This window comes from Serratia sp. BW106 (assembly GCF_002607755.1).
GTDB lineage: Bacteria > Pseudomonadota > Gammaproteobacteria > Enterobacterales > Enterobacteriaceae > Serratia > Serratia proteamaculans.
On record NZ_MCGS01000035.1, the window covers coordinates 1 to 57,100 of the forward strand.

48 protein-coding genes and 3 tRNA genes are annotated in these 57,100 nt (G+C 55.8%); 37 read left to right on the top strand and 14 right to left on the bottom strand.

Annotated features, from left to right (window positions below):
* From BEI65_RS27245 to recD, 9 genes are all read left to right on the top strand, one after another.
* Positions 1-214 (top strand): hypothetical protein (locus BEI65_RS27245; RefSeq protein WP_232519136.1); only part of this gene is annotated, 214 nt, incomplete at its 5' end.
* The gene (locus BEI65_RS21130; RefSeq protein WP_099065013.1) at positions 186-692 is read left to right on the top strand and encodes a prepilin peptidase-dependent protein; all 507 of its coding nucleotides are present in this window, start codon (positions 186-188) and stop codon (positions 690-692) included. The genes BEI65_RS27245 and BEI65_RS21130, both read left to right, overlap by 29 nt.
* Complete coding sequence (locus tag BEI65_RS21135; RefSeq protein ID WP_099064986.1) at positions 680-1,258, top strand: prepilin peptidase-dependent protein; 579 nt, start codon at positions 680-682, stop codon at positions 1,256-1,258. The genes BEI65_RS21130 and BEI65_RS21135 overlap by 13 nt, the downstream gene beginning before the upstream one ends.
* Positions 1,255-1,701, top strand: a complete 447-nt coding sequence (locus tag BEI65_RS21140; protein WP_099064987.1) for a YgdB family protein — start codon at positions 1,255-1,257, stop codon at positions 1,699-1,701. Before BEI65_RS21135 ends, BEI65_RS21140 begins: the two co-directional genes overlap by 4 nt.
* A complete protein-coding gene (locus tag BEI65_RS21145) occupies positions 1,691-2,065 on the top strand; it encodes a prepilin-type N-terminal cleavage/methylation domain-containing protein (RefSeq protein ID WP_198404494.1) in 375 nt (124 codons plus the stop codon). Before BEI65_RS21140 ends, BEI65_RS21145 begins: the two co-directional genes overlap by 11 nt.
* Positions 2,066-2,098: 33 nt before the next feature.
* A complete protein-coding gene (recC, locus tag BEI65_RS21150; protein ID WP_099064988.1) occupies positions 2,099-5,476 on the top strand; it encodes an exodeoxyribonuclease V subunit gamma in 3,378 nt (1,125 codons plus the stop codon).
* Between the two features lie 179 nt (positions 5,477-5,655).
* Positions 5,656-8,544 carry a pitrilysin gene (gene ptrA / locus BEI65_RS21155; RefSeq protein WP_099064989.1) on the top strand — a complete coding sequence of 963 codons (2,889 nt, stop codon included), beginning with the start codon at positions 5,656-5,658 and terminating at the stop codon, positions 8,542-8,544.
* On the top strand, positions 8,541-12,092 hold the full coding sequence (recB, locus tag BEI65_RS21160; RefSeq protein ID WP_099064990.1) for an exodeoxyribonuclease V subunit beta: 3,552 nt from the start codon (positions 8,541-8,543) through the stop codon (positions 12,090-12,092). Before ptrA ends, recB begins: the two co-directional genes overlap by 4 nt.
* Positions 12,089-13,939: an exodeoxyribonuclease V subunit alpha gene (recD, locus tag BEI65_RS21165; protein WP_099064991.1), complete on the top strand. Its 1,851-nt coding sequence runs from the start codon at positions 12,089-12,091 to the stop codon at positions 13,937-13,939. The genes recB and recD overlap by 4 nt, the downstream gene beginning before the upstream one ends.
* Positions 13,940-13,981: 42 nt before the next feature.
* On the opposite strand, the gene argA is transcribed toward recD, so the two are convergent.
* Entirely contained in the window at positions 13,982-15,307 is a 1,326-nt protein-coding gene (gene argA / locus BEI65_RS21170; protein WP_099065014.1) for an amino-acid N-acetyltransferase, read from the bottom strand.
* A 240-nt stretch (positions 15,308-15,547) separates the two neighbouring features.
* Here argA and amiC point away from each other — a divergent pair, with 240 nt between their 5' ends.
* On the top strand, positions 15,548-16,801 hold the full coding sequence (gene amiC, locus BEI65_RS21175; RefSeq protein ID WP_099064992.1) for an N-acetylmuramoyl-L-alanine amidase AmiC: 1,254 nt from the start codon (positions 15,548-15,550) through the stop codon (positions 16,799-16,801).
* 100 nt (positions 16,802-16,901) lie between these two features.
* On the opposite strand, the gene BEI65_RS21180 is transcribed toward amiC, so the two are convergent.
* The 3 genes from BEI65_RS21180 to BEI65_RS21190 form a co-directional block, all read right to left on the bottom strand.
* Positions 16,902-16,978: transfer RNA gene (locus BEI65_RS21180), tRNA-Met, on the bottom strand.
* Between the two features lie 64 nt (positions 16,979-17,042).
* Positions 17,043-17,119, bottom strand: a tRNA-Met gene (locus tag BEI65_RS21185).
* A gap of 63 nt (positions 17,120-17,182) precedes the next feature.
* Positions 17,183-17,259 (bottom strand) — tRNA-Met (locus BEI65_RS21190).
* 213 nt (positions 17,260-17,472) lie between these two features.
* Here BEI65_RS21190 and mltA point away from each other — a divergent pair.
* Together mltA and tcdA are read left to right on the top strand one after the other, a co-directional pair.
* Positions 17,473-18,615 carry a murein transglycosylase A gene (gene mltA / locus BEI65_RS21195; RefSeq protein WP_099064993.1) on the top strand — a complete coding sequence of 381 codons (1,143 nt, stop codon included), beginning with the start codon at positions 17,473-17,475 and terminating at the stop codon, positions 18,613-18,615.
* Between the two features lie 87 nt (positions 18,616-18,702).
* Positions 18,703-19,509 (top strand): tRNA cyclic N6-threonylcarbamoyladenosine(37) synthase TcdA, encoded by an 807-nt coding sequence (tcdA, locus tag BEI65_RS21200; protein WP_099064994.1) that lies wholly within the window; start codon positions 18,703-18,705, stop codon positions 19,507-19,509.
* Here tcdA and csdE read toward each other — a convergent pair.
* On the bottom strand, positions 19,500-19,934 hold the full coding sequence (csdE, locus tag BEI65_RS21205; RefSeq protein WP_099064995.1) for a cysteine desulfurase sulfur acceptor subunit CsdE: 435 nt from the start codon (positions 19,932-19,934) through the stop codon (positions 19,500-19,502). The two genes, tcdA and csdE, sit on opposite strands and share 10 nt — an antisense overlap.
* Positions 19,935-19,952: 18 nt before the next feature.
* Positions 19,953-21,158, bottom strand: coding sequence for a cysteine desulfurase CsdA (gene csdA / locus BEI65_RS21210; RefSeq protein ID WP_099065015.1), 1,206 nt, complete (start codon positions 21,156-21,158; stop codon positions 19,953-19,955).
* Positions 21,159-21,352: 194 nt separating this feature from the next.
* Here csdA and BEI65_RS21215 point away from each other — a divergent pair, with 194 nt between their 5' ends.
* From BEI65_RS21215 to rlmM, 4 genes are all read left to right on the top strand, one after another.
* Positions 21,353-21,577, top strand: a complete 225-nt coding sequence (locus tag BEI65_RS21215; protein WP_085118562.1) for a YgdI/YgdR family lipoprotein — start codon at positions 21,353-21,355, stop codon at positions 21,575-21,577.
* A 391-nt stretch (positions 21,578-21,968) separates the two neighbouring features.
* Positions 21,969-22,886 (top strand): transcriptional regulator GcvA, encoded by a 918-nt coding sequence (locus tag BEI65_RS21220; RefSeq protein ID WP_085118561.1) that lies wholly within the window; start codon positions 21,969-21,971, stop codon positions 22,884-22,886.
* Positions 22,887-22,937: 51 nt separating this feature from the next.
* Positions 22,938-23,333, top strand: a complete 396-nt coding sequence (locus BEI65_RS21225; protein ID WP_099064996.1) for a DUF423 domain-containing protein — start codon at positions 22,938-22,940, stop codon at positions 23,331-23,333.
* Positions 23,326-24,429 (top strand): 23S rRNA (cytidine(2498)-2'-O)-methyltransferase RlmM, encoded by a 1,104-nt coding sequence (gene rlmM, locus BEI65_RS21230; RefSeq protein WP_099064997.1) that lies wholly within the window; start codon positions 23,326-23,328, stop codon positions 24,427-24,429. Before BEI65_RS21225 ends, rlmM begins: the two co-directional genes overlap by 8 nt.
* A 32-nt stretch (positions 24,430-24,461) precedes the next feature.
* Here rlmM and xni read toward each other — a convergent pair whose 3' ends face one another.
* The 3 genes from xni to queF form a co-directional block, all read right to left on the bottom strand.
* A complete protein-coding gene (gene xni, locus BEI65_RS21235; RefSeq protein WP_099064998.1) occupies positions 24,462-25,217 on the bottom strand; it encodes a flap endonuclease Xni in 756 nt (251 codons plus the stop codon).
* Positions 25,218-25,280: 63 nt separating this feature from the next.
* Complete coding sequence (gene ppnN, locus BEI65_RS21240; RefSeq protein ID WP_099064999.1) at positions 25,281-26,645, bottom strand: nucleotide 5'-monophosphate nucleosidase PpnN; 1,365 nt, start codon at positions 26,643-26,645, stop codon at positions 25,281-25,283.
* Between the two features lie 216 nt (positions 26,646-26,861).
* Entirely contained in the window at positions 26,862-27,707 is an 846-nt protein-coding gene (gene queF, locus BEI65_RS21245; RefSeq protein ID WP_099065000.1) for an NADPH-dependent 7-cyano-7-deazaguanine reductase QueF, read from the bottom strand.
* A 63-nt stretch (positions 27,708-27,770) separates the two neighbouring features.
* Here queF and syd point away from each other — a divergent pair, with 63 nt between their 5' ends.
* On the top strand, positions 27,771-28,322 hold the full coding sequence (gene syd / locus BEI65_RS21250; RefSeq protein ID WP_085118551.1) for a SecY-interacting protein: 552 nt from the start codon (positions 27,771-27,773) through the stop codon (positions 28,320-28,322).
* Between the two features lie 619 nt (positions 28,323-28,941).
* Here the strand turns inward: syd and BEI65_RS21255 are convergent.
* Entirely contained in the window at positions 28,942-30,180 is a 1,239-nt protein-coding gene (locus tag BEI65_RS21255; RefSeq protein ID WP_099065001.1) for an MFS transporter, read from the bottom strand.
* 183 nt (positions 30,181-30,363) lie between these two features.
* Here BEI65_RS21255 and BEI65_RS21260 point away from each other — a divergent pair, with 183 nt between their 5' ends.
* Genes BEI65_RS21260 through BEI65_RS21270 form a run of 3 tightly spaced genes read left to right on the top strand, consistent with a single transcriptional unit; the run spans position 30,364 to position 31,946 of the window.
* Positions 30,364-30,693, top strand: a complete 330-nt coding sequence (locus BEI65_RS21260; protein ID WP_165366331.1) for a YqcC family protein — start codon at positions 30,364-30,366, stop codon at positions 30,691-30,693.
* Positions 30,693-31,463, top strand: coding sequence for a tRNA pseudouridine(65) synthase TruC (truC, locus tag BEI65_RS21265; protein WP_099065003.1), 771 nt, complete (start codon positions 30,693-30,695; stop codon positions 31,461-31,463). The genes BEI65_RS21260 and truC overlap by 1 nt, the downstream gene beginning before the upstream one ends.
* A 33-nt stretch (positions 31,464-31,496) precedes the next feature.
* Positions 31,497-31,946 (top strand): flavodoxin, encoded by a 450-nt coding sequence (locus BEI65_RS21270; protein WP_099065004.1) that lies wholly within the window; start codon positions 31,497-31,499, stop codon positions 31,944-31,946.
* Positions 31,947-32,045: 99 nt separating this feature from the next.
* On the opposite strand, the gene BEI65_RS21275 is transcribed toward BEI65_RS21270, so the two are convergent.
* The 4 genes from BEI65_RS21275 to map all read right to left on the bottom strand — a co-directional run bounded on the left by BEI65_RS21275 (position 32,046) and on the right by map (position 36,980).
* Positions 32,046-32,435: a DUF3461 family protein gene (locus tag BEI65_RS21275; RefSeq protein ID WP_006318690.1), complete on the bottom strand. Its 390-nt coding sequence runs from the start codon at positions 32,433-32,435 to the stop codon at positions 32,046-32,048.
* Between the two features lie 129 nt (positions 32,436-32,564).
* Positions 32,565-33,389 (bottom strand): 2,3,4,5-tetrahydropyridine-2,6-dicarboxylate N-succinyltransferase, encoded by an 825-nt coding sequence (gene dapD / locus BEI65_RS21280; RefSeq protein ID WP_085118544.1) that lies wholly within the window; start codon positions 33,387-33,389, stop codon positions 32,565-32,567.
* 43 nt (positions 33,390-33,432) lie between these two features.
* A complete protein-coding gene (glnD, locus tag BEI65_RS21285; RefSeq protein ID WP_099065005.1) occupies positions 33,433-36,111 on the bottom strand; it encodes a bifunctional uridylyltransferase/uridylyl-removing protein GlnD in 2,679 nt (892 codons plus the stop codon).
* Between the two features lie 74 nt (positions 36,112-36,185).
* Positions 36,186-36,980, bottom strand: coding sequence for a type I methionyl aminopeptidase (map, locus tag BEI65_RS21290; RefSeq protein WP_012146495.1), 795 nt, complete (start codon positions 36,978-36,980; stop codon positions 36,186-36,188).
* Between the two features lie 356 nt (positions 36,981-37,336).
* On the opposite strand from map, the gene rpsB reads away from it, so the two are divergent.
* From rpsB to accA, 17 genes are all read left to right on the top strand, one after another.
* Positions 37,337-38,062: a 30S ribosomal protein S2 gene (rpsB, locus tag BEI65_RS21295; RefSeq protein ID WP_020828365.1), complete on the top strand. Its 726-nt coding sequence runs from the start codon at positions 37,337-37,339 to the stop codon at positions 38,060-38,062.
* 127 nt (positions 38,063-38,189) lie between these two features.
* Positions 38,190-39,041: a translation elongation factor Ts gene (gene tsf, locus BEI65_RS21300; RefSeq protein ID WP_085118538.1), complete on the top strand. Its 852-nt coding sequence runs from the start codon at positions 38,190-38,192 to the stop codon at positions 39,039-39,041.
* 148 nt (positions 39,042-39,189) lie between these two features.
* Positions 39,190-39,915 carry a UMP kinase gene (gene pyrH, locus BEI65_RS21305; RefSeq protein WP_085118537.1) on the top strand — a complete coding sequence of 242 codons (726 nt, stop codon included), beginning with the start codon at positions 39,190-39,192 and terminating at the stop codon, positions 39,913-39,915.
* 123 nt (positions 39,916-40,038) lie between these two features.
* Positions 40,039-40,596 carry a ribosome recycling factor gene (gene frr, locus BEI65_RS21310; protein WP_085118535.1) on the top strand — a complete coding sequence of 186 codons (558 nt, stop codon included), beginning with the start codon at positions 40,039-40,041 and terminating at the stop codon, positions 40,594-40,596.
* 157 nt (positions 40,597-40,753) lie between these two features.
* The gene (gene ispC, locus BEI65_RS21315) at positions 40,754-41,950 is read left to right on the top strand and encodes a 1-deoxy-D-xylulose-5-phosphate reductoisomerase (RefSeq protein ID WP_099065006.1); all 1,197 of its coding nucleotides are present in this window, start codon (positions 40,754-40,756) and stop codon (positions 41,948-41,950) included.
* Positions 41,951-42,228: 278 nt separating this feature from the next.
* On the top strand, positions 42,229-42,987 hold the full coding sequence (ispU, locus tag BEI65_RS21320; protein ID WP_099065007.1) for a (2E,6E)-farnesyl-diphosphate-specific ditrans,polycis-undecaprenyl-diphosphate synthase: 759 nt from the start codon (positions 42,229-42,231) through the stop codon (positions 42,985-42,987).
* 9 nt (positions 42,988-42,996) lie between these two features.
* The gene (cdsA, locus tag BEI65_RS21325) at positions 42,997-43,845 is read left to right on the top strand and encodes a phosphatidate cytidylyltransferase (protein ID WP_099065008.1); all 849 of its coding nucleotides are present in this window, start codon (positions 42,997-42,999) and stop codon (positions 43,843-43,845) included.
* A 28-nt stretch (positions 43,846-43,873) separates the two neighbouring features.
* Positions 43,874-45,229, top strand: a complete 1,356-nt coding sequence (gene rseP / locus BEI65_RS21330) for a sigma E protease regulator RseP (RefSeq protein ID WP_099065009.1) — start codon at positions 43,874-43,876, stop codon at positions 45,227-45,229.
* Between the two features lie 35 nt (positions 45,230-45,264).
* Positions 45,265-47,670 (top strand): outer membrane protein assembly factor BamA, encoded by a 2,406-nt coding sequence (gene bamA, locus BEI65_RS21335; RefSeq protein WP_099065010.1) that lies wholly within the window; start codon positions 45,265-45,267, stop codon positions 47,668-47,670.
* Positions 47,671-47,829: 159 nt separating this feature from the next.
* Positions 47,830-48,327 (top strand): molecular chaperone Skp, encoded by a 498-nt coding sequence (gene skp, locus BEI65_RS21340; protein ID WP_099065011.1) that lies wholly within the window; start codon positions 47,830-47,832, stop codon positions 48,325-48,327.
* Positions 48,328-48,330: 3 nt separating this feature from the next.
* The gene (gene lpxD / locus BEI65_RS21345) at positions 48,331-49,353 is read left to right on the top strand and encodes a UDP-3-O-(3-hydroxymyristoyl)glucosamine N-acyltransferase (RefSeq protein ID WP_085118523.1); all 1,023 of its coding nucleotides are present in this window, start codon (positions 48,331-48,333) and stop codon (positions 49,351-49,353) included.
* Between the two features lie 161 nt (positions 49,354-49,514).
* Positions 49,515-49,970: a 3-hydroxyacyl-ACP dehydratase FabZ gene (gene fabZ / locus BEI65_RS21350; RefSeq protein ID WP_017893789.1), complete on the top strand. Its 456-nt coding sequence runs from the start codon at positions 49,515-49,517 to the stop codon at positions 49,968-49,970.
* 3 nt (positions 49,971-49,973) lie between these two features.
* A complete protein-coding gene (lpxA, locus tag BEI65_RS21355) occupies positions 49,974-50,762 on the top strand; it encodes an acyl-ACP--UDP-N-acetylglucosamine O-acyltransferase (protein WP_012146483.1) in 789 nt (262 codons plus the stop codon).
* 3 nt (positions 50,763-50,765) lie between these two features.
* Positions 50,766-51,914: a lipid-A-disaccharide synthase gene (gene lpxB, locus BEI65_RS21360; RefSeq protein WP_099065012.1), complete on the top strand. Its 1,149-nt coding sequence runs from the start codon at positions 50,766-50,768 to the stop codon at positions 51,912-51,914.
* Entirely contained in the window at positions 51,911-52,504 is a 594-nt protein-coding gene (rnhB, locus tag BEI65_RS21365) for a ribonuclease HII (RefSeq protein WP_085118520.1), read from the top strand. Before lpxB ends, rnhB begins: the two co-directional genes overlap by 4 nt.
* Positions 52,505-52,587: 83 nt before the next feature.
* On the top strand, positions 52,588-56,076 hold the full coding sequence (gene dnaE, locus BEI65_RS21370) for a DNA polymerase III subunit alpha (RefSeq protein WP_085118519.1): 3,489 nt from the start codon (positions 52,588-52,590) through the stop codon (positions 56,074-56,076).
* Positions 56,077-56,088: 12 nt separating this feature from the next.
* On the top strand, positions 56,089-57,048 hold the full coding sequence (accA, locus tag BEI65_RS21375) for an acetyl-CoA carboxylase carboxyl transferase subunit alpha (RefSeq protein WP_085118517.1): 960 nt from the start codon (positions 56,089-56,091) through the stop codon (positions 57,046-57,048).
* Positions 57,049-57,100 lie beyond the last annotated feature (52 nt).

Sequence of the window (57,100 nt, forward strand, 5' to 3'; positions counted from 1 at the left end):
AACTTCTTGGGGTCAGTTCAAGGTTGCGCCCTTGGTTTTTTCTGCCGATCCACCTCCGCTGTTTCTGCGCTCTGCTTCGCATTTAATTGGGCTTCCCCGTCAGTTTCATAGAAAGGTTGCGCAGCGCGCTTCAGGCCAGGTAACGCCTTCTTTATCCTGCTGTGCCTCTGGTTACACTGGCCGGCATGAGCGACAAGATGATTTTCAACATTGAGGGCCAGCGCGGCATGACGCTGATTGAGCTGCTGGTGGTGATTACCCTGGCGGGCCTGCTGACCGGTTGGGGCGTTAGCCACTGGCGTCATTATCAACAGGCTTTGCGACTGGAGCATACCGCGCAGCAGCTGCTGGCCTTTCTCACCCGGTTACAGGCGGACGCCAACTGGCGTAATCGCACGGCGTTGCTGGGGTTTAAAACCGGCGATCCCTGGTGCATCGGCGGCGGTCAAGCGCCGGTGGATTGTGCAGCGCTCGGCGATGATGTGTTCCGTCCTGACTATCGGGACGTGCAACTGGCGGGGTTTACCCAAAAAGATATCGGGTTTTATGGCCTGCGTAACAATGCCCAGGCCGGGCATATTTTGCTCAGCAATGGTGCCGGCAGCCTGCGCCTGGTGCTGTCAGCCAAGGGACGGCTACGGTTATGCAGCCAAGAGGTGAGCCTGAGGGGGATTGCGGCATGTCAGCCCTAGAACGCGGTTTTACGTTGCCAGAGGTGATGCTGGCACTGACCTTTGGCAGCCTGATTGCGTTGGCTGCGGCAAAAACTTATCCGGTGTTGCGCCAGCACAGTGTCGATGTCGGTCGGCATTATCGGCTGGAATCGGTGCTGCGGCAGTTAGCCTTTGGCATTGAGAAGGATCTGCGCCGCGCCGGTTTCTGTGCAGGCCAGTGCCAGGGGCAGCCCTTGTTGATCGGTCGTGCGGCCGGGGAGGCGGCGGGCAGCTGCGTGATAGTTGCTTATGACATCACCCGCAGCGGACGCTGGGAAACTCTCGGTGCCGACGCCGGCTACTTCGGATACCGGTTACGGCAAGGCATGCTGGAGGGGCAGCGAGGCGTAAGTCACTGCCGTGGCACCGGCTGGGAGCGTCTGCTCGATAACGACGAAGTGCACATTGAAACCTTCAGCATCAAGGTGAATGCGGGCGACAGCGGTAAAAACTGGGTGACGCTGGCCCTGAGTGGTCATTCAAAAGCGGATAAAGGGATACGGCGCAGTCTGCAGTGGGCGGTTAACATGGCCTCGCTGCCATGAAGGCTGGCGGGCAGCGGGGAGGCAGCACTCTGGCGGCAGTGATGATGTTGCTGGTGATGGGGTTGATGCTGTTGAATGCCCAGCACCGCCAACTGGACAGTGCTCTGCTGCTGGCCGCCGACGAGAAGCGTTATCTACAGGCTTATAATCAGGCCGCTTCGGCGCTCAGTTGGGGCGTGGTGCAGTCCTGGCCGCGTGGGCGGTTAGCCACTAACGACTGGTGGTGTCAGCAAACCGGTGAGCTGCGCGCCTGTGCAAAATTATCCTCTCAGGCGGGCATTGTGCTGGTCCGTGGTGATGCGCAGGTCAGTCGTGGGGAACCGTTGCGGTTATACCAACGAACCCAACCTGAAGGCACCGGGGGTGACATCGGGCTGAGGGTGGAAACCGGCGGCTGGCTGGATTTTTGCCCTGAAAAAAAGCAGGTGGACTGTGCGGAGTAACCTGCGCAGTGCGTCCGGTGCAGCGTTATGGCGCCAACGGGGTTTCAGCCTGCCGGAGGTACTGATCGCCGCGTTGCTGTTCGCGGTGTCGCTGCTGGGATTGTTACAGTATCATCAGGTGCTGTTGCAGTCGTTCCAGCGTCAGTGGCAGTATCGACAGGCCTGGTCGTTGGCGCATCAGCAATTGGAAGTTTTCGCCGCTAGTGGGCGCGTGGACGTCGGGCTGCCGCTACCGGGCCCCGGTTGGCAACGTGAGACAGGGCTAAGTACCCCGCAAGCCGCCTGCCAACGGCTGACGGTAAGAATAAAAACGCCCCAGCGACAGTGGGCGGAACTCAGTCGTTGGTACTGCATACGCCAGTGATCCGGCAGATATTTTGTTTTAAGGGAGCTCCCAATGTTTAGGGTTTATCATTCCAATCAGTTGGATTTGCTGAAAACGTTAACCAGCACGTTGATAGCCAGAGAGCCATTGGCCGATCCTTTTCAACCGGAAGTGGTGCTGGTACAGAGCCCTGGCATGGCGCAGTGGTTACAGATGCAACTGGCAGAACAATTTGGCATTGCCGCCAACATTGCTTTCCCGCTGCCAGCTTCTTTTATCTGGGAGATGTTCACCCGGGTGCTACCTGAGGTCAAGGAAGAAAAAGAGAGCGCCTTCAATAAGGACGCCATGACCTGGAAGTTGATGTGGCTGTTGCCCGACCTGCTCACCCAACCTGAATTTGCCCCGCTGCAGCATTACCTCACCGACGACGGCGACAAGCGTAAAATCCACCAGCTTGCCGGTCGGGTGGCTGACCTGTTTGACCAATATCTGGTGTATCGCCCGCAATGGCTGGAAAGCTGGCAGCAGGGTGAGCCTGTTGATGGGCTGGCGGAGGCACAGCAATGGCAAGCGCCGTTATGGGCGCGGTTGGTCGAATACACTCAGGAATTGGGGCAGCCTGAATGGCACCGTGCCAACCTGTATCGCCGTTTTATCAGCGCGTTAGAGAAAGCTGAAACGCCGCCGGCGGGGCTGCCACCTCGGGTCTTTATCTGCGGTATCTCGGCGTTGCCCCCGGTGTATCTGGAAGCGTTGCAGGCGCTGGGCAAGCATATTGATATTCATCTGATGTTCACCAACCCGTGCCGCTACTATTGGGGGGACATTCAGAGCCAGTCATTCCTGGCGAAATTGCAGAGCCGTAAGCGGCAGCATTATCGCGACAAAACGGAATATTCGTTATTCCGGGATCCTGATAATGCCGCCGGGTTGTTTAACGACGCCGGCGAGCAAGACTTGCCAAACCCGCTGCTGGCTTCATGGGGCAAGCTGGGGCGCGACCACCACTTTTTACTCTCGCAGATCGAATCCTCAGAGGAAGTTTTTGCCTTTGTTGATATCCCTGCGGACAATCTGCTGCATGCTATTCAGCACGATATGCTGGAGCTGAAGAACAGTGCGGTTATCGGTACCACACCGGAAACGCTGGAGAGCAGCGTCACTAAACGTCGGCTTGATCCGGCCGATCGCTCCATTAGCCTGCACGCCTGCCACAGCCCGCAGCGTGAGGTGGAAGTACTGCACGATCAGCTGTTGAGCATGCTGGCGGACGATCCTGAGCTGACGCCACGCGATATCATCGTGATGGTGGCGGATATCGACAGCTATACGCCTTATATTCAGGCGGTATTCGGTAACGCTTCCCCCGAACGTTACCTGCCGTTTGCCATCTCTGACCGCAAGGCCAGCCAGGCTCACCCGGCGCTACAGGCGTTTATCTCATTACTGGATCTGCCGCAGAGCCGCTTTACCTCAGAGCAGGTGCTGGCCTTGCTGGAGGTTCCGGCGCTGGCAGCGCGGTTCTCCATTCGGGAGGAAGGGCTGCGCCTGTTGCGCCACTGGGTCGGCGAGTCCGGCGTGCGTTGGGGGCTGGATGACGACAACGTACGTGAACTGGATCTGCCCGCTACCGGCCAGCACACCTGGCAATTCGGTATTACACGCATGCTGCTGGGTTACGCCATGGACAGCAATGTCGGCGACTGGCAGGGCGTTTTACCCTATGACGAGTCGAGCGGGCTGGTAGCCGAACTGGCCGGGCAACTGGCGGAACTGCTGGCGGCGCTGAGCCGCTGGCGGCAACGGTTGGGGCAGGCGCGTTGTTTGCCGGAGTGGCAGCCACTGTGCCGCCAACTGCTGGAAACCTTTTTTGAACAGGACGGCGAAACGGAAGTGGTGTTGGCGCTGATAGAACAGCAGTGGAACAAGCTGTTCGAATTTGGGCTGGCGGCACGCTATCCCGACGAGGTGCCGCTGTCTATCCTGCGTGATGAACTGGCGGCACGTCTCGATCAGGAACGCATCAGCCAACGTTTCCTGGCCGGACAAATCAACTTCTGCACGCTGATGCCCATGCGTTCCATCCCGTTTAAAGTGGTCTGCCTGCTGGGCATGAACGACGGAGTTTATCCGCGCACCTTGCCACCGCTAGGCTTTGATTTGATGGCGCAACAGGTGAAACGTGGTGACCGCAGTCGCCGTGATGATGACCGCTACCTGTTCCTGGAGGCGATCCTGTCGGCGCAACAACGGTTGTATATCAGCTTTATTGGCCGCTCCATTCAGGATAACAGCGAGCGTTATGCTTCGGTGCTGGTGACCGAGCTGCTGGAGTACCTTGAGCAAAGTTATTGTCTGCCGGGCGATGAGTATCTGGACGCCGATGGCAGCGCACGGCAGGTGGGTAAACATTTGCTTAACTGGCATTCACGCATGCCGTTTGCCGCTGAGAATTTCCTGCCCGACACCGAAGATCAAAGCTATGCTGCCGAATGGTTACCTGCCGCCGATCGGCGCGGTGCGGCGCATCCCGCGTTTAATCAGCCCCTGTTGCCGGATGAAAAAACGCAGATCTCGCTGGACGATTTACTGCGGTTCTACCGCCACCCGATCCGCGCCTTCTTCCAACTGCGATTGGGGGTCAGTTTCATCCTGGAAGAAACCGAGCTGCCGGACGAAGAACCCTTCACCCTGGATAATCTCAGTCGCTATCAGTTCAATAGCCAACTGCTGAATACGCTGATTGACGGTGGGGACGCCGCCCGCCTGTTTCAGCGGGTGCGTGCCGCCGGCGGGTTGCCTTTTGGCCCCTTCGGCGAAATATACTGGCAGAAGCAGCAGGAAGAGATGACCGAACTGGCCGAACAGGTACGCGCCGAACGTAGCGAAGGGCACAGCCTGGAACTGGATATCGACATTGCCGGTGTGCGCATCAGCGGCTGGCTACATCAGGTCCAGGACGACGGGCTGCTGCGCTGGCGGCCGTCAACCTTATCGGCAGTCGACGGCATATTGCTGTGGCTGGAACATCTGGTGTACTGCTGCGTCGGTGGCAGCGGAGAAAGCCGCATCTACGGACGCAAAGGGGCTGCCTGGCGTTTTGCCGCGTTAAGTGCGCAAGAGGCTCACGAGCAATTGGCTGAACTGGTGGCTGGCTACCAGCGCGGTCTGTGTCAGCCGTTGCTGTTGCTGAACAAAAGTGGTTGGGCGTGGCTGAGCCAGTGCTATCAGGCGGAGACGCAGCAGATTGACTGGGATGAAGAGGTGCAAATCAAGGCCCGGGCCAAGCTGCTGCAAACCTGGCAGGGCGATCAGCGTATTCCAGGCGAAGGCGAGGATCCCTATGTGCAACGGGTATTCCGCCAATTGGACAATATTTATTTAGCGCAAATTCTGGCCGAAACAGAGCGTTATCTGTTGCCCGTGGCACGGCATAACCTTGGGTAACAATCCCCCGGTGGTACTGATTGCCCTGAGGTGGTAAAAATAATCAGGGTTATATTCAACTATCGGGGTTAGTCCCGGTCTTACATAACGTACAGGCATATAGCTTTTGTTGTTTTGATGTACGCCGTCAACGTCAGGGATGTGGCGCGACGGCGTCAGAATAGGGGTTCATTTTGGATATGCGCAGACAGTTGGCCCGTATCACCGGGTTAGTATTAGTGGTTATGTTTTGGGCACCGTTGAGCTGGGCCGCACAGGGATGGCAACCGCTGGCGGAGAAGATCAACAAAAGCGATCACGATCCGCGTCAGTATCAGGCGATCAAGTTGGCGAACGGCATGACCGTGCTGTTGGTTTCCGACGCTCAGGCACCGAAATCACTGGCGGCGCTGGCGCTGCCGGTCGGCTCGCTGGAAGATCCGAACAGTCAGCTAGGGTTGGCGCATTACCTGGAGCACATGGTGCTGATGGGCTCCAAACGCTACCCGCAGGCGGAGAATCTGGCGGAGTTCCTGAAGAAGCATGGGGGCAGCCATAACGCCAGCACCGCGTCTTATCGCACCGCGTTCTATCTGGAAGTGGAAAACGACGCGTTGGCCCCGGCGGTAGACCGCATGGCGGATGCTATCGCCGAACCGCTGCTGGAGCCGGGCAATGCCGATCGTGAACGTAACGCGGTTAATGCCGAGCTGACGATGGCGCGTTCACGCGACGGAATGCGCATGGCGCAGGTCGGGGCAGAAACGCTGAACCCGGCGCACCCAAGTGCGCGTTTCTCAGGCGGTAACCTCGATACCTTAAAAGACAAGCCGGGCAGCAAGCTGCACGATGAGCTGACGGCATTCTACCAACGCTATTATTCCGCCAATCTGATGATGGGGGTGCTGTACAGCAACCAGCCATTGCCGGAGCTGGCTGAACTGGCGGCCAAAACTTTTGGCCGCGTGCCGAACCGTGACGCCAGCGTGCCGCCGATCAACGTCCCGGCGGTCACTCCTGAACAGCAGGGCATCATTATTCACTATGTCCCGGCCCAGCCGCGCAAGCAGTTGAAAGTGGAATTCCGCATTGACAATAACAGCGCTGAATTCCGCAGCAAGACCGATACCTACATCAGTTACCTGATTGGCAACCGCAGCCAAAATACCCTGTCTGACTGGCTGCAAAAGCAGGGGTTGGCGGATGCCATCAATGCCGGGGCCGATCCTATGGTGGATCGCAACGGCGGCGTATTCTCAATCAGCGTTTCACTGACCGATAAAGGCCTGGCCAAGCGTGACGAAGTGGTCGCCGCCATCTTTAACTATCTGAAAATGTTGCGTAGCGAAGGCATCAAGCAAAGCTATTTTGATGAGATCTCCCACGTATTGAATCTGGATTTCCGCTATCCGTCGATCACCCGTGATATGGATTACATCGAATGGCTGGTGGATACCATGCTGCGCGTGCCGGTCGAACATACGCTGGACTCGCCTTATCTGGCCGACCGCTATGACGCCAAGGCGATCGCCGAACGTCTGGACGCCATGACGCCACAGAATGCGCGGATCTGGTTCGTCAGCCCGAATGAGCCGCATAACAAGATGGCCTACTTCGTCAATGCGCCTTATCAGGTCGATAAAATCACCCCGCAGCGCTTTGAACAGTGGCAGCAACTGGGTAAAGGGATCAGCCTGTCGTTACCCACGCTGAACCCGTATATTCCGGATGATTTCAGTCTGACCAAGCCTTCACACGAGTTTAAAAAACCGGAGATGGTGGTCGACCAACCGGGCCTGCGTGTGTTGTATATGCCGAGCCGTTACTTTGCCGATGAGCCTAAGGCTGACGTCACAGTGGCGTTCCGCAATGCAAAAACCATGGATTCTGCACGCAACCAGGTGTTGTTCTCTTTGACTGACTATCTGGCAGGGATTTCGCTGGATCAACTGAGCTACCAGGCTTCGGTTGGCGGGCTGAGTTTCTCAACCTCGCCGAACAACGGTCTGGAGTTCAACGCCAACGGCTTTACCCAGCGCTTGCCGCAACTGCTGACTTCCCTGATCGAGGGCTACTCGAGCTTTACGCCGACCGAAGATCAACTGGCGCAGGCCAAGTCCTGGTATCTGGAGCAGTTGGATTCTGCCGAGAAGGGCAAAGCGTTTGAGCTGGCGATCCAGCCGGTGCAGATGGTTTCTCGCGTGCCTTATTCCGAACGTAGTGAGCGCCGTGAGGTGCTGAAAACCCTGACGCTGAAAGACGTACTGGCCTACCGCGACAGCCTGTTGGCCGACGCGACGCCGGAGCTGTTGGTGGTGGGGAATATGAGCAAGCAGCAGGTGGATACCCTGGCCTCAACGCTGAAACATCGCCTGGGTTGTACCGGTATCGAATGGTGGCACGGCGAAGACGTTGAAGTGACTAAAAGTCAGTTGGCCAATTTGCAGCGGGCGGGCAGCAGCACCGACTCGGCGCTGGCGGCGGTGTATGTACCGACCGGCTACGACGAAGTGACCGGTATGGCTTACAGCTCACTGTTGGGCCAGATTATCCAGCCATGGTTCTACAGCCAACTGCGTACTCAGGAACAACTGGGCTACGCGGTGTTTGCTTTCCCAATGTCTGTGGGCCGTCAGTGGGGGATCGGTTTCCTGCTGCAAAGCAACAGCAAGCAGCCGGCCTATCTGTATCAGCGCTACCAGGATTTCTACCCGAAAACCGAGAAACGCCTGCGCGAGATGAAACCGGCGGACTTCGAGCAGTACCAGCAGGCGCTGATCAACGAACTGAAGCAGCGTCCGCAAACCCTGAGCGAAGAGGCCGGACGTTTCGCCAATGACTTCGATCGCGGTAACTTCTCATTTGATACTCGTCATAAGCTGATTGAGCAGGTCAAGCAGCTGACGCCGACCAAACTGGCGGATTATTTCCATCAGGCGGTGATTAAGCCACAGGGTCTGGCGGTGTTGTCGCAGGTGAGTGGCAGCGGGCAAGAGAAGGCGGATTACGCCGTGCAGCCGAACTGGGTGACTTATCCAAACGCCTCTGCGCTGCAGAAAACTCTGCCGCGTAAAGTGGCGACACCATGACAGAGACCGCCCCGCAGCGGCTTGACCCGCTAACATTGCCGCTGTTTGGCGAGCGGCTGATAGAAGCGTCGGCGGGGACCGGTAAAACTTTTACCATTGGCGCGCTGTATCTGCGCCTGCTGCTTGGCCTGGGTCAGGCAGCGGCCTTTCCCCGGCCGCTGACGGTAGAGGAGATCCTGGTGGTGACCTTTACCGAGGCCGCCACCGAGGAGCTGCGCGGGCGTATCCGTAGCAATATCCATGGATTACGCATTGCCTGCGTGCGCGGCACCAGTAAGAATCCGTTATTTAACGCGTTAATGGCGGAAATTGACGATCTGCCCGATGCCGCCGCGCAGCTGCTGGCTGCCGAACGGCAGATGGATGAAGCGGCAATCTACACCATTCACGGCTTTTGCCAGCGCATGTTGACCCACAACGCCTTCGAGTCCGGCATTCTGTTTGAACAAACGCTGGTGCAGGATGAACTGCCGCTACGCCGTCAGGCCTGTGCGGACTTTTGGCGCCGCCATTGTTATCCGTTACCGCTGGGTGTCGCCCGGGCGGTGAGTCAGGAGTGGAGTGGCCCGGAAGCGCTACTGGCCGATCTTTCCGGCTACCTGCACGGCGAAGCACCCATGCTGCGTCGGCCGCCGAAGGATGAAGAAACGGTGCTGATGCGCCATGAGCAGATTGTGGCGCGCATTGACGCCATTAAAGCGCAGTGGCTGGCAGCTGCGGGCGATCTGGAAGCGTTGATCAGCCAGTCCGGCGTTGATAAGCGCAGTTACAGCAGCAAGCACCTGCCCAACTGGCTGCATAAGGTGGGTGAATGGGGGGTGCTGGAAACTCAGGACTATCAACTGCCGAAAGAGCTGGATAAATTCCGCCAGTCGGTACTGCTGGATAAAACCAAAAAAGGCGAGCCACCACGGCATGCGCTGTTTGTGGCGATCGACGAACTGTTCGATGAACCGCTGACGTTACGTGACTTGATCATGGCGCGGGCGTTGAGCGAGATACGGCTGTCCATTCAGCAGGAGAAGCGTCAGCGCGCCGAACTGGGCTTTGACGATCTGTTAAGCCGACTGGATAGCGCATTGCAGAGTGACGGTGGCGAACGGTTGGCGCAGGCGATCCGCCAGCGTTACCCGGTAGCGATGATCGATGAGTTCCAGGATACCGATCCCCAGCAATACCGCATCTTCCAAAAACTTTATGTCGGCAGGCCGGAATGCGGCCTGCTGCTGATCGGCGACCCCAAGCAGGCGATTTACGCCTTCCGTGGTGCCGACATCTTTACCTATATGCGCGCCCGTTCAGAGGTAAGCGCCCACTATACGCTTGAAACCAACTGGCGCTCGTCCCCGTCGATGGTGGGCAGCGTTAACCATCTTTTTGCTCAGGTGGAAAAACCCTTCCTGTTCGGCCAAATTCCCTTTATTGAGGTAGCCGCCGCCGAGAAAAACCAGGGGTTGGCCTTTGAGCTGCAAAACCAGCCACAGCCGGCGATGCAGTTTTGGCTGCAGCAAGGGGAAGGTGTTGGCGTTAGTGAGTACCAACAATTGATGGCACGCCTGTGCGCCACGCAAATCCGCGACTGGCTCAGTGCCGGGCAAGACCAGCAGGCCTGGCTGGTGGACGGAGAAAAACGGCGGGCAGTAGAAGCGTCAGACATTACCGTACTGGTGCGTAGCCGCAATGAGGCGGCGTTAGTGCGTGATGCCCTGAGTGCGCTGGCCATACCTTCGGTTTATCTATCCAACCGCGACAGCGTATTCGATACGCCAGAGGCCAAAGATCTGCTGTGGCTGCTGCAGGCGGTACTGGCACCGGAGCAGGAACGTACGCTGCGCAGTGCCATGGCGACCGGGCTGATGGGGCTGGATGCACCAACGCTGGACGGATTGAATCAGGATGAGCGCGCCTGGGATGCGCTGGTCAATGAGTTCGACAGATACCGAACGCTCTGGCTGCGCCGCGGTGTGTTGCCGATGCTGCGTGAAGTGATGAATCAGCGCCATCTGGCGGAAAATCTGTTGGCCAGCCTCGGTGGTGAGCGTCGATTAACCGACGTGATGCATTTGGGGGAACTGTTGCAGGAGGCCTCCGCGCAGCTCGACAGCGAACATGCGCTGGTGCGTTGGCTGGCACAGCAGATTTCCCAGCCCAATCGACAGTCCGATAACCAGCAACTGCGGCTGGAAAGCGACCGACATCTGGTGCAGGTGATCACCATCCATAAATCTAAAGGCCTGGAGTTCGATCTGGTGTGGTTGCCGTTCGTCGGCAATTTCCGCCAGCAACAGCAGGTGCTGTACCACGATCGCCAGAGTTTCCAGGCCTTACTGGATCTCAACGCCGATGAACAAAGTCTCGAATGGGCGGAGGAGGAACGGCTGGCAGAAGATCTACGTCTGCTGTATGTCGCGCTGACCCGTTCGGTATACCACTGCAGCATTGGCATTGCGCCGTTGATTCAAGGCACCCGCAAGAAACAGGGGGATACCGATTTACACCGCAGCGCGCTGGGTTATCTGGTGCAGTCCGGTCAGGCGGGCGACGCAGCTTATCTGCAGCAATGCCTGCAACAGCTGGCCGCAGATGGCGTTGCGCTGTCGCTGGTAGAAACCCTGGACGAGCAGCCCTGGCTGCCGCAAACGCCGGCCTTGACCGAGCTGGCGGCGAAGCACTTCTCGCGTCAGGTACAGGATTTTTGGCGGGTGACCAGTTATACCGGGCTGCAACAACATGGCGCGGGCCTGATGCAGGATTTGTTGCCACGGCTGGATGTCGATGCCGCCGGCGAGAAAGCCCAGGACAGTGAGCCAGCGCTCACACCGCATACCTTCCCACGGGGGGCCGGTCCGGGGACCTTCCTGCACAGCCTGTTTGAAACACTCGATTTTACCCAACCGCTCGATGAGGCGTGGTTGCTGGAGCAGTTGCAACAGCAAGGGTTTGCCGATCACTGGCAACCGATACTGCTGGCGTGGATGCAGGTGCTGTTGAACACGCCGCTTAATGATACCGGTGTCGTGTTATCGGCGCTGGTACCGCAGCATAAACAGGCCGAGCTGCAGTTTTATCTGCCGATCGGGCAGCTGTTGCAGGCGCATGAGCTGGATAAGCTGGTGAAAAGCTACGATCCCCTTTCTGCTCGCTGCCCTGAATTGGATTTCCAACAGGTGCAGGGGATGCTGAAAGGGTTTATCGACCTGGTATTCTGCTGGCAGGGGAAATACTACCTGCTGGACTACAAATCCAACTGGCTGGGTGAAGACAGCAGTGCCTATACCCAACCGGCGATGGCACAGGCGATGGCAGAACACCGTTACGACCTGCAATATCAGCTATATACGTTGGCACTGCACCGCTATCTGCGTCATCGGTTGCCGGATTATGATTATCAGCGGCACTTCGGCGGGGTGATTTATCTGTTCCTGCGCGGCGTGGATGCACAGCATCCGGGTAATGGCATTTTCGCCTGCCGCCCGGAGGCGCAATTGGTGGAAGGCATGGACTTGTTATTCAGCGGTGAGGCTCTTGTGGCTGAGGATGAATCATGATCGCGCTACTGGAACAGGCGCAAGCACTCGGCGTGTTGCGCCCGCTGGACTTGCAGTTTGCCCGTGTGGTGGCCGGGAGCGACGAGCCGGAGATGCTGCTGGCTGCGGCCTGCCTCAGCGCAGAGGCCGGTGCGGGTCATGTCTGTCTGATGCTGGAACAGCTGCTGCCGGAAAATCTCTTTGACGGGCGTCAGCCGGAGCTGGCACAGGCCGCATGGTTGGCTGCAGGGCAGTTGGATGTGGCCGGTTGGCAGCAGCGTCTGTCGGCCAGTGCGGCGGTGGGTGATGGCAGTACCGCGATGCCGATGGTGTTGCAACAGCAGCGATTGTATCTGCAGCGCATGTGGCAGAACGAGGGTGAGGTTGCCGAGTTTATCAGTAGCGACAGCCTGCCTCAGGCGGTTGAAGAAGCCGAGCTGCGCGCCATTCTCGACCAATTATTTGGCGAAACGACCGATGAACCCGACTGGCAGAAAATTGCGGCGGCAGTGGCCGCGACGCGACGCATTGCGGTGATTTCTGGTGGGCCGGGCACCGGTAAGACCACCACGGTCGCCAAATTACTGGCGGCGCTGGTGCAGCTTGCCGAGGGTCGCCGTTTACGTATTCAGTTGGCGGCGCCTACCGGCAAAGCGGCGGCGCGTTTAACGGAATCGTTAGGCAGTGCAGGCAAACAACTGGCGTTAACCCCGGAGCAGCGTGCGCTGTTCCCCACCGAAGCCTCCACGCTCCATCGCCTGCTGGGCGCTCAGCCCAACAGTCAACGCATGCGTTATCACAGCGGCAACCGACTGCATCTGGATGTTCTGGTGGTCGATGAGGCCTCAATGGTCGACTTGCCAATGATGGCGCGTTTGATTGCCGCCTTGCCCGCTCAGGCGCGGGTGATCTTCCTGGGCGATCGCGATCAACTGGCTTCGGTAGAGGCTGGGGCGGTTCTGGGAGATATCTGCCGCTTTGCCGAGCAAGGCTACAGCGTGGCGCGCGCAGAGCAACTCTCTCGGCTAACCGGCTGTCTGTTGCAGGGCGAAAGTGCCCAGGCGGAGGCCGCAGTGCGCGACAGTCTGTGTCTGCTGCGCAAAAGCTATCGCTTTGATGCCAACTCGGGCATTGGCCAACTGGCCTCTGCGGTGAATACCGGTAATGGCAAGCTTGCACTGGCGGCACTCGACGGCCGTTTCAGTGACGTAAGCGGTTATCCGTTGGCGGAAACGCAAGACTATCAGGCGCTGCTGGATGCCTGCGTGACGGGCTATCGTGATTATCTGCAGCAGGTGGTCGCAGGTGCGGACGCGGTGGCGGTGCTGGCGGCGTTTGCTCGTTTCCAGGTGCTGTGTGCGCTGCGAGAGGGGCCCTTCGGTATTGCCGGGTTAAATGAACGCATTGAGACGGGGCTGCAACGCGCCGGTCTGATCCAACGCAAGCCGGGGGCCGCAGGGCGTTGGTATTCTGGCCGTCCGGTAATGATTGGTCGCAATGACAGCGCTCTGGGGCTGTTTAATGGCGATATCGGTATTGCCTTGCGGGATGAGACCGGCGAGCTACGTGTTCACTTCCAACTGCCGGACGGCAGCATTAAGTCGGTGCAGCCGAGCCGTTTACCGGCGCATGAAACCGCTTATGCAATGACGGTGCACAAGTCGCAGGGCTCGGAGTTTGATCACACGGTGCTGGTATTGCCCAATCATTTCCTGCCGGTGCTGACCCGTGAATTGGTGTACACCGCGATCACCCGTGCTCGCAGACAGCTTTCGTTGTATGCCATTGATACGGTTTTGATGCGAGCCATTCGTACCCCCACCCAGCGTCGCAGCGGGTTGGCGGAGCGGTTGCAGATCACCGCCTGAGTGAGAATGAGCAGGGGCGCAGCATGCTGCGCCCACAAAGGATTACAGGTCCGCCAGCAGAATTTTGGAGCGGCGTTGATAGTTGTACAGCGCCTGTTTCTCAACCGGCAGCACGTCGACTTCCGCCGGTGTGAAACCACGCTCCTGGAACCAGTGGATGCTGCGTGTGGTCAGCACGAACAGTTTACGCAGGCCCATCTGGCGCGCCTGGCTCTCCACCCGCTGTAACAGCATTTCCCCCCGTGACGAACTGCGGTAGTCGGGATGAACCGCAACGCAGGCCATCTCGCCGATTTTCTCTTCCGGGAACGGATACAATGCCGCACAGGCGATGGTCAGGTTATCGCGTTCAATAATGGTGAACTTGTCGATCTCCATCTCCAATTGTTCACGTGAGCGACGCACCAAAATACCCTGTTGCTCGAGCGGGCGGATCAGCTCGAGGATGCCACCGATGTCGTTAATCGTCGCCCGGCGCACCTGTTCAGCGCTCTCCATAACGATCTGGGTGCCGATACCATCGCGTGAGAACAGTTCCTGTACCAGCGCACCGTCTTCCTGATAGCTGATCAGGTGGCTGCGGCGTACACCGCTGCGGCAGGCCTTCACGGCGCCGCGCAGGAAGCGCACGGTGCCAGAGTGGTAGTCGCCGTTCTCTTCCAGTTCTTCAATGCGTTTTTGCGCGTCGTTGGGGAACAGTTCGGAAATGATGGTGCCTTCCTGATTGGTCACCCCCTGGGATGAACAGAAGCCGATCATTTTCTCGGCCTTCAGCTTGACTGCCAACTGAGTCGCCACTTCTTCAGAGGTCAGGTTGAAGCTTTCACCGGTGACGGAAACGGCAACCGGGCCAATCAGTACGATAGCGTTACTGTCGAGCTGACGGTGGATGGCTTCTTCATCAATACGGCGAATGCGGCCGCTGTGGCAGTAGTCCACACCGTCATCAATACCCAGCGGCTGAGCGATGATAAAGTTACCGCTGACCACGTTGATATGCGCGCCCTGCAGTGGCGTGTTGTTGAGGCTCATTGACAGCCGGGCGGTGATATCCAGTTGCAGCAGACCCGCCGCCTGTTTAACCAATTCCAGCGTATGGGCGTCGGTGACGCGGGTATGCTTGTGATAAATCGGTTCGAGATTATGCTGCGCCAGATTGACGTCGATCTGTGGCCGCGCGCCATAAACCACCACCAAACGGATCCCCAGGCTATGCAGTAGCCCAACATCGTTAACGATGTTGGCAAAGTTCTCATGTTCTATGGCTTCCCCACCCAGCATAACGACAAACGTCTTGCCACGGTGGGCATTGATATAGGGAACTGAGTGACGGAATCCTTGGACCAGCTCTGTACTACGTTCCTTCACGGCCAAACCTCATTTGCATATTTATACGATATTTTTGTATTTTTATTCTTTTATGGCCCTAATGGCAAGTGAGAAATTGTCTCTATTTCTTTGCCAGGGGCGTTGAGTCGTTAATAAATTGAAAAACCATAAAAAGATTTTCTGATGACAGCGCCGGAATGATTGGTTAAAGTTTTCGGCATTCCTATTTGACCGGTGTTTTTTTCATCTGTTTTAATCTGTTACCACTGCCGGAGTCGCATGCCAAACTCAAATCACAATCTGGGCCGCCGTCGTTTATTGCAGGGGGTTGCCGCAAGCTGGTTGCTGAGTGTGAGTCGCGTAGGCGTCGCCGCCTCATCGCATGTCATCGCCGTACGCGTCTGGCCTTCCTCCACCTATACCCGGGTGACGCTCGAATCTAACGTTGAACTGAAATATAAGCAGTTTGCGCTGACCAATCCCGACCGTGTGGTGGTGGATATCGAGGGCGTGCAGCTTAATAGCGTGCTGAAGGGCATTGTGGGTCAGGTACGTGCCGACGATCCCTACCTGAAACAGGCGCGTGTCGGTCAGTTTGATCAAAACACCGTCCGGCTGGTGCTGGAGCTTAAACGCAGCGTCAGCCCACACATGTTTACCCTGGCGCCGGTGCCGGAATACCGCAATCGTCTGGTGATGGACTTGTATCCTAGCAAGGGCGGCAGTGGCGAAGATTATGATCCGCTGTTGGCGTTACTGGAAGATTACAACAAGGGCGATCTTGAGCGTACCTTGCCGGCGGAAGCACCACAGGCCGGTAAGGCAGGGCGCGATCGACCTATTGTCATCATGCTGGATCCCGGCCACGGCGGCGAAGATCCAGGCGCGATTGGTAAATTCAAAACGCGTGAAAAAGACATCGTATTGCAGATTGCCCGCCGGCTAAGCACGCTAATCAAGCGTGAGCCGAACATGAAAGTGTTTATGACGCGCAATGAAGACGTGTTCATTCCACTGAAGGTGAGGGTGGCGAAGGCGCGTAAGCAACGTGCTGACCTGTTTGTGTCGATCCACGCCGATGCCTTTACCAGCCGGGCCGCGCGTGGATCATCGGTCTTTGCGTTGTCGACCAAAGGCGCCACCAGTTCGGCGGCGAAGTTCCTGGCGCAGACCCAGAACGAATCGGATCAAATTGGCGGCGTCAGCAAAAGTGGTGACCGCTATCTGGATCACACCATGTTTGATCTGATACAAACCGCGACCATCAATGACAGCCTGAAATTCGGTAAGGAAGTGCTGAACCGGATGAGCAAAATTAACCGTTTGCATAAGAATCGGGTCGATCAGGCCGGTTTTGCGGTATTAAAAGCGCCGGACATCCCTTCGATTCTGGTTGAGACGGCGTTTATCAGCAACATAGAAGAAGAGCGCAAGCTGCGCACTACGCATTTCCAGCAGCAGGTGGCGGAATCTATTCTGGCGGGTATCAAGGCGTACTTTGCCAACGGCGGGGCGGCCGCGCGCAGAGGATAAAGCTAAAGTGGGAACGGCTGGGCGGGTGCCCGGTCGGCTTTTGGCGGATTTCAGATACAAAAAAACACCCGTTAAGGTGCTTATCTGTAGTCATTAAGATTGGTTGCGGGGGCCGGATTTGAACCGACGACCTTCGGGTTATGAGCCCGACGAGCTACCGGGCTGCTCCACCCCGCGTCCGTCTTAATGCTTGTATTATCGAAACCAACATTTCATGTGATACCGCTGGTACAGTATCGGTTGGTTGCGGGGGCCGGATTTGAACCGACGACCTTCGGGTTATGAGCCCGACGAGCTACCAGGCTGCTCCACCCCGCGTCCGTATAATACTTTTTCATCGAATCCAACACTTTACTTGATACTGCCTCTGGCAATATCGGTTGGTTGCGGAGGCCGGATTTGAACCGACGACCTTCGGGTTATGAGCCCGACGAGCTACCAGGCTGCTCCACCCCGCGTCCGATGGAAGCGCACTATACTCTCCGTGCATTTTGTTGCAACCCTTTTTGCATTTAATTGAACTAAAACAGTCTTTCTGCTGGATTAGTCCGCAATGTGCGTTCTTTTTCATCGTTATTGGCCGTATGGCTTTTTTTATTGGCGGCGATTCCTTTATCTATGGGCGTTTGTTATCGTTCGCCGGTAGATCATATATGTAGAGAGTGTGCGCGATGAAAGGACGTTGGGGCAAATACCTGCTGGGCGGGTTAATGGTAGCGGTACTGGCAGGCTGTTCTTCCAAGCCGACCGACCGGGGACAACAATATAAGGACGGTCACCTGGATCAGTCGCTGGAGTTGGTGAATCAACCCAATGCCAAGGGCGTGCCGGTGAATGCCAAGGATTACTCGGATCAACTGATGGAGATTAAATACGCCTCTCCTTCACTCTTTAATCGCAACAACACCACCTTTCAGGCAGTACAAAGCTGGATGGCGTCCGGTGCCGACACTCGTACTCTGAACCAATACGGCCTCAGTGCTTATCAAATGGAAGGCGTGGACAGCTACGGCAACGTACAATTTACCGGTTACTACACGCCGGTGCTGCAGGCGCGCTACACCCAACAGGGTGAGTTCCGTTATCCGCTGTACCGCATGCCGCCAAAAGGTAAAGGCCGCCTGCCCGATCGCGCGGGTATTTACTCGGGCGCATTGGATGACCGCTATATCGTGGCGTACACCAACTCGCTGATGGACAACTTTATGATGGAAGTCCAGGGCAGCGGTTATGTCGATTACGGCAACGGTCAGCCGCTGGTGTTCTTCGGCTACGGCGGCAAGAACGGCCACGCCTATCGCAGTATCGGTAAAGTGCTGATCGATCGTGGCGAAGTGGCTAAAGCAGATATGTCGATGCAGGCGATTCGTCAATGGGCGGATACTCACAGCGCCGCCGAAGTGCGTGAACTGCTGGAGCAAAACCCTTCCTTTGTCTTCTTCCGTCCTGAGTCCTTTGCGCCGGTACGGGGAGCCAGTGCCGTTCCGCTGGTCGCCAAGGCTTCGGTGGCTTCCGACCGTTCACTGATCCCGGCGGGCACCACGCTGCTGGCAGAAGTGCCGTTGCTGGACAACAAGGGTAAATTCACGGGAAAATATGAGATGCGCCTGATGGTGGCTCTGGACGTGGGTGGGGCGATCAAAGGCCAGCACTTCGATATGTACCAGGGCATCGGGCCGGATGCCGGTCATTCGGCAGGTTTCTACAACCACTACGGCCGCGTTTGGGTGCTGAAAGGCGCTAACGTTAACGCACCGTTGTTCACCGGCCAGAACAATACCGCTTCCGGCGGTTCGCTGTTAGTCACCCGCTAACGGCCAAAGTAATACAGCGATAGATTGACCCGCAAGGGCCGGACACTCCGGCCCTTATCATTTGCAATGTTAAGGTACTAAAGCGTTATGAGCACAGCCTATTCTGAAGCCTACCTGCAGCGTTTTGGCGGCACGGCACGTTTGTACGGTCAGCAGGCCCTGGCGCTGTTTGCCCAGGCGCACATTTGCGTGATTGGTATCGGCGGCGTGGGCTCCTGGGCGGCCGAGGCGCTGGCGCGCACCGGCATCGGTGCCATTACGCTGATTGATATGGATGATGTCTGTGTCACCAACACCAACCGCCAGATCCATGCGCTGCGTCAGCACGTGGGCCAGTCAAAGACTGAAGTGATGGCGGAACGCATTCTGGCCATCAACCCTGAGTGCCGGGTGACCTGCATTGATGATTTTATTACTGCGGATAACGTCGCCGAGCTACTGAATAACAATTTCAGTTATGTCATCGATGCGATCGATAGCGTACGGCCCAAGGCCGCTCTGTTGGCCTATTGTCGTCGTTACAAGATCCCGGTGGTCACTACCGGCGGTGCCGGTGGTCAGATAGATCCGACCCAGATAGCGGTGGTCGATCTGGCGAAAACCATTCAGGATCCGCTGGCGGCCAAGCTGCGTGAGCGGTTGAAAAATGATTTTAACGTGGTGAAGAACAGCAAGGGCAAGCTGGGCATTGACTGCGTATTTTCCAGCGAGCCGTTGGTTTACCCGCAGCCGGATGGCAGCGTTTGCGCGTCACGCAGTACCGCGGAAGGGCCAAAACGCATGGATTGCAGTGCGGGATTTGGTGCGGCAACCATGGTGACCGCGACCTTTGGTTTTATCGCGGTTTCCCATGCGCTGAAGAAGATGGTGGCGAAAGCCGCGCGTCAGGCGTAGCGAGCCGCCATTTCCTTCACGGCAGCGGCCAGCGCTGCCAGTCCGCTGGCACGGGTGGCACTGAGCTGAGCACGTAATGCCAGTTGCTCGAACAGTGCCAGGGGATCTATCGTCGCGATCTGCTGTGGCGTTTTTCCTTCTACCGCCGTTAGCAGTACCGCCAACAGGCCGCGTACGATACGACCTTCGCTGTCACCGTAAAAGTGCAACGTGCCGTCCGCCAGTAACTGATGCCCCAGCCAGACCCGATTTTCACAGCCACTCAATTCCATTTCCGCTGCGCGTAATGCCTCTGGCAGCGGCGGCAATTGTTTCGCCAGCATGATCAGTTGGCGATAACGATCTTCCCACTGCTTCAGCGCGGTAAATTTATCTATCAACGCTTCGCCGGTTATTTCGCGGCCAAAGGGGTGGGGGGCAAGCATAGCTTCTCCAGGATTCATTTAGTCAGCCAGCAGGTCGATGGCGTTGTGCAGTGCGGCCACCAGGGCATCGACATCTTCCATGGTGTTGTAGGGGGCAAAGGAGGCGCGCAGCGTCCCATTGACGCCGAGCGCTGCCATCAGCGGCTGGGCGCAGTGCTGACCGGCACGCAGCGCGATACCTTGTTCTGCCAGCAGGGTGACGATATCGCTGTGATGGATCCCGGCAATATCAAACGCCAGCAAGCTGGAGCCAGAACAACGGAAGCTGCGGAACCCCGGCAGTTGCGTCAATCGTTGCTCGGCAAGGTTGGCCAGTTCGCGGCTGTATTGCTCGGCTGCCGCCAGATCTTGCTCACCAAGCCACTCCAATGCGGCGGCCAGCCCCAGCACACCGGCGATATTTGGCGTGCCGGCTTCAAAACAGTGCGGCGGTTTTTGCGGCGTGAAGCCTTCAAAGGACGCCTGAGTCAACATCTTGCCGCCGCCTTGCCAGGGGGCCATCTGCGTCAGCAATTCGCTTTTACCGTATAGCGCACCGATGCCGGTCGGGCCATACAGCTTGTGGCCGGAGAAGGCATAGAAATCAATGTTCAGTCGCTGAACGTCAGCCGGGCAGTGGACTATGCCTTGCGCGCCGTCGATCATCACCCGGGCACCGGCACTGTGGGCTAGCCGAATGGCCAACGCCAGATCCGGACAACCGCCGGTGACGTTGGACATTTGCCCCAGCGCCAGCAGGCGGGTTTTATCGCTCAGCAGGCTTGGCAACTGCGCCAGGTCTGGCAGGCGGTCAGCGCCGAGCGGCAATTTCACCACCCGTGCACCGGTTTGTTCCGCCACCATCAACCAGGGGATCAAATTGGCGTGGTGTTCGGCTTCGCTCACCAGAATTTCGTCACCCGGTTGCAGGCGGGGGCGGGCATAGCTTTGAGCCACCAAATTGATCGCTTCGGTGGTACCACGGGTCCAGATAATGTCATCGGCCGAAGGGGCATTGATCAGCGTCGCGACCTGTTGGCGCGCCTGCTCGAAACGCGCGGTCAGATCCTGCGCGGCCCGGTGCTGGCTGCGGTGTACGGTGGCGGCGTCGTCACGGTAAAACTGCTGCGTAGCGGCGATGACCGCCAGCGGTTTCAACGCGGTGGCGGCGCTGTCGAGATAAATGCCCGCTTGTTGCAAGGCAGGAAACTGATTACGAAAGGCGATGGGATTAAAAGGTGTCATACCCTGATTGTCACTGGCTTGAGTCAATGGCTGATCCTGTCCTATTTTATCGTCAGAGACAAGCTATCCCGCATATTAGGATTCATCGTCTGGAAATTATAGGCAAGTTTGTTATGCTGTTAGGTGCGCACTAAGTCATGGCGTTAAATAACATAAAAGGTTTTTACAGCATTTAAAACTACAAGGAGTCCACAATGAAGAAAACAGCCGCAGTTATCTCTGCCCTGATGCTAACGTTTACCCTGGCCGCCTGTTCCAGCAACTACGTGATGCAGACCAATGATGGACGCACCATTGTCGCTAAAGGAAAGCCCGCGTTGGATAACGACACCGGCATGATCAGCTATAAAGATGCCAACGGCGTTGAGCAGCAGATCAACCGCTCGGACGTGAAGGAAATGGTTGAAAGCGACCAGTAATCCTGGCCAAAAATGGGCAAAAAAAAGCACCGCAAAGCTTGCGGTGCTGCATAAAATCACTATGGACAGACAGGGTAAATGTACAGGAAGTGAAAAACAGTAGCTTAGCTACCACGTCTGGATTGCCAGACAATTTGCAAACACAACATCACAACCACAAGCCAAAAGTTCATCGGCGTCCTCGACACCCACTCCCTTTTCGTTCCGGCCCGGGAAGTGCCGCCACTATAGGTATTTACTGGCGCATGCTCAACGGACAATTTATAATGGCTCGGATTAAAAAAACTAATGGTAGCGCTTGGCTGTCTGGTGCCTATCGCACGGCAGATAACGCCGCCTGATTTTTTATGCCGAATCACTCGGATTATTGTTACACAAAAGTAGCTAATAAATGTCTAAACGCTTACCACCTCTTAATGCACTGCGGGTCTTTGACGCGGCTGCCCGTCACCTGAGTTTTACCAAAGCGGCAGAAGAACTGTTTGTCACCCAGGCCGCGGTGAGTCACCAGATCAAGTCGCTGGAGGACTTCCTCGGCCTGAAGCTGTTTCGACGCCGTAACCGCTCGCTGTTGCTGACGGAAGAAGGGCAAAGTTATTACCTGGATATCAAGGAAATCTTCACCTCTATCAATGAGGCGACACGCAAGCTGCAGGCACGCAGTGCCAAGGGGGCATTAACCGTCAGTTTGCCCCCAAGTTTTGCTATTCAGTGGTTGGTGCCACGGCTGTCAGGCTTTAACTCAGCTTATCCGGGAATCGATGTCCGTATCCAGGCGGTAGACCGTGAAGAAGACAAGCTGGCGGATGATGTCGACGTGGCTATTTTCTACGGTCGCGGCAACTGGACCGGGTTGCGAGCCGAACGTTTATACGCGGAATATCTGTTGCCGGTGTGCTCGCCCAGCCTGCTGACTGGAGAACATGCGTTAAAAGTGACGAGCGATCTGGCTTATCACACGCTACTGCATGATACTTCACGCCGCGACTGGTTGGCCTATACCCGTCAGTTGGGGTTACAGCACATCAACGTGCAACAGGGGCCGATTTTCAGTCACAGCGCCATGGTGGTTCAGGCGGCGGTGCATGGTCAGGGGATCGCGCTGGTCAATAATGTGATGGCGCAGACCGAGATCGAAGCCGGGCGGCTGGTCTGTCCCTTTAACGAAGTATTGGTCAGTAAAAATGCTTTTTATCTGGTATGTCATGACAGTCAGGCAGAACTGGGTAAAATAGCCGCCTTTCGTCAATGGATCCTGGCACGGGCAGCCAGCGAACAAGAAAAGTTTCGCTTTCGCTACGAACAATAAGGCCGGTCGCCGTGTTGTCGCAGCCGGCTTTTTCAATAAAGGTAAATAACGATGAGCAGTCGTTCAATGCTGATTTTTGCCGCTATCAGCGGCTTTGTATTTGTTGCTCTGGGCGCGTTTGGCGCACATGTATTAAGTGGCACCTTGGGTGCCAACGAGATGGTCTGGATCCGTACCGGGCTGGACTATCAGGGGTTCCATACTTTGGCGATCCTGGCACTGGCGGTGGCAATGCAACGCCGCGTCAGCCTGTGGTTTTATTGGAGCGGGGCGCTGTTGGCGCTCGGCACCGTACTGTTTAGCGGCAGTCTGTACTGTCTGGCGCTGTCACACCTGAAGTTCTGGGTTTACATCACGCCGATTGGCGGCGTGTGTTTCCTGATCGGTTGGGCATTGATGTTGATTGGCGCTTTGCGTCTGAGGAAAAAGGCCGAGCGCCATGAATAGACTTGCGTTGTATTGCCGTCAAGGCTTTGAAAAAGAGTGCGCGGCAGAAATTACCGCCAAGGCAGCCGAGCTGGAAATATTCGGTTTTGCCAGAGTGAAAGATAACAGCGGTTATGTGCTGTTCGAATGCTATCAGCCTGATGATGCCGATCGCCTGGCGCGGGAAATTCCGTTCCGTGAACTGATTTTTGCCCGTCAGATGCTGGTGGTTGGCGAGTTGCTGCGTGATTTGCCGCCGGAAGACCGCGTGTCACCGATTGTCGGCATGTTGATGGGCGTGGTCGATCGTGGCGGTGAGCTGCGAGTGGAAGTGCCGGACACCAACGAAAGCAAAGAGCTGCTGAAGTTCTGCCGCAAGCTGACGGTGCCATTGCGCGCGGCGATGCGTGAGCAGAAGGTGTTGATGGCGCGAGAAAACAAGACCCGTCCAGTGGTTCACGTATTCTTTATCGCGCCGGGTTGCTGCTATGTGGGTTACTCCTTCAGCAACAACAACTCCCCGTTCTATATGGGCATTCCGCGCCTGAAGTTCCCGTCCGATGCGCCGAGCCGTTCTACTCTGAAGCTGGAAGAAGCGTTTCATGTGTTCATTCCTGCCGATGAGTGGGAAGAACGTTTGGGCAGCGGCATGCATGCGGTCGATCTGGGCGCCTGCCCGGGTGGCTGGACCTATCAACTGGTGCAACGCAGCATGATGGTGCACGCGGTGGATAATGGCACCATGGCGCAGAGCCTGATGGATACCGGCCAGGTGACGCATCACCGCGCCGACGGTTTCAAATATGAACCCTCCAGCAGCAAGATTTACTGGCTGGTGTGTGACATGGTGGAGAAACCGGCGAAGGTGACCAGCTTGATGATCCAGTGGCTGGTGAAAGGCTGGTGCCGTGAGGCGATCTTCAACCTGAAACTGCCGATGAAAAAACGTTATGAAGAGGTTTCGCAGAACCTGCTGTCGATCAAGGAAGCGTTGGATGCGGCGGGGATCAGCTCAGAAATTCATGCCAAACAGTTGTATCACGATCGTGAAGAAGTCACCATCCACGTCCGCCGTATGTGGTCGGCCGTGGCGGGGCGTCGCGACGAACGTGAATAATCGATAGGGCGTTGCTTGTGCAGCGCCCGGATTTAAACCGGTAACCGCAGTTGCTGCAGGTTGCCGGTTAACGTCAGATCGGTTCGCAAGGTCGCGACCCTTTTACTGACATAGGCTATCTCGCGGTGCTGTTGCAGTTTACCGCGCCATTTCTCCGGCACCTGTTCCAAATCTTGATACACCCCATCCAGCGAACCTGCCTGCTGTAACAGCAATACTGCCGTCTTCGGTCCAATACCGGCCACGCCAGGGATTTTGCTGCTGCTTATTCCCGCCAGCCCCCAGTAATCCGTCAATTGTTGTGGCGATACGCCAAACTCTTGCTGCACAAAGGGCATGTCCAGCCAGCGTTTTTGAAAGTAATCGCGGATCTGCACGCTGGGCGCCAGCAGTTGGCAATAGCCTTTGTCGGTGGACACAATCGTCACCTGATGGCCACCGCCTGCTATCTTGGCGGTCAGCGTTGCCGCCAGGTCGTCCGCTTCATTGCCCGGAGAATGCCAACAGGCAACGCCGAGCGCTTCAAACGCCTGCCGCAGCTGCGGCATTTCCTGCTGCAAATTGTCCGGCATCGGCGAACGCCCCGCCTTGTAGTCGGGCAGAATTTGGTGACGCCAGCTTTCACTGCGGTCATCTTCGTCAAACACCGCCACGGCGTGCGTTGGTCGACTGTGCTGGATCAACTGCTGCAGTGCGTGCTGGCAAGCATTCACACAGGGGGAACCCTGCACGGCGTGTATGCGGCGGATAAGGTTGAGGGCGTCGACAATCAGTAGGTGTATAGGCATGGGCAACAACGTCAGGCATCAGAAAAAAAGAAGGGCGGTTATTAGGCCGCCCGGGATGGCTTATTAAGCGACGATTTCGTAGCAGGGCACATAAGCTGTGCCTGGTAGTTTCATCCGGTGCTGGGCGACAAAGCCCTGCAGCAGACTGTCCATTTGCTTCATCATCTGCGGTTCGCCGTGCAGCTTGTACGGACCAAACTGTTCGATGGCCTGAATGCCATTTTCTTTCACGTTACCGGCGACGATGCCGGAGAACGCACGGCGCAGCGCGGCAGCCAGCTGTTCGGCAGGCTGGTCCGGATACAGGTTGAGATTCGCCATATTTTCATGGCTTGGCTCAAACGGCAGCTGCAAGTCTGGCGCGATACGGATAGACCAGTTAAAGCTGTAGGCATCACCGGTATTACGGCGGTTTTCTTTCACCAGCGGCATGGCTTTTTTCATCTGACGCGCCACTTCGGCAGGATCGTCGATGATAATGCGGTAGTGACGGCGCGCTTCGTCTCCCAGCGTGTTCATGATGAACTCATCCAGCACCTGGAAGTAGTTGGCGCTCTCTTTCGGCCCGGTGAGGATCAGCGGCAATACCTGCTCGCTGTTCTCCGGGTTCATCAGGATCCCCAGCAGATACAGCAGTTCTTCCGCCGTGCCGACACCGCCTGGGAAGATAATGATACCGTGGGCGATACGGACGAAGGCCTCCAGGCGTTTTTCAATGTCCGGCATGATCACCAGCTCATTGACCAACGGGTTTGGCGGCTCGGCGGCGATGATCGACGGCTCGGTCATGCCGATAAAGCGGCTGTTGTGGTAGCGCTGTTGCGCATGGCCTACGGCAGCACCTTTCATCGGCGCTTCCATGGCGCCAGGCCCACAGCCGGTGCAGATATTCAGTTCGCGCAGGCCCAGTTGGCTACCGACCTTGCGTGCGTACAGATATTCGTTTTCGTTGATCGAGTGCCCCCCCCAGCAGACCACCAGATTAGGATCTTCATCGAGGTGCAGTGCACGGGCGTTACGCAGGATAGAGAACACCAGATTGGTAATGTGGGCCGAATTTTCCAGATTCAGATGCTGGAAACGACCGGCGCTGTCGATCTGTCCGTGGACGAACAGGATATCGCGCAGCACGGCAAACAGGTTGGCCTGTAGCGAACGGATGATTCGACCATCGACAAAGGCGTCTTCCGGTGGATTCACCAGTTCAAGTTTGACCCCGCGCTCACGGCGCAGGACGTTAATATCAAAGGTTTCATAGCGCGACAGCAGCTGTTTGCTGTTGTCGGTCTGGCTGCCGGAGTTCAGGACGGCCAGCGAACAGTTGCGGAACAAACGGTATAGATCGCTGCTGGCGGTACGCTTCAGCATGTCTACTTCCAGCTGCGACAGCAAATCCATAGAGCCAAGCGGGCTGATGTGTGTAATCAAGGTAACTCCTTTGCACCCGGAATGGGGCAGTAGTAATCCATACGCAGCAGAACAGCATCTCGTTATAGTGAGCGCACGGCGGCAACATCATTATGGGATTGGCCTGCCGGAATGCCCGGCATAGCGCCGAGCGCTGTTGATTTAACCTTACCGCCGTCCCCTGGTTTTTACCAATACAAACCGCTCGTTAGCTCAGTTGTTGAGCAATGCTTCGCACTATTGGCGCGCCAGACGGCCATGCGACGGAACAAAGTCAGTGTTGCTGCGCCATGGATTGATATCCAACCCACCGCGGCGGGTGTAGCGTGCATACACCGTCAGGCTCTGCGGCTGACAGTAGCGCAGCAAATCGTTAAAGATGCGTTCGACACATTGTTCGTGGAATTCATTGTGATGACGGAAGGACACCAGATAACGCAGCAGCGCCTCGCGATCGATCTGCGCGCCGCGATAATGAATTTGCACCGAACCCCAATCAGGCTGGTTGGTGATCAGGCAATTGGACTTTAACAGATGGCTGACCAACCGTTCTTCCACCTGCAGGGAGCCGGTGGCATTTTGCAGGTAATCGGCATTGAATTCGTAGTTATCGATGCGGATGTCCTGATGATCGATACATTCACCCTCTAACCGGGCGATTGGACTGCCTTCCAGTTGATCGACGCGGAACAATGAGACGCTGACCTCGCCCTGTGCGCAGGCGGACAGATCGCGTTGCAGGGTGTTGCGTACCGCCTCCCAATCGCTGAACGGGGTTTGGTTAAAGCTGTTGAGGTAAAGTTTGAAGCTTTTGGATTCGATCAGGTTGATGCTGTCGGCATTAAGGCTGATCTCGCCGACGGCGACCTGCGGCAGACCGTTATCGTTCAGCCAGGAGAGTTCATACAGCGTCCAGATATCGGCACCGTGGAATGGCAGGCTGTCCGGATATAATCCCAGCGGCTCGCGGTTCATACTGCGCGGCACCGCCTGCAGCAGCGTGGCGTCGTAATGGTCGCGGTACGCGGTAGCTTTACCCAGCGTTAGCGCCGACAGGGCATGGTGGTCTTGATATGAGGACATCTGCTGTCACCTTGGTGAGAGATAGGTACAATGGTCGCCAGTTTACCGTATGCGAGAAAAAATATGGACCATGATGTACCGCACGCCCTGCGTGAATTCACCCAGCGTTATGTTGATCTTTGGCAACAAGAGCGTGGTCATGCCCCAGCCAGCCAGGATCTGTACGGCGTACCGTCGCCTTGTCTGGTAGAAAATCGCGATGATGAAGTGCTGTGGTTGCCGCAGCCGTTTACCCCGGCGGCGACGCTGGAAAAGGTAGAGACTGCGCTCGAGCTGCGTTTACAGCCGGACATCAACCTGTTTTATACCCAGCAGTATGCAGGCGACATGAGCGCGCAGTTCGGTGAGCACTATGTGACCCTGTTGCAGGTGTGGAGCGAGGACGATTTTATTCGCCTGCAGGAAAACCTGATCGGCCATCTGGTGACGCAAAAACGCCTGAAGCTGTCGCCGACGCTGTTCCTGGCAACCACCGAATCAGAAATGACCATGGTCTCGCTGTGTAACGTCAGTGGCAATGTGGTGCTGGAGCAGTTTGGCAGTGATAAACGCACTTTGCTGGCGGCTTCGTTGGGCAATTTCCTCGATGCATTGCGCCCGACATTGGGTGTTTGAGGCCAATTACAGCGAGATCCGTGTGCGAGATCTCTCACACGGACTGTGAGAGATCGCTTTTAATTTTCCCCTCTCATTGGCTTGCATGGGGTTTATTGTTATCCAGATCAATTGGTTAGATTTTCTTTAGGATAACTCTTAGCGTTAATTTCCTGTCAGCCAGCCAGTAAGCCCTTGTGAACCCGGGATAATTAAGCGATCTTATGTTCACCGGAAGGGATACGGTGGAGCTGGAAAGCATCAGGATGATGCAGCTTCAGGATGAAGAAGTGGATGCGCTCAGTGAAGAGCGGAGGACGGCGTCAGGAGATGCCAGGATGTTTCAGGATTGAAACCAGGGACACCTCCAGGATGGAGATTGAGAGCCGGCACAGGATGGTTGGCGGGTCATGAAGACTGAGGAACCGCGTCAGGATGATGCTACAGGATAGAGCTAGGATGGTTTTGGTCAGGATGGCCGCAGGAAAAGTTTTCAAGGATTGAGCAGGGAGCACACTGTGTAGCGGGACTGCTATAAAACGAACCGAGGGCACTGTTAGCGCAGTGCCCTCAACTTTTTATACGAGGTCAAGTTTTAAGCATCCAGGATGCTTACCCCTGCTCAAATTCATCTCAGTTGTTAACCAATCGCCCCCAGCGTATCGCCATTGCCCTGCTTTTTTGGCAGCAGGAACAGTGTGGCGTAGATATCCAGCAGATAAATAGCCGCCAGCAGGCTGATAGCCGCAGTGAAGGAAACCTGCGTCACCAGGGCGCCGATCACCAATGGCCCCAGCCCGCCGACGCCACGCCCCAGATTAAACAGGATGTTTTGCGCAGTGGCGCGTGCCTGAACCGGATAGGTATCGGAAATCAACGCGCCGTAGCCACCAATCATGCCGTTCACGAACAACCCCATCAGCGCGCCGGCAAACAGCATCAGCGTGGGGTCGCTGAGTTGTGCATAGACAACCACCATCACCACCGCACCGATCTGATAGCAGATAAAAATCTTCCAGCGGGTGAAGCGATCGGCCAACACGCCAAACAGCCAGATACCGAACGTCATGCCGATCACCGTGACCGCAGTCCACAGACCTGACTTGGTCAGGGAGAAACCGAAGTTTTTTGCCAGGTAAGTCGGCATCCAAATCATCAGCCCGTAATAACCGAAGTTCTGCACCGAGCACAAAATAAAAATGCCGATGCTGGCCTTGCTGGTGGCCCGGTCTTTGAACAGTAGCCTTACACGTTGGGTGAACGACAGTTGCTGGCCGCTGTTTTGCTGGCGGACAAACTCTTCTGGCTCACCCAGGGTGCGGCGGATCAGGAATGACACCAGCGCCGGCAGCAGCCCGACCAGGAACATGCCACGCCAGCCGATATGCGTCAGCAGCAGTGGGGTGAGGAAGGCGGCCGCCAGCACGCCAAGTTGCCAGCCCATGCCCACATAGGCCGAGGCGCGATTGCGTTTCTCCGCCGGCCAGGCCTCGGCGATCAGTGCCATGCCGATACCAAATTCACCACCGAGCCCGATGCCCGCCAGTGTGCGGTAGGCGAGCAAATCCCAGTAGCCCTGTGCCAACGCGCACAGACCGGTAAACAATGAGAACATCAGGATAGTGATGGTCAGCACCCGGATACGACCAAAGCGATCGCTGAGGTGGCCGAAAATCACGCCGCCCAGTACGGCACCGATCAACGTCCAGGTGACCAGTGAACCGGCGGCGGAGGAGCTTAGCCCCATTTCAATACTGATGGCTGGCAGCATAAAGCCGAGGATCAGCAGGTCAAAGCCGTCCATGGCGTAGCCGGTGACCGAAGCCAGCATGGCTTTGCCAGGCGTGGCGTGATTTTTTGTCGGTGTGATTGCGGGCATCTGTCTAATCTGTGTGGTTTATTCGGTGAACTTATTGTGCCGTGTGGCCGTGCCGGCCACCAGTTCAAATGTATCCATGCCATCAATTCAGCTGGATTTGGGCTATAAAAAGTAAAATGCTATGCTTTGCCGCCTTTCAGCCGTGCCGCTGAATATCATGGTTTAAACAGATCGGGAATGCAGATGAGTATACAAAATCAGGTTCGCCATAGTTTGCAGGCGATTGAACAGTCAATGCGAGAGTTGGCGCTGTGGCAAGCTATGCCGCCCGAGCCTGAAGCCTTCGCCAGCCCCGAGCCGTTTTGCATAGACAGCATGTCGGCCGAAGCCTGGCTACAGTGGGTCTTTCTGCCTCGCATGTACGCGTTGCTGGATGCGGGAGCGCCGCTGCCGACGCGTTTTGCTATCACGCCTTACTTTGAAGAGGCGTTGAAAGATAATGATCCCAACTGCATGCCGCTGTTGGTGCTGTTGCAGCGCCTGGATCAAATGCTGAATAAAGAGCCGCAATAATGCTTGAGATTCTTTATCAGGATGAGCATTTGGTGGCGGTGAACAAGCCTTCTGGGTGGTTGGTACACCGCAGTTGGCTGGATCGCCATGAAACCCAGTTTGTGATGCAGACCGTGCGCGATCAGATTGGCCAGCACGTATATACCGTGCACCGCCTCGATAGACCGACCTCCGGGGTGCTGTTGATGGCGCTGTCCAGCGAGGTGGCACGGCTGCTGTCGCAGCAGTTTGAACAGCATCAGATGCAGAAAACCTACCATGCAGTGGTGCGTGGTTACGTGCTGGAAGGCGCTACCATCGACTATCCGTTGACGGAAGAGCTGGACAAGATCGCCGACAAGTTTGCTTCGAAGGACAAAGGTCCACAGCCGGCAGTCACTCATTATCGACCGTTGGCACAGGTTGAGATGCCGGTGACGATTGGCCGTTACGACAGTGCGCGCTACAGCCTGGTTGAACTGAAGCCGGAAAATGGCCGCAAGCACCAGTTACGCCGCCATATGGTACATATCCGCCATCCGATCATTGGCGACAGTAAACACGGCGATCTGAACCAGAACCGGGGTATGGCCCAGCATTTTGGCTGCCCGCGCCTGATGCTTCACGCCAGTCACCTGCAACTGAATCATCCGGTAACCGGTGAGCCGCTGCATCTTTCCGCGCGCTGGGATGAACGCTGGCAGGGCGTCATGTCACAGTTTGGCTGGACAGAGAGTATCCCTGAGCTTGCCAGGGTTGAGTTTCCACCGGCTTGCGGTCAGGATAACTGATCATTTTCAAAGGTATTGAAGGGAGTAGGGGCAATGGCTCAGGTTGGAATCTTCGTGGGAACGGTCTACGGCAACGCATTATTGGTGGCGGAAGAAGCTGAAACTATCCTCAGCGAGCAGGGCCATGAGGTCAAACTGTTTGAAGAGGGTACGCTTGAGGCCTGGCAGTTTTACCGCCAGCACCATGCGCTGGTGATCACCTCAACTACGGGCCAGGGCGATTTGCCGGACAGCATTGCGCCGCTGTTCCACGCCATCCGTGACCAGATCGGCTACCAACCTGAGCTGCGCTATGGGTTGATCGCGCTGGGTGACAGCAGCTATGACAATTTCTGCGGTGCCGGGCGTGCGTTTGATGCACTGTTGCAGGAGCAGGGTGCCACCCGCGTGGGTGAGGTGCTGGAAATCGATGCGATGGAACAGCCGGAGCCGGAAGTGGTTTCTTGCCCATGGGTCGAGAAATGGGGCACGTTGCTGAAATAGATTTACCCGTCGCCTGTAGGGGGCGAATATATTCGCCCCGATGAATACGGGCGCAGTATGCTGCGCCCGTACAATCTGTAGTATCAGTTCGCTGAACCCTTATTTACCGCGGGTCAGTTTTTCCAGATCGGATTCGATCTCGGCAATCTTGTGGGAGACCACGCCTTCCAGATGACGCAGGTCATCAAGAATTTTGCGCTTCAGATCCACTTCCACCTGATCGCGCTGGCATAGCTGATCCAGCTCATCAATGACGTAACGCAGATTCGGGTTAATTTCATGGATTTCTTTGTAACCCTGGCCGGCGTTGTCCGCCACTACCGTTTTGCGTTGGCGCGGATATTTGAATTTCACGCTCTTGGCAAAGAACTCGCCTTTATCCTTGCGGAAATAAATCTTAAGAATGTCGTTATTGGCCTCCTGACGCAGGCTATAGCGATCGACATCTTCCGGTTGATTGATTCCTAAGCTTTTCAGGTTGTCATACATAATAGCGCCACCTTATAAATAGACTATATTCCACGGTCTGGGATTATGGCGAATAACCGCGCCAGAGACTGTGACTGCTCACGTAATGAAGATAAAAAAATGGCGGGTGATTAACCCGCCATGTCTATTTTAGTCGATGGTGCGTAATAACTCATTAATGCCGACTTTACCGCGCGTCTTGGCATCGACTTTCTTGACGATGACTGCGCAATACAGGCTGTAAGAGCCATCTTTGGACGGCAGGTTACCGGAAACCACCACCGAACCGGCCGGCACGCGGCCGTAGTGCACTTCGCCGGTTTCACGGTCGTAAATGCGGGTGCTCTGGCCCAGGTATACACCCATGGAGATCACTGAACCTTCTTCCACGATCACGCCTTCAACCACTTCTGAACGTGCGCCGATAAAGCAGTTGTCTTCAATGATGGTCGGGTTGGCCTGCAGTGGCTCCAGTACGCCACCGATGCCGACGCCGCCGGACAGGTGAACGTTTTTACCGATTTGCGCACAAGAGCCGACGGTGGCCCAGGTATCCACCATGCTGCCTTCGTCAACGTAGGCACCGATGTTCACATAGGATGGCATCAGCACGGTATTGCGGGCGATGAACGCACCCTGGCGTACGGTGGCTGGTGGCACTACGCGGAAGCCTTCCTTCTGGAAGCGCGCTTCGTCGTAATCAGCGAACTTCATCGGCACCTTGTCGTAATAACGGGTTTCGGCACCGTCCATCACTTTGTTGTCATTGATGCGGAAAGAAAGCAGCACGGCCTTTTTCAGCCACTGATGCGTTACCCACTGACCGTCAATTTTCTCGGCAACGCGCAGGGCGCCGCTGTCCAGCAGGCCGATCACCTGGTTTACCGCTTCGCGCGTTACGGTGTCTGCGTTCGCCGGGGTGATTTCCGCACGGCGTTCGAAGGCGTTTTCAATAACGTTTTGTAATTGCTGCATGCTGTTCTCTGTCCTGATGTTGTCTACGAAAAGGTTACTTGTATCACATTTTATCGTTTGGATTGAGGGCCTCTGTCAACCGTTGTTCCAACTTTCTGCGCGTTTCCGGGTTAAGGGCGCGTCGATCGCTGTCGGCCAGAATAAATAAATCCTCAACCCGCTCGCCGATAGTGGAGATGCGTGCGCCATGCAGCGACAGGTCCAGATCGGCGAACACTTCACCCACCCGGGCCAGCAGGCCAGGTTGGTCAAGTGCGGTCAGTTCCAGATAGCTGCGGCGGTCGGTATGGGTCGGCAGGAAGCTGACTTCGGTCGGCACGCTGAAATGGCGCAGCTTGGAAGACGGCCTGCGCACGCGCGGCGGCTGATACTCCCGTTGGGTAATGGCCTGCACCAGCGCGTGGCGGATCGCCGTGTGACGATCCTGAGCCAGCGGGCTGCCGTCCGGTTCCAGCACGATAAAGGTATCCATCGCCATGCCGTCGCGGTTAGTGAAGATCTGCGCGTCATGTACGCTCAGGTTGCGGCGATCCATCTCGCCGGCCACGGCGGCAAACAGGTACGGGCGGTCCGGGCTCCAGATGAAAATTTCGGTGCCACCGCGCGTTGCCTGTCGGCTGACCAGCACCAGCGGTTTGGTGGAGTCATGGGCCAGCAAATGACGGGCGTGCCAGGCCAGCTGATTGGGCGAGTGGCGCAGGAAGTAATCGGCGCGGCAGCGGCTCCAGATGCGGTGCAACGCTTCTTCGTCGATATTGTCCATGCGCAGTAGTGCCAACGCCTGCAGGCGATGATGACGCACGCGTTCGCGCAGGTCCGGGCTATTTTGCATGCCGCGGCGCAGCTGTTTTTCGGTGGCGAAGTACAGTTCACGCAACAGGCTCTGCTTCCAACTGTTCCACAAGGTTTCGTTGGTGGCGCAGATATCTGCCACCGTCAGGCAGACCAGATAACGCAGGCGAGTCTCGCTCTGCACTTCGGCACTGAATTGCTGAATAACGGTCGGATCCTGGATATCGCGGCGTTGGGCGGTCACCGACATCAGCAGATGACAGCGCACCAGCCAGGCGACCAGTTGGGCTTCGCGGGAGTTCAAACCATGCAGTGCTGCGAACTCCAGTGCATCTTCCGCGCCGAGGATCGAGTGGTCGCCACCGCGCCCTTTGGCGATATCGTGGAACAGGGCGGCCAGCAGCAGCAGTTCCGGATTCGGCAGGCGGGGATACAGCTCGACACACAGTGGATGACGCGGTCGCGTTTCGGCATCGGCAAAGCTTTCCAGCTTCTGCAGGACGCGAACGGTGTGTTCGTCGACGGTGTAGGCATGGAACAGGTCGAACTGCATTTGCCCGACGATCTTGCCCCACTGTGGCATATAGGCCCACAGTACGCTGTGGCGATGCATCGGCACCAATGCCCGAGAGACCGCGCCTGGGTGGCGCAGAATGGCCATAAACAGCTCGCGCGCTTCCGGAATAGTGCACAGCGGCTGCTTCAGATGGCGACGGGCGTGGCGCAGTTGGCGCACGGTGGTGGAATAAATACCTTTGATTTCACGGTTGCGCACCATCAGGTAGAACATCCGCATGATGGCTTCTGGCTGACGGATGAACAGCGTCTCGTCACGCAGATCGATCAAATCACCGCGCAGTTGGAAATCATCGTTCAACGGCCGCGGTTTTTCCGTGGCATCCAGCGCCAGAATGGCCTCGTCGAACAACTGCAGCAGCATGTGATTCAATTCACCGACGCGGCGCGTCATGCGATAAAAATCCTTCATCATGCGTTCAACCGGTTCGTTGCCTTCCCCCTCATAACGCAGCAACTGTGCCACGTTGAGCTGGCGATCGAACAGCAGGCGGTTGTCGTAGCGTGGTAACACCAGGTGCAGTGCGAAACGGATACGCCACAGGAAGCTCTGGCATTCGTTCAGTTCGTTGCGTTCAGCCTGGGTGAGAAAGCCGAAACCGACCATTTCGTCCAGCGAGGTAGCGCCAAAATGACGACGCGCCACCCACAGCAGCGTGTGAATATCGCGCAGGCCGCCGGGGCTGCTCTTGATATCCGGCTCCAGGTTGTAGCTGGTGCCGTGGTATCGCTGATGGCGTTCCTGTTGCTCAACCACCTTGGCGTGGAAAAATTGCGGCGAGGGCCAGAAACCATCGCTGAAAATATGTTTTTGCATTTGCAGGAACAGCGCGACATCGCCGCAGATCATCCGCGACTCAATCAGGTTGGTGGCGACGGTCAGGTCCGCCAGGCCTTCCAGCAGGCATTCTTCCAGCGTTCGCACGCTGTGGCCCACTTCCAGCTTCAGATCCCACAGCAGGGTGATAAATTCCCCCACGCGTTGGGATTGTTGTTCATTCAGGCGGCGCTGGCTGAGCACCAGCACGTCAATGTCCGAGAGCGGGTGTAGCTCGCCACGGCCATAGCCACCGACGGCAACCAGCGCGGTTTCCGGGATATCCTCAAAGCCATGGTAGATCCACAGACGGCGCAGCAGGCGGTCGATAAAGTCGCTGCGGGCGGCTACCAGGCTTTCGGCGCTGGAGCCGGCGTTGAATGCCGCCGCCAGCCACAGTTGGAACTGTTCAAGGCGCTGTTTTAGCGCGATGCAGTTGATCTCCTCATCGCCATAGGCGTTGGGATATTCAGGCTGCTCCGGCACGGCCTGTTGCACAATGACCGAGGTGTCTTGTTGGCGAAAGTTTTCAGACATAATACGCAGCCCATAAAAAAGGCCGGCAAAAGCCGGCCTGTGACATCATGCATCGCGGCAAAACGCCGCGGCGCTTACATCTCGTGCGTAATGATGTTGGGGATGGTGTCATCCTTGCGCAACGTCATTATCTCGCAGCCGTTATCTGTGACCACAATAGTATGCTCATACTGCGCCGACAAGCTGCGATCCTTAGTTTTTACCGTCCAGCCATCTTTCATGGTGCGGATGCGGTAATCACCGGCGTTGACCATCGGCTCGATAGTGAAGGCCATACCGGCTTGCAACACCACGCCACCGTCGTCAGCGTCATAGTGCAGTACCTGTGGTTCCTCGTGGAACACTTCGCCAATGCCGTGGCCGCAGTACTCGCGCACCACCGAAAAATTCTCGGCTTCGACGAATTTCTGGATCTCTTTACCTAGGGTCCGCAAACGGATGCCCGGCTTCACCATTTTCAGTGACAGATACAGGCTTTCCTGAGTGATGCGGCACAGGCGCTCGCCCAGAATAGTCGGTTTGCCGGCGATGAACATTTTAGAGGTATCGCCGTGGAAACCGTCTTTGATCACGGTGACGTCGATATTAACGATGTCGCCGTCTTTCAGGACTTTGTCATCGCTTGGGATGCCGTGGCATACCACTTCGTTCACCGAGATACACACGGATTTCGGGAAGCCGTGGTAGCCCAGACAGGCAGAAATGGCCTGCTGCTGGTTAGTAATGTGATCGTGACAGATACGATCCAGTTCGCCGGTCGTTACGCCAGGTTTGACGTGCGGCTCAATGATTTCCAGCACTTCGGCAGCCAATCGGCCGGCCACGCGCATTTTTTGGATGTCATCAGGTGTTTTAATTGAAATTGCCATGAAATTCGTCCGCAGGTGTCGTGCTCGCCGACAACAGAAAGAAATAAGAAGCAGTCTCTTATGGTATCAGCCCGGCCTGAGGCTGCCAAATTTGATTTCTCGCCGGACTTTGGTTGGTAACAAAAGTTGGTGTCGGGGGCGGGTTTATGGTATAAAGCGCGCCGGCAGATCCGCTCTTCGTCCTTGTGATAATGACGGAAAAAGCCGAAAATACTTTAACTGCACTCACTTTGTGTAAATAACACACACGTATCGGCACATCCGCCGGGGTGCCCTGAGGTGATTTATCACCGCCAGGGTCGGCGTTATGGGATACGTGGAGGCATAACCCCAACTAACTCTATAGAGGTTTAATCATGGCAACTGTTTCCATGCGCGACATGCTCCAGGCCGGTGTACACTTTGGTCACCAAACCCGTTACTGGAACCCGAAAATGAAGCCTTTCATCTTCGGCGCACGTAACAAGGTTCACATCATCAACCTGGAAAAAACTGTACCAATGGCCAACGCAGCACTGGCTGAACTGACCAAGATCTCTTCCCGTAAAGGTAAGATCCTGTTCGTTGGTACTAAGCGCGCAGCAAGCGAAGCGGTAAAAGAATATGCTAACACCTGCGACCAGTTCTTCGTGAACCATCGCTGGTTGGGCGGCATGCTGACTAACTGGAAAACCGTTCGTCAGTCAATCAAGCGTTTGAAAGATCTGGAAATCCAGTCTCAAGATGGCACCTTTGACAAGCTGACCAAGAAAGAGGCGCTGATGCGTACTCGCGAACTGGCCAAGCTGGAAAACTCCCTGGGTGGTATCAAGGACATGGGTGGTCTGCCTGACGCACTGTTCGTCATCGATGCTGATCACGAACACATCGCGATCAAAGAAGCCAACAACCTGGGTATCCCGGTATTCTCTATCGTTGATACCAACTCCGATCCAGACGGCGTTGACTTCATCATCCCTGGTAACGACGATGCAATCCGTGCAATCAAATTGTACCTGACTGCCGTTGCTGCCGCCGTCCGTGAAGGTCGTTCTCAAGATCTGGCCGTTCAAGCGGAAGAAAGCTTCGTAGAAGCTGAATAATAAGGCAAGCTCGTCACTGAGCCCTTATTAACCAGGTATTGAATATGTTGGTTAGGGGGGCCTTTATAGGCCCCCTTTGCTTATCTGAATGAGACTGTCTCCACGCGAGATAACCGAGGAAAAAGAAATGGCTGATATTACCGCTGCTCTGGTAAAAGAACTGCGTGAGCGTACTGGCGCTGGCATGATGGATTGTAAAAAAGCTCTGGTTGAGTCTAACGGCGACATCGAGCTGGCAATCGAAAACATGCGTAAATCTGGTGCGATCAAAGCGGCGAAAAAAGCAGGCAACGTAGCTGCTGACGGCGTGATCAAAACCAAGATTGAAGGCAACTACGGTCTGATTCTGGAAGTTAACTGCCAGACTGACTTCGTAGCTAAAGATGCTGGTTTCCAGGCATTCGCTGACAAAGTGCTGGATGCTGCTTTTGCCGGCAAAATCACTGATGTTGAAGTGTTGAAAGCACAGTTCGAAGAAGAACGTGTAGCGCTGGTTGCGAAAATCGGTGAGAACATCAACATCCGTCGCGTTGCTTCCCTGGAAGGCGAAGTGTTGGGTAGCTACTTGCACGGTGCGCGTATCGGCGTTCTGATCGCCGCTACAGGCGCTAGCGAAGAGCTGGTTAAGCAAATTGCCATGCACGTTGCGGCAAGCAAGCCTGAATTCGTTAAGCCTGAAGATGTGTCTGCTGAAGTGGTAGAAAAAGAGTACCAGGTTCAGTTGGACATCGCCATGCAGTCTGGCAAGCCGAAAGAAATCGCAGAGAAAATGGTTGAAGGCCGCATGAAGAAATTCACCGGCGAAGTTTCTCTGACCGGTCAGCCTTTCGTTATCGAACCAAGCAAAACCGTTGGCCAAGTGCTGAAAGAGCATAACGCTGACGTGGTTAACTTCATCCGCTTCGAAGTGGGCGAAGGCATCGCTAAAGTTGAGAACGACTTTGCTGCTGAAGTTGCAGCAATGAGCAAGCAGTCTTAATGACTGTTAATGGAGCCGCCGTCTGGTGGTTCCATTTTATCCAGCCAGAATTACACCGGTGGCAAGCCCTGTGGCATGATACACAGCACAGGCGCGTTTCATCGGCTGAAATCCCCAATACTAATACTGCTTCTTAGGACAGATCACCATGGCAACCAATGCAAAACCCGTATATCAGCGTATTCTGCTTAAACTGAGTGGCGAAGCCCTGCAAGGCGCAGAAGGTTTTGGTATCGACGCTAGCGTTTTGGATCGCATGGCTCAGGAAGTGAAAGAGCTGGTCGAACTGGGAATTCAGGTCGGTGTAGTTATTGGCGGCGGTAACCTGTTCCGCGGCGCGGGCCTGGCACAAGCCGGCATGAACCGCGTAGTGGGCGACCACATGGGAATGCTGGCTACCGTGATGAACGGACTGGCTATGCGTGATGCACTGCACCGTGCCTATGTGAACGCCCGCCTGATGTCGGCAATTCCGTTGAACGGCGTGTGCGACAACTACAGCTGGGCCGAGGCGATCAGCCTGCTGCGCAATAACCGCGTAGTGATCTTTGCCGCCGGTACCGGCAATCCGTTCTTCACCACCGATTCTGCTGCGTGCCTGCGCGGGATCGAGATCGAAGCGGATGTGGTATTGAAAGCAACTAAAGTGGATGGTGTATACTCCGCTGACCCGGTTAAAAATCCGGATGCCACACTGTACGAACATATTACCTATCAGGACGTGCTGGAGCGCGAGCTGAAAGTGATGGACCTGGCGGCATTTACGCTGGCCCGCGATCACGGTCTGCCAATCCGCGTATTCAACATGAACAAGCCAGGTGCACTGCGCCGGGTGGTAATGGGTGAAAACGAAGGCACGCTGATCGGCAAATAAAGCTGTTCTGCCAAATTTAGCGGGAGCGGGCAACGCCAGACGTCGCATGCTCTCCTTGAGTAAAATTCACGGGCTATACTGTGGTATGGCCTGCCAAGTATCCAGCTTTCAAGGGTTCGCAACGTGATTAATGAAATTAGAAAAGATGCTGATTCACGCATGGAAAAAAGCGTAGAAGCATTCAAAACCCAAATCAGCAAAATTCGTACCGGCCGTGCTTCTCCAAGCATCCTGGACGGCATTATGGTTGAGTACTACGGTTCCGCCACGCCACTGCGTCAATTGGCCAGCGTGACCGTTGAAGACTCCCGCACCCTGGCAATCAACCTGTTTGATCGCTCCCTGGGTTCAGCGGTAGAAAAAGCCATCATGTCCTCAGACCTCGGCCTGAATCCAAGCTCAGCCGGCAGCGTGATCCGTGTTCCACTGCCTCCGCTGACTGAAGAACGTCGTAAAGATCTGATCAAAGTCGTCCGTAACGAAGCAGAGCAGGGCCGTGTGGCGGTTCGTAACGTGCGCCGTGATGCCAACGACAAAGTTAAAGCGCTGCTGAAAGACAAAGAAATCAGCGAAGATGAAGATCGTCGTTCACAGGACGACGTTCAGAAACTGACCGATGCCTATATCAAACTTCTGGATGCCGCTTTGGCGGATAAAGAAAAAGAGCTGATGGATTTCTAATCAGCATCGCGCAGAAAAAAAGCGTCGCCTGGGCGGCGCTTTGTTTTTTGTGGCGCAGATCCCGTTTCATCGTACTGATTGATCATGGACAAGCGGTGGCCAAGGTTACACACTGGAACACCTCCGATCTCATCAGACAGTTATTCAGAGTGAGCTCATGAAGCAACTGACTATTCTTGGCTCCACCGGCTCAGTGGGGACCAGTACCCTGGCCGTGGTCAGGGCAAATCCCGACCTTTTTGCGATTAAAGCGCTGGTTGCCGGCCGCAATGTCGCGGTCATGGCGCAACAGTGCATAGAGTTTCGCCCGGCGTATGCCGCGATGGCGGACGAAGGCGCTGCGCGTGAACTGCGTACTCTGCTGGCGGAAAACGGTATTGCCACCGAGGTCATGGCGGGCGAGCAGGCCGCCTGTGAGTTGGCGGCACTGGACGACGTCGACCAGGTTACGGCAGCCATTGTTGGCGCTGCCGGGCTACTGCCTACGCTGGCGGCCATCCGTGCCGGCAAGCAGGTACTGCTGGCGAACAAAGAGTCGCTGGTGACCTGTGGACGCCTGTTTATGGACGCGGTACAGCAGAGCAAGACGCAATTACTGCCACTCGACAGCGAACATAATGCCATTTTTCAGAGTTTGCCTGAGAGCATTCAGCGTCAGTTGGGATACTCTTCATTAGAAAGTCATGGTGTGTCGCGCATTGTGCTTACCGGTTCCGGCGGCCCGTTCCGTACCACGCCGCTGGAGCAGTTTGTCACGATGACGCCGGATCAGGCCTGTGCCCATCCAAATTGGTCGATGGGGCGCAAGATCTCGGTAGACTCCGCTACCATGATGAACAAAGGACTGGAATATATCGAGGCCCGCTGGCTGTTTAACGCCTCGGCCGAACAAATGGAAGTGATTCTGCATCCGCAGTCGGTGATCCACTCGATGGTGCGTTACACCGATGGCAGCGTGTTGGCCCAATTGGGCACTCCGGATATGCGTACGCCGATCGCCCATGCGATGGCTTACCCGCAGAGGGTCAATTCTGGTGTGGAAGCGCTGGATTTCTGCCGTATCGGGTCGCTGACCTTTGCCGAACCTGAGCGGGAACGTTATCCCTGCCTGTATCTGGCGATTGAGGCCTTCGATGCGGGCCAGGCGGCAACGACCGCGCTGAACGCGGCCAACGAAGTGGCTGTGGCAGCTTTCCTGCAGGAACAGATTCGCTTTACCGATATTGCGACAGTGAACCAAAAAGTCGTCGAACGGCTGTCACTGCAGGAACCGTCCTGCATTGATGCGGTCTTAGAAATAGATCGTCAGGCGCGTGAGGTTGCGGTTGGATTGGTTAAATCACTGTGTAACTGATACCGGCAATTATCCTATTTTGTTCGCAAATTACGCGTGCCGCAGTGGGGCCGTTTGTTCAGGCCTTGCTGAGGTGGTATAGTCTGCGCCACCTTTCAGCGGTTATACCGTTGAATTATGGCCTGATTGACATCTCGAAAGCCGGTAGCGCAGCGCAGATTACCGGCTGTCGCAGGGCAGACTGAAAAGCCGTGTCGGGCACACGGCTTTTTTTGCGCGTAAGGGCCTGATGTTCCGGAAAGGCAGTTGTATTTCTATTGAGGAAATAAGTACGAGTTATGTCGTCCGCAAATCAACAAGAGGCTAATCTGTCCACTCTGGGGCCACGGCATGTCGCCATTATTATGGACGGCAATGGGCGCTGGGCTAAACGTCAGGGTAAGTTACGTGTCTTCGGTCATAAAGCAGGGGTGAAATCGGTACGTCGTGCGGTCAGTTTTGCCGCCAACAACCATTTGGATGCACTCACGCTTTATGCCTTCAGCAGCGAGAACTGGAACCGTCCGGTGCAGGAAGTCTCCGCCCTAATGGAGCTTTTTGTCCGCGCCTTGGACAGTGAAGTAAAAAGCCTGCATAAACATAACGTCAGATTGCGAGTGATCGGCGACATTAGCCGTTTCAGCGTGCGCTTGCAGGAGCGGATCCGTCGCTCTGAGCAACTGACAGAAAATAACGATGGCCTGACGCTCAACATCGCTGCCAACTATGGCGGCCGTTGGGATATTATTCAGGGAGTAAGGGAACTGGCTGAGCAGGTGAAGGACGGTTCACTGCGTCCGGATCAAATTAGCGAAGAATTACTGGGTGAGCGGGTCTGTATGAACGATCTGTCGCCGGTGGATCTGGTGATCCGCACCGGTGGAGAACACCGCATCAGTAACTTCTTGCTGTGGCAAATTGCTTACGCCGAACTTTACTTTACTGATGTACTCTGGCCTGATTTTGATGAACTTGTCTTTGAAGGTGCGCTGAATGCATTTGCACAACGCGAGCGTCGCTTCGGGGGAACAACACCTATCGGCGCCGATGCGTCCTAGGGGGAACTTTTGCTGAAGTATCGCCTCATAACTGCTCTGATTTTAATTCCGATTGTTATCGCGGCGCTGTTTTTGCTGCCGCCGGTGGGTTTTGCCCTGGTAACACTCGTGGTGTGCATGTTAGCGGCCTGGGAGTGGGGCCAACTGGCCGGCTTTACCTCCCGCTCGCAGCGCATCTGGTTGGCGATACTGTGCGGCTTCCTGCTGGCGTTGATGCTGCTCAGCATTCCGGCCTATCACCAGTCGGTCCATTTGCTTCAGGTCGGCGGTCCGTTGTGGTTGTCGCTGGCCTGGTGGCTGGTAGCGCTGTTGCTGGTGCTGTTTTATCCCGGCTCGGCTGCACTGTGGCGTAACTCACGCCCGATACGTCTGGTTTTCGGTCTGCTGACCATAGTGCCGTTTTTCTGGGGCATGCTGTCGCTGCGCCAGTTCGGCTATGAACAGAACCACTTCACCGGCGCCTGGTGGCTGCTGTATGTGATGTTACTGGTTTGGGGTGCGGATTCCGGCGCCTACATGTTCGGCAAACTGTTTGGCAAGCACAAGCTGGCGCCGAAAGTTTCTCCGGGGAAAACCTGGGAAGGGCTGATTGGTGGCCTGATTACTTCAGCCCTGATATCCTGGCTGTTTGGTCGGTACGCTCCACTGAATGTGGTGCCGACGACCTTACTGATTTGTTCGGTGATTGCCGTGCTGGCTTCAGTGCTGGGCGATCTTACCGAGAGCATGTTCAAACGCGAAGCGGGTATCAAAGACAGTGGTCATTTGATACCGGGTCATGGCGGTATACTGGATCGTATCGATAGCCTGACCGCAGCAGTGCCTGTATTTGCCTGCCTGATGCTGTTAGTGTTTTAATCCGTCAATGGCGGGGAGTGAAGGGATTATGGTTAGCGTGCTCTGGAACTTAGTCGCATTTCTTGTTGCGCTCGGTGTTTTAATCACCGTGCACGAGTTCGGGCACTTTTGGGTCGCCCGTCGCTGCGGCGTCCGTGTAGAACGCTTCTCCATCGGTTTTGGCCGCGCTTTATGGCGCCGCACCGACCGTCAGGGCACGGAATATGTCATCGCCCTGATCCCGCTTGGCGGTTATGTGAAGATGCTCGATGAGCGGGTTGATTCGGTTGCACCGGAACTCCGTCATCAGGCGTTTAACAACAAAACCGTTTGGCAGCGTGCCGCTATCATCAGTGCCGGTCCTATCGCCAATTTCCTGTTTGCTATCCTTGCTTACTGGCTGGTCTTCATTATCGGCGTTCCCAGCTTCCGTCCGGTAATCGGTGAAATCGCGCCCCAATCGATTGCGGCCAACGCTGAAATTTCGCCAGGAATGGAACTTAAGTCCGTAGATGGCATCGAAACGCCTGATTGGGAATCAGTTCGTCTGGCGCTGGTGGCGAAGATTGGCGACGCAGAAACCGAAGTGGGTATCGCGCCGTTTGGCACTTCTCGGGTGGTGACGAAAACCCTGGATTTGCGCCAGTGGAATTTTGAGCCGGACAAACAGGATCCCGTGGTGGCGCTGGGTATTATTCCTCGCGGCCCACAGATAGAATCTGTCCTTGCCGAAGTGCAGCCGAACTCGGCAGCGCAAAAGGCAGGTTTACAAGCGGGGGACAGGATCGTTAAAGTCGATGGTCAGCTATTGGGTCGTTGGCAAACGTTGGTTAAACGGATCCATAACGGCCCTGGGCAACCGCTGGTTTTAGAGATCGAAAGAAACGGCGCCCCCTTGTCTTTGACGCTGATACCGGATACAAAGCCGGTGGGAAAAGACAAATCAGTGGGTTTTGCAGGCATCATTCCGAAAGTGCTGCCGCTGCCGGACGAATATAAGACGATTCGCCAGTATGGACCTTTCCCGGCGCTGTATCAGGCTGGGGACAAGACCTGGCAGCTTATGAGCCTTACGGTCAAAATGCTGGGTAAATTAATAACCGGTGATGTAAAGCTGAACAACCTGAGTGGCCCGATTTCGATTGCACAGGGAGCAGGGGCGTCAGCTGGGGTCGGGTTTGTGTATTATCTGATGTTCCTGGCGTTGATCAGTGTCAACCTGGGTATCATCAACCTGTTCCCATTACCGGTGTTAGATGGTGGGCATCTCCTCTTCCTGGCGATAGAAAAGCTGAAGGGTGGGCCGGTTTCCGAGCGAGTACAGGACTACAGTTACCGCATAGGTTCGATCGTGTTGGTGCTTTTAATGGGTCTTGCACTTTTCAATGATTTTTCTCGTCTTTAGGGGCGGGGATAGGTTAGGAAGAACGCATAACAACGATGGCGATGAAAAAGTTGCTCATAGCGTCGCTGCTGTTTGGCAGCGCCACCGTATACGGTGCAGACGGGTTCGTAGTGAAGGATATTCATTTCGAAGGCCTGCAGCGAGTCGCCGTCGGTGCGGCGTTACTCAACATGCCGGTTCGCGTAGGCGATACCGTCACTGACGATGATATCAGTAATACCATCCGTGCCTTGTTTGCCACTGGCAACTTCGAGGACGTTCGCGTGCTGCGCGATGGTACTACGCTGATTGTTCAGGTTAAGGAACGCCCTACCATTGCCAGCATCACTTTCTCCGGCAACAAGTCGGTGAAAGATGACATGCTCAAGCAAAACCTGGAGGCCTCTGGCGTTCGGGTTGGCGAAGCGCTCGATCGCACCACCATATCCAGCATTGAAAAAGGGCTGGAAGACTTCTACTACAGCGTCGGTAAATACAGTGCCTCGGTGAAAGCCGTTGTCACGCCGCTGCCGCGTAACCGTGTCGACCTGAAACTGGTGTTCACGGAAGGGGTTTCCGCCAAGATTCAACAAATCAACATTGTCGGCAATCATGCCTTCACCAACGATGAACTGATTTCACGCTTCCAACTGCGTGATGAAGTGCCGTGGTGGAACGTGGTTGGCGATCGCAAATACCAGAAGCAAAAGCTGGCGGGTGACCTCGAAACCCTGCGCAGTTTCTATCTGGACCGCGGCTACGCACGCTTCAATATTGATTCGACTCAGGTCAGCCTGACGCCGGACAAAAAAGGCATTTACATCACCGTCAATATCACTGAAGGCGAGCAGTACAAGCTCACCGACGTGGTGGTGAACGGCAATCTGGCCGGCCACTCGGCGGAAGTTGCCCAGTTGACCAAGATTGAGCCAGGTGAGCTGTATAACGGTAGTAAAGTGACCAAGATGGAAGACAACGTCAAAACGATGTTGGGCCGTTATGGTTACGCTTACCCGCGTGTTTCTACCCAGCCTGAAATCAACGACGCGGATAAAACCGTGAAGTTGCATGTGAACATTGATGCGGGCAACCGTTTCTATGTGCGTCGCATTAAGTTTGAAGGCAACGACACCAGTAAAGATTCCGTACTGCGCCGTGAAATGCGTCAGATGGAAGGTGCGTGGCTGGGCAACGCTCAGGTCGAGCAGGGTAAAGAACGTCTGAACCGTTTGGGCTATTTTGAAACGGTAGATGTGGAAACCCAGCGCGTTCCGGGTACTGCGGATCAGGTTGACGTCACCTACAAGGTGAAAGAGCGTAACACCGGTACCTTCAACTTCGGTGTCGGCTACGGCACCGAGAGCGGCGTGAGCTTCCAGGCGGGCGTTCAGCAGGACAACTGGCTGGGGACCGGCTATTCCGTCGGCATCAGCGGGACCAAGAACGACTACCAGACTTACACCGAGCTGTCGGTAACCAACCCGTACTTCACCGTTGACGGTGTGAGTTTGGGTGGCCGTATCTTCTACAACGACTTTAAAGCCGATGACGCGGACCTGTCCGACTATACCAACAAGAGTTACGGTATCGACGGCACCCTGGGCTTCCCGATCAACGAAAACAACTCGTTGCGCACCGGCTTGGGTTACGTGCATAACGGCTTGTCTAACATGCAGCCTCAGGTTGCCATGTGGCGTTATCTGGACTCGATGGGTCTGGATCCGAACAAGACCGATCGGGCCAGTTATTCTGCCGATGACTTCACGCTGAACCTGGGTTGGACCTATAACAACCTTGACCGGGGTTATTTCCCAACCTCGGGTAACCGCACAACGCTGAATGGTAAAGTCACCATTCCGGGGTCGGATAACGAATACTACAAAATGACGCTGGACAGCGTGCAATACGTCCCAATCAACGACGATCGCACCTGGGTACTGTTGGGTCGTGGCCGTCTGGGTTATGCCGATGGTCTGGGCGGCAAAGAAATGCCGTTCTACGAGAACTTCTACGCCGGCGGCTCGAGCACCGTGCGTGGTTTCGGTTCCAACACCATTGGTCCGAAAGCGGCGTACTACAACTCCAATTCGTATGGCTGTGCCAATGGTGCCGCTGTGTGTAGTTCTGACGATGCGGTGGGCGGCAACGCCATGGCCGTCGCCAGTATGGAGCTGATCACACCAACACCATTTATCAGCGAGAAATACGCCAACTCGGTGCGTACTTCCTTGTTCATGGATGCGGGTACCGTGTGGGATACCAACTGGAAGAATGACGCTCAGACCAGCATGTACGATATTCCGGACTACAGTAAAGCGAGCAATATCCGCGTTTCTGCCGGTATCGCCTTGCAGTGGATGTCACCTTTGGGTCCGTTGGTGTTCTCTTATGCCAACCCGATCAAGAAATACGAAGGCGACAAGTCCGAACAGTTCCAGTTTAACATTGGCAAGACCTGGTAACAGGTCCCGCTTCTGGGCATAGCAGTTATTAAGAATCGCAAATGCCAGGCGCCCGTCAGAGCACAGAGAGATGATTCTCATTGTTTTGTGGGATAAGTCTGGCAGATTGTGTACTTCAAGTGTCATATGACACAAATGGGTGATGGTAAGGAGTTTATAGTGAAAAAGTGGTTGTGTGCCGCAGGCCTCGGTTTAGCAATGGCTGCTTCAGCTGGCGTTCAGGCAGCAGATAAGATCGCTGTAGTTAACGTCTCCAGCATTTTCCAACAGTTGCCGGCTCGTGAAACCGTAGCTAAACAGCTGGAAAACGAGTTTAAAGGCCGTGCGGGTGAGCTTCAGAACATGGAGCGTAGCCTTCAGACCAAAATGCAACGTTTGCAGCGTGATGGCGCTACTATGAAAGCCAGCGATCGCAGCAAGGCGGAAAAAGATGTGATGGCACAGCGCGAGCAGTTCTCTCAGAAAGCACAGGCTTTTGAGCAGGACAACCGTCGCCGTCAGATGGAAGAGCGTAACAAAATCCTGAGCCGTATTCAGGACGCTGTGAAATCTGTTGCCAGCAAAGAAGGCTACGACGTAGTCATCGATGCTAACGCAGTTGCCTATGCAGGGACTTCTAAAGACATCACTGCTGACGTGCTGAAACAGGTTAAATAACACATGCCTTCAATTCGACTGGCTGATCTAGCGCAGCAGTTGGATGCACAATTGCACGGTGATGGCGATCTCGTCATCACCGGCATTGCTTCTATGCATTCGGCACAGGCTGGCCAAATCACGTTTTTGTCAAACAGCCGCTATCAAGAGCAGCTGTCTTCCTGCCTGGCAAGCGCAGTAGTGCTTACCGAAGCGGATTTACCACACTGCCGTTCTGCGGCGCTGGTGGTTAAAAACCCTTACCTGACTTACGCGCGCATGGCGCAACTGATGGACACCACGCCGTCTCCGGCTCAGGATATCGCCCCAAGCGCGGTTATCTCACCTGCTGCCACTCTGGGACAGAATGTGGCCATTGGTGCTAATGCGGTGATCGAGTCTGGCGCCGTTCTGGGCGATAACGTGGTTATCGGTCCTGGCTGCTTTATCGGCAAACTTGCACGCATTGGCGCGGGTACGCGTCTGTGGGCAAACGTAACTATTTATCATGAAGTCGAGATCGGTCAGCGCTGCCTGATCCAATCAGGTACTGTGATCGGTGCTGATGGTTTCGGCTATGCCAACGAACGTGGCGAGTGGATTAAAATTCCTCAGCTGGGCACGGTAATCATCGGCGATCGCGTCGAGATTGGCGCTTGCACCACCATTGACCGCGGCGCGTTGGATAACACCCAGATCGGGAATGGTGTTATCATCGACAACCAATGTCAGATTGCACATAACGTGGTGATTGGCGACAATACTGCCGTTGCCGGCGGTGTGATCATGGCGGGTAGCCTGAAGATTGGCCGCTATTGCCAGATCGGCGGAGCCAGCGTGATCAACGGTCACATGGAGATCGCCGACAAAGTTGTTGTCACCGGAATGGGAATGGTTATGCGACCAATCACCGAACCTGGGGTATACTCTTCGGGCATTCCGTTACAACCCAACAAAGTTTGGCGTAAAACCGCTGCGTTGGTGATGAATATCGATGAGATTAGCAAGCGCTTAAAAGCTGTCGAACGAAAAGTCGGAAAAGACTAATCACTACCGCCCGCCTCGCTGGGTACAAAACGAAACGCGTTGGTCATGAGACCAAAAGCGCAAAGAGTTGTTAATTTGCGGCCTGCATGACTTCCTCCTTATTGGGGGCAGCGCAGGCCGTGTTGTTGATGCCATCAGTTTTTAGAGACAGGAAGAGTATTTTGACTACTGACACTCATACTCTGGATATTGCAGAAATTTTAGAGTTGCTTCCTCACCGTTACCCGTTCTTGCTGGTCGATCGCGTCCTCGAGTTTGAGGAGCACAAATTCCTGCGTGCGGTGAAGAACGTATCTGTAAATGAGCCGTTTTTCCAGGGACATTTCCCTGGTAAGCCGATTTTCCCAGGCGTATTGATTCTGGAAGCCATGGCGCAGGCCACCGGTATTCTGGCGTTCAAAAGCGTCGGCAAGCTGGAGCCGGGTGAGTTGTATTACTTTGCCGGTATCGATGAAGCCCGCTTCAAACGACCGGTAGTGCCTGGCGATCAAATGATCATGGAAGTCACCTTTGAGAAAACTCGTCGTGGTTTGACGCGCTTTAAAGGCGTGGCGACCGTCGACGGCAAAATTGTCTGCGAAGCAACCATGATGTGTGCGCGCAGCCGGGAGGCCTAATCCGTGATCGACAAAACCGCCTTTATCCATCCTAGCGCGATTATTGAAGAAGGCGCCGTTATCGGCGCTGGTGCGCACATCGGTCCCTTCTGCTACGTCGGCTCCCAGGTGGAAATCGGCGAAGGCACGGTACTGAAGTCCCACATTGTGGTGAATGGCTTGACCAAAATCGGCCGCGATAATCAGATCTATCAGTTCGCCTCTATTGGCGAAGTGAATCAGGATCTGAAATACGCGGGTGAACCGACGCGTGTCGAGATTGGCGATCGCAACCGCATTCGCGAAAGCGTCACCATTCATCGCGGCACAGCGCAGGGCACTGGGTTGACCAAAGTAGGTAATGATAACCTGCTGATGGTTAACGTGCATGTTGCGCACGACTGTGTGGTGGGTAACTCCTGTATTTTGGCAAACAACGCCACGCTGGCCGGCCATGTGGAAATTGATGATCATGCCATTATCGGTGGTATGACGGCTATCCATCAGTTCTGCATTATCGGTACTCACGTGATGGTGGGCGGTTGTTCCGGCGTTGCCCAAGACGTGCCTCCTTTTGTCATCGCGCAGGGTAACCACGCCACGCCATTCGGTGTTAACGCCGTTGGCCTGAAGCGTCGTGGTTTTGATAAAGATGAAATGCAGGCCATTCGTAACGCCTACAAAATTCTTTATCGCAGCGAGAAAACGTTGGATGAAGCGAAAACAGAAATCGAAGCCCTGGCGAAAGAACAACCGGTGGTGCAGCAGTTCCTTGATTTCTTTGGTCGTTCCACCCGCGGTATTATTCGCTGACCTATGCAAAATCGCCCATTGACCATCGGATTGGTCGCCGGAGAAACTTCCGGTGATATTCTTGGCGCCGGTTTAATCCGCGCGCTCAAGGCGCAGATCCCCGACGCGCGTTTTGTTGGTGTCGCCGGCCCGCTGATGCAGGCCGAAGGCTGCGAAACCTGGTACGAAATGGAAGAACTGGCGGTAATGGGCGTGGTCGAGGTGCTTGAGCGCCTGCCACGCCTGTTAAAGATCCGCAAGGATCTTACCCGCCGGTTCAGCGAACTGAAGCCGGACGTGTTTGTGGGTATCGACGCGCCGGACTTCAATATCACCCTGGAAGGTCGCCTGAAACAGCGCGGCATCCGCACCATTCATTATGTCAGCCCCTCCGTCTGGGCCTGGCGTCAAAAGCGCGTTTTCAAAATAGGCAAAGCCACCGATCTGGTGCTGGCATTTCTCCCTTTCGAAAAAGCGTTTTACGATCGTTTCAACGTTCCCTGTCGGTTTATCGGCCATACCATGGCCGACGCCATGCCGCTGCAACCAGATAAACTGGCTGCGCGCGCCACGCTGGGCATCGCCCCGGATGCCCGTTGTCTGGCCCTGTTGCCGGGCAGCCGCGGTGCGGAAGTCGAGATGCTAAGCGCCGATTTCCTGAAAACGGCCCAGTTGCTGCGTACCCGCTATCCGGATCTGGAACTGGTGGTGCCGCTGGTTAATGCCAAGCGGCGCGAACAGTTCGAGCGCATCAAGGCCGAAGTGGCACCCGAGTTAAGGGTTCACCTGCTCAACGGCCAGGGGCGCGAGGCGATGATCGCCAGCGACGCGGCATTACTGGCCTCCGGCACTGCCGCGCTGGAGTGCATGCTGGCCAAATGTCCGATGGTGGTGGGTTACCGTATGAAGCCGTTTACTTTCTGGATAGCGCAACGGCTGGTGAAGACGCCGTATGTCTCATTGCCTAATCTGCTGGCCGGTCGTGAAATCGTCACCGAACTGTTGCAGCACGATTGCGTGCCGGACAAGTTGGCGGCGTCGCTAATGCCGCTGCTGGAAGATAGTCCGCAAACTGACGAACTGAAACAGACTTTCCTTAACTTGCACCAAAGCATCCGTTGTGGTGCCGATGAACAGGCCGCTCAGGCTGTGTTGGAGCTGGCAAAAGCATGATTGAACCTTTCATCTATCCTGTCGCCACGCTGATTGCCGGCGTGGACGAAGTCGGGCGTGGCCCCTTGGTGGGCGCGGTTGTGACCGCTGCGGTGATCCTCGATCCTGCACGACCGATCGTAGGGCTGGCGGACTCGAAAAAACTCAGTGAAAAACGCCGCCTGGCGCTGTATGACGAAATTACCGAGAAGGCCCTGTCCTGGAGTTTGGGGCGCGCCGAGCCGGACGAGATTGACCAACTGAACATTCTGCATGCCACTATGTTGGCGATGCAGCGTGCAGTTGCCGGATTGCATATCGCGCCGGACATGGTATTGATTGACGGTAACCGCTGCCCGAAATTGCCGATGCGCTCGCAGGCGGTGGTGAAAGGCGACAGCCGCGTGGCGGAAATCAGTGCAGCGTCCATTCTGGCGAAGGTAACGCGTGACCGCGAAATGACTGAGTTGGATCGGGAATTCCCGGACTACGGTTTTGCGCAGCATAAAGGCTACCCAACCGCTTTCCATCTGGAGCGGCTGGCCGCGCTGGGTGCGACCGAACATCATCGCCGCAGCTTTGCCCCGGTCAGAAGGGTGCTGGCGCTGTAATCTGCCGGCCTTATCCGGGCCAGGCACGCGATAGAGTTAACCCGGGTTCAGTTCGCTGAGCCCCTAGATTCAGGTATCTGGATATGGCCGAACCTCGTTTTATTCACCTGCGCGTTCATAGTGACTACTCCATGATTGATGGATTAGCCAAGATCGGGCCGTTGGTGAAAAGAGCCGCCGCGTTAGCCATGCCTGCTTTGGCAATTACCGACTTTACCAACCTGTGTGGTCTGGTGAAGTTCTATGGCAGCGCGCACGGCGCCGGGATCAAACCGATCATCGGCGCGGATTTTCATGTGCAAAGCGAAGTGCTGGGCGATGAGCTGGCGCAGCTCACCGTGCTGGCCGCCAATAATGAAGGTTACCAAAACCTGACGTTGCTGATTTCTCGCGCCTATCAGCGTGGTTACGGCGCCGCCGGTCCGATCATCGATCGTGACTGGCTGATTGAGCACCGTGAAGGGCTCATTCTGCTCTCTGGCGCCCGTCTGGGCGACGTCGGCAAGTTTCTGCTGCGTGGCAACCAGCCGCAGGTGGATCAGTGTCTGGAGTTCTATCAGCAGTACTTCCCTGACAGCTATTATCTTGAACTGATCCGCACCGGTCGGCCGGACGAAGAAAACTACCTGCATGCTGCGGTGGCGCTGGCGACCGAACGCGGGCTGCCGGTGGTGGCCACTAACGATGTACGATTTCTGGTAGCGGATGACTTCGACGCCCATGAGATCCGCGTCGCCATCCACGACGGCTTCACGTTGGACGATCCCAAGCGGCCGCGTAACTATACTCCGCAGCAATACATGCGTAACGAAGACGAGATGTGCGAGCTGTTTGCCGACATCCCGGAGGCGTTACTCAACAGCGTAGAGATTGCCAAGCGTTGCAACGTGACTATCCGCCTTGGCGAGTACTTCCTGCCGCAGTTCCCAACCGGTGATATGACTACCGAGGATTTCCTGGTCCTGAAGTCGAAGGAAGGGCTGGAAGATCGTCTGGAGTTCCTGTTCCCGGATCCGCAGGTACGTGCTGAGCGCCGCCCTGAATACGACGAACGTCTGGATATTGAACTGAAAGTGATCAACCAGATGGGCTTCCCGGGTTACTTCCTGATCGTGATGGAGTTCATCCAGTGGTCGAAGGACAACGACGTGCCGGTAGGGCCGGGTCGTGGGTCTGGTGCCGGTTCTCTGGTGGCCTATGCGCTGAAAATCACCGATCTTGACCCGCTGGAATTTGACCTGCTGTTCGAACGTTTCCTTAACCCGGAACGTGTTTCGATGCCTGACTTCGACGTCGACTTCTGCATGGAAAAACGCGATCTGGTGATTGAGCACGTTGCGGAGATGTACGGCCGTGAGGCGGTATCGCAGATCATTACCTTCGGTACCATGGCGGCGAAAGCGGTTATTCGCGACGTGGGCCGTGTACTGGGTCACCCGTATGGCTTCGTCGATCGCATCTCCAAGCTGGTGCCGCCCGATCCGGGCATGACGCTGGAAAAAGCCTTTGCCGCCGAACCGCAGCTGCCGGAAATCTACGAGGCCGATGAGGAAGTCAAAGCGCTGATCGACATGGCGCGCAAGCTGGAAGGGGTGACGCGTAACGCCGGTAAGCACGCCGGTGGTGTGGTGATCGCACCGACCAAAATCACTGACTTCGCACCGCTGTACTGCGATGCCGAAGGTCAGCATCCGGTAACCCAGTTTGACAAGAACGATGTGGAATACGCCGGGCTGGTGAAGTTCGACTTCCTGGGGCTGCGAACCCTGACCATCATCGACTGGGCGTTGGCGATGATCAACGCCCGCCGCGCGAAAACCGGGCTGGAACCGATCGATATCGCCGCCATCCCGCTCGAGGACAAGAAAAGCTTCGACATGCTGCAGCGTTCGGAGACCACGGCGGTCTTCCAGCTCGAATCACGCGGCATGAAAGACCTGATCAAACGCCTGAAGCCCGACTGTTTCGAAGATATGATCGCACTGGTGGCGCTGTTCCGCCCGGGACCGCTGCAGTCAGGCATGGTAGATAACTTTATTGACCGTAAGCACGGCCGTGAAGAGATTTCCTACCCGGATATCCAGTGGCAGCATGAGTCGCTTAAACCGGTGCTGGAGCCTACCTACGGTATCATCCTGTATCAGGAACAGGTGATGCAGATTGCCCAGGTGCTGGCCGGTTATTCGCTGGGCGGCGCAGACATGTTGCGTCGTGCGATGGGTAAAAAGAACCCGGTTGAGATGGCCAAGCAGCGCGGCGGTTTCGAGGACGGGGCAAAATCACGCGGCATCGACGGCGAGCTGTCGGTAAAAATCTTTGACCTGGTGGAGAAATTCGCCGGTTACGGCTTCAACAAATCGCACTCCGCCGCCTATGCTCTGGTGTCATACCAGACATTGTGGCTGAAGGCGCACTACCCGGCCGAGTTTATGGCGGCGGTAATGACCGCCGATATGGACAACACCGATAAGGTGGTGGGGCTGGTGGATGAATGCTGGCGCATGGGCCTGAAAATCCTGCCGCCGGACATCAACAGCGGCCAGTATCATTTCCACGTTAACGACGAAGGTGAGATCGTTTACGGCATCGGCGCTATCAAAGGCGTCGGGGAAGGGCCGATTGAAGCCATTCTTGAAGCGCGTAACAGTGGCGAGCAGGGCTATTTCAAAGACCTGTTTGACCTCTGTGCTCGCTCTGATATCAAAAAACTGAACCGCCGTATTCTGGAAAAGTTGATCATGTCCGGGGCATTCGACCGCCTTGGGCCGCACCGTGCCGCACTGATGAATTCATTGGGCGACGCCCTGAAAGCGGCGGATCAGCATGCCAAAGCCGAAGCTATCGGCCAGGTGGACATGTTTGGCGTACTGGCGGAAGCGCCGGAGCAGGTGGAGCAATCCTACGCCAACGTGCCCCTCTGGCAGGAGCAGGTGGTGCTGGACGGTGAACGGGAAACCCTGGGGTTATACCTCACCGGCCACCCGATCACCCAGTACCTGAAGGAAATCGAACGCTATGCCGGTGGCCAGCGTTTGAAAGATATGCATCCGACGGACCGGGGCAAAATGACGACCGCCGTTGGGCTGGTGATCGCCTCACGGGTTATGGTCACCAAGCGCGGTAATCGCATCGGAATTTGTACGCTGGATGACCGCTCAGGCCGTCTGGAAGTGATGTTATTCACCGATGCGTTAGAAAAATACCAGCATTTATTGGAAAAAGACCGTATCCTGATCGCCAGTGGACAGGTCAGCTTTGATGACTTTAGCGGTGGGCTTAAAATGACTGCCCGCGAGCTAATGGACATCAGTGAAGCCCGTGAAAAATACGCTCGCGGACTTGCTATCTCGCTGACGGACAGGCAAATTGATGACCAGCTTTTGAACCGTCTCCGTCAGTCTTTGGAACCCCATCGCTCGGGGACGATTCCAGTGCATCTTTACTATCAACGGGAAGATGCGCGGGCCAAGCTGCGTTTTGGCGCAACCTGGCGCGTGACGCCCACCGACCGCTTATTGATAGATTTGCGGACTTTGGTAGGTAATGAGCAGGTGGAACTGGAATTTGACTAAAATAGGAATGCTATGAGTCTGAATTTTCTTGATTTTGAACAGCCGATTGCAGAGCTGGAAGCGAAAATTGACTCGCTGACTGCAGTCAGCCGTCAAGACGAAAAATTAGATATTAATCTGGACGAAGAGGTTCAGCGCCTTCGTGAAAAGAGCGTTGAGCTGACGCGCAAGATTTTTTCCGATCTTGGGGCTTGGCAAGTTGCCCAATTGGCACGCCACCCACGCCGTCCTTATACCCTGGATTATATCAAACACATCTTTACCGACTTCGAAGAACTGGCAGGCGATCGCGCCTATGCCGATGATAAAGCGATTGTCGGTGGTATTGCTCGTCTGGATGGTCGCCCGGTGATGATCATCGGTCATCAGAAAGGCCGCGAAACCAAAGAGAAAATCCGCCGTAACTTCGGCATGCCGGCACCGGAAGGCTACCGCAAAGCGCTGCGCCTGATGGAAATGGCTGCTCGCTTCAAACTGCCGTTGATCACTTTCATCGACACTCCAGGGGCATACCCGGGTGTGGGCGCGGAAGAACGCGGTCAGTCAGAAGCGATAGCCCATAACCTGCGTGAAATGTCTCGTCTGAATATCCCGGTGATCTGCACCGTGATCGGCGAAGGCGGTTCTGGCGGTGCATTGGCTATCGGCGTTGGCGACAAAGTGAATATGCTGCAGTACAGCACCTACTCGGTGATCTCACCGGAAGGCTGTGCCTCCATCCTGTGGAAGAGTGCCGACAAGGCTCCTCTGGCTGCAGAAGCGATGGGCATTACCGCACCGCGTCTGAAAGAACTGAAGCTGATCGACTCGGTGATCCCGGAGCCTTTGGGCTCTGCTCACCGTGACGTGCCGGCGATGGCAGCCTCGCTGAAAGCGCAGCTGTTGGCTGACCTGAAAGATCTCGACGGCCTGAACAACGAAGAGTTGCGCAACCGTCGTTACCAACGCCTGATGAACTACGGCTACTGCTGAGTTTTATCATGTGTTGCAAGAAACCGCCTCCGGGCTAACACCGATCGGTTAA

Excerpts from the sequence above, each read along its gene's own strand:
- BEI65_RS21130 (WP_099065013.1), top strand. The coding sequence starts at position 186 with ATGAGCGACAAGATGATTTTCAACATTGAGGGCCAGCGCGGCATGACG.
- BEI65_RS21135 (WP_099064986.1), top strand. The coding sequence starts at position 680 with ATGTCAGCCCTAGAACGCGGTTTTACGTTGCCAGAGGTGATGCTGGCA.
- BEI65_RS21140 (WP_099064987.1), top strand. The coding sequence starts at position 1,255 with ATGAAGGCTGGCGGGCAGCGGGGAGGCAGCACTCTGGCGGCAGTGATG.
- recC (WP_099064988.1), top strand. The coding sequence starts at position 2,099 with ATGTTTAGGGTTTATCATTCCAATCAGTTGGATTTGCTGAAAACGTTA.
- ptrA (WP_099064989.1), top strand. The coding sequence starts at position 5,656 with ATGCGCAGACAGTTGGCCCGTATCACCGGGTTAGTATTAGTGGTTATG.
- recB (WP_099064990.1), top strand. The coding sequence starts at position 8,541 with ATGACAGAGACCGCCCCGCAGCGGCTTGACCCGCTAACATTGCCGCTG.
- recD (WP_099064991.1), top strand. The coding sequence starts at position 12,089 with ATGATCGCGCTACTGGAACAGGCGCAAGCACTCGGCGTGTTGCGCCCG.
- amiC (WP_099064992.1), top strand. The coding sequence starts at position 15,548 with ATGCCAAACTCAAATCACAATCTGGGCCGCCGTCGTTTATTGCAGGGG.
- mltA (WP_099064993.1), top strand. The coding sequence starts at position 17,473 with ATGAAAGGACGTTGGGGCAAATACCTGCTGGGCGGGTTAATGGTAGCG.
- tcdA (WP_099064994.1), top strand. The coding sequence starts at position 18,703 with ATGAGCACAGCCTATTCTGAAGCCTACCTGCAGCGTTTTGGCGGCACG.
- csdE (WP_099064995.1), bottom strand. The coding sequence starts at position 19,934 with ATGCTTGCCCCCCACCCCTTTGGCCGCGAAATAACCGGCGAAGCGTTG.
- csdA (WP_099065015.1), bottom strand. The coding sequence starts at position 21,158 with ATGACACCTTTTAATCCCATCGCCTTTCGTAATCAGTTTCCTGCCTTG.
- BEI65_RS21215 (WP_085118562.1), top strand. The coding sequence starts at position 21,353 with ATGAAGAAAACAGCCGCAGTTATCTCTGCCCTGATGCTAACGTTTACC.
- BEI65_RS21220 (WP_085118561.1), top strand. The coding sequence starts at position 21,969 with ATGTCTAAACGCTTACCACCTCTTAATGCACTGCGGGTCTTTGACGCG.
- BEI65_RS21225 (WP_099064996.1), top strand. The coding sequence starts at position 22,938 with ATGAGCAGTCGTTCAATGCTGATTTTTGCCGCTATCAGCGGCTTTGTA.
- rlmM (WP_099064997.1), top strand. The coding sequence starts at position 23,326 with ATGAATAGACTTGCGTTGTATTGCCGTCAAGGCTTTGAAAAAGAGTGC.
- xni (WP_099064998.1), bottom strand. The coding sequence starts at position 25,217 with ATGCCTATACACCTACTGATTGTCGACGCCCTCAACCTTATCCGCCGC.
- queF (WP_099065000.1), bottom strand. The coding sequence starts at position 27,707 with ATGTCCTCATATCAAGACCACCATGCCCTGTCGGCGCTAACGCTGGGT.
- syd (WP_085118551.1), top strand. The coding sequence starts at position 27,771 with ATGGACCATGATGTACCGCACGCCCTGCGTGAATTCACCCAGCGTTAT.
- BEI65_RS21255 (WP_099065001.1), bottom strand. The coding sequence starts at position 30,180 with ATGCCCGCAATCACACCGACAAAAAATCACGCCACGCCTGGCAAAGCC.
- BEI65_RS21260 (WP_165366331.1), top strand. The coding sequence starts at position 30,364 with ATGAGTATACAAAATCAGGTTCGCCATAGTTTGCAGGCGATTGAACAG.
- truC (WP_099065003.1), top strand. The coding sequence starts at position 30,693 with ATGCTTGAGATTCTTTATCAGGATGAGCATTTGGTGGCGGTGAACAAG.
- BEI65_RS21270 (WP_099065004.1), top strand. The coding sequence starts at position 31,497 with ATGGCTCAGGTTGGAATCTTCGTGGGAACGGTCTACGGCAACGCATTA.
- BEI65_RS21275 (WP_006318690.1), bottom strand. The coding sequence starts at position 32,435 with ATGTATGACAACCTGAAAAGCTTAGGAATCAATCAACCGGAAGATGTC.
- dapD (WP_085118544.1), bottom strand. The coding sequence starts at position 33,389 with ATGCAGCAATTACAAAACGTTATTGAAAACGCCTTCGAACGCCGTGCG.
- glnD (WP_099065005.1), bottom strand. The coding sequence starts at position 36,111 with ATGTCTGAAAACTTTCGCCAACAAGACACCTCGGTCATTGTGCAACAG.
- map (WP_012146495.1), bottom strand. The coding sequence starts at position 36,980 with ATGGCAATTTCAATTAAAACACCTGATGACATCCAAAAAATGCGCGTG.
- rpsB (WP_020828365.1), top strand. The coding sequence starts at position 37,337 with ATGGCAACTGTTTCCATGCGCGACATGCTCCAGGCCGGTGTACACTTT.
- tsf (WP_085118538.1), top strand. The coding sequence starts at position 38,190 with ATGGCTGATATTACCGCTGCTCTGGTAAAAGAACTGCGTGAGCGTACT.
- pyrH (WP_085118537.1), top strand. The coding sequence starts at position 39,190 with ATGGCAACCAATGCAAAACCCGTATATCAGCGTATTCTGCTTAAACTG.
- ispC (WP_099065006.1), top strand. The coding sequence starts at position 40,754 with ATGAAGCAACTGACTATTCTTGGCTCCACCGGCTCAGTGGGGACCAGT.
- ispU (WP_099065007.1), top strand. The coding sequence starts at position 42,229 with ATGTCGTCCGCAAATCAACAAGAGGCTAATCTGTCCACTCTGGGGCCA.
- rseP (WP_099065009.1), top strand. The coding sequence starts at position 43,874 with ATGGTTAGCGTGCTCTGGAACTTAGTCGCATTTCTTGTTGCGCTCGGT.
- bamA (WP_099065010.1), top strand. The coding sequence starts at position 45,265 with ATGGCGATGAAAAAGTTGCTCATAGCGTCGCTGCTGTTTGGCAGCGCC.
- lpxD (WP_085118523.1), top strand. The coding sequence starts at position 48,331 with ATGCCTTCAATTCGACTGGCTGATCTAGCGCAGCAGTTGGATGCACAA.
- lpxB (WP_099065012.1), top strand. The coding sequence starts at position 50,766 with ATGCAAAATCGCCCATTGACCATCGGATTGGTCGCCGGAGAAACTTCC.
- rnhB (WP_085118520.1), top strand. The coding sequence starts at position 51,911 with ATGATTGAACCTTTCATCTATCCTGTCGCCACGCTGATTGCCGGCGTG.
- dnaE (WP_085118519.1), top strand. The coding sequence starts at position 52,588 with ATGGCCGAACCTCGTTTTATTCACCTGCGCGTTCATAGTGACTACTCC.
- accA (WP_085118517.1), top strand. The coding sequence starts at position 56,089 with ATGAGTCTGAATTTTCTTGATTTTGAACAGCCGATTGCAGAGCTGGAA.